The organism is Actinoplanes campanulatus (assembly GCF_014647795.1).
Taxonomy (GTDB): domain Bacteria; phylum Actinomycetota; class Actinomycetes; order Mycobacteriales; family Micromonosporaceae; genus Actinoplanes; species Actinoplanes campanulatus.
The window spans coordinates 287,659-345,329 of the sequence record NZ_BMPW01000004.1; the positions used below are offsets into that span (position 1 = coordinate 287,659).

The 57,671-nt window shown below is 70.9% G+C and carries 50 protein-coding genes (1 of these 50 running past the window's edge); 22 read left to right on the forward strand and 28 right to left on the reverse strand.

Annotated features, from left to right (window positions below):
* The first annotated feature begins 205 nt into the window (after nt 1–205).
* Nucleotides 206–490, forward strand: a complete 285-nt coding sequence (locus IEZ13_RS10065) for an MDR/zinc-dependent alcohol dehydrogenase-like family protein (RefSeq protein ID WP_229794588.1) — start codon at nt 206–208, stop codon at nt 488–490.
* Between the two features lies 1 nt (nt 491).
* Here the strand turns inward: IEZ13_RS10065 and IEZ13_RS10070 are convergent, their stop codons facing one another.
* Nucleotides 492–1,046, reverse strand: coding sequence for an SMI1/KNR4 family protein (locus IEZ13_RS10070; RefSeq protein ID WP_183220544.1), 555 nt, complete (start codon nt 1,044–1,046; stop codon nt 492–494).
* 18 nt (nt 1,047–1,064) lie between these two features.
* Nucleotides 1,065–1,256, reverse strand: coding sequence for a hypothetical protein (locus tag IEZ13_RS10075; RefSeq protein WP_183220546.1), 192 nt, complete (start codon nt 1,254–1,256; stop codon nt 1,065–1,067).
* Nucleotides 1,257–1,422: 166 nt separating this feature from the next.
* Here IEZ13_RS10075 and IEZ13_RS10080 point away from each other — a divergent pair, with 166 nt between their 5' ends.
* The 7 genes from IEZ13_RS10080 (at nt 1,423) to IEZ13_RS10110 (ending at nt 9,756) form a co-directional block, all read left to right on the forward strand.
* On the forward strand, nt 1,423–2,613 hold the full coding sequence (locus tag IEZ13_RS10080; RefSeq protein WP_183220548.1) for a glycosyltransferase family protein: 1,191 nt from the start codon (nt 1,423–1,425) through the stop codon (nt 2,611–2,613).
* Nucleotides 2,614–2,819: 206 nt separating this feature from the next.
* Nucleotides 2,820–4,250 carry an FAD-dependent monooxygenase gene (locus IEZ13_RS10085; protein WP_183220550.1) on the forward strand — a complete coding sequence of 477 codons (1,431 nt, stop codon included), beginning with the start codon at nt 2,820–2,822 and terminating at the stop codon, nt 4,248–4,250.
* Between the two features lie 210 nt (nt 4,251–4,460).
* Nucleotides 4,461–5,948 (forward strand): FG-GAP repeat domain-containing protein, encoded by a 1,488-nt coding sequence (locus tag IEZ13_RS10090; protein ID WP_183220552.1) that lies wholly within the window; start codon nt 4,461–4,463, stop codon nt 5,946–5,948.
* 117 nt (nt 5,949–6,065) lie between these two features.
* Complete coding sequence (locus IEZ13_RS10095; RefSeq protein ID WP_183220553.1) at nt 6,066–7,208, forward strand: DegT/DnrJ/EryC1/StrS family aminotransferase; 1,143 nt, start codon at nt 6,066–6,068, stop codon at nt 7,206–7,208.
* 17 nt (nt 7,209–7,225) lie between these two features.
* Nucleotides 7,226–7,846, forward strand: coding sequence for a sugar transferase (locus tag IEZ13_RS10100; RefSeq protein WP_183220555.1), 621 nt, complete (start codon nt 7,226–7,228; stop codon nt 7,844–7,846).
* A complete protein-coding gene (locus IEZ13_RS10105; RefSeq protein ID WP_183220557.1) occupies nt 7,839–8,471 on the forward strand; it encodes an acetyltransferase in 633 nt (210 codons plus the stop codon). Before IEZ13_RS10100 ends, IEZ13_RS10105 begins: the two co-directional genes overlap by 8 nt.
* A gap of 13 nt (nt 8,472–8,484) precedes the next feature.
* Nucleotides 8,485–9,756, forward strand: a complete 1,272-nt coding sequence (locus IEZ13_RS10110) for a glycosyltransferase family 4 protein (protein WP_183220559.1) — start codon at nt 8,485–8,487, stop codon at nt 9,754–9,756.
* On the opposite strand, the gene IEZ13_RS10115 is transcribed toward IEZ13_RS10110, so the two are convergent.
* The 3 genes from IEZ13_RS10115 to IEZ13_RS10125 form a co-directional block, all read right to left on the reverse strand.
* Nucleotides 9,675–10,868, reverse strand: coding sequence for an O-antigen ligase family protein (locus IEZ13_RS10115; protein ID WP_183220560.1), 1,194 nt, complete (start codon nt 10,866–10,868; stop codon nt 9,675–9,677). The two genes, IEZ13_RS10110 and IEZ13_RS10115, sit on opposite strands and share 82 nt — an antisense overlap.
* Nucleotides 10,869–10,953: 85 nt before the next feature.
* Complete coding sequence (locus IEZ13_RS10120) at nt 10,954–12,234, reverse strand: lipopolysaccharide biosynthesis protein (RefSeq protein ID WP_183220562.1); 1,281 nt, start codon at nt 12,232–12,234, stop codon at nt 10,954–10,956.
* Complete coding sequence (locus tag IEZ13_RS10125) at nt 12,231–13,610, reverse strand: tyrosine-protein kinase domain-containing protein (protein ID WP_183220564.1); 1,380 nt, start codon at nt 13,608–13,610, stop codon at nt 12,231–12,233. The genes IEZ13_RS10120 and IEZ13_RS10125 overlap by 4 nt, the downstream gene beginning before the upstream one ends.
* Nucleotides 13,611–13,699: 89 nt before the next feature.
* On the opposite strand from IEZ13_RS10125, the gene IEZ13_RS10130 reads away from it, so the two are divergent.
* From IEZ13_RS10130 to IEZ13_RS10160, 7 genes are all read left to right on the forward strand, one after another.
* Nucleotides 13,700–15,529: a nucleoside-diphosphate sugar epimerase/dehydratase gene (locus tag IEZ13_RS10130; RefSeq protein ID WP_183220566.1), complete on the forward strand. Its 1,830-nt coding sequence runs from the start codon at nt 13,700–13,702 to the stop codon at nt 15,527–15,529.
* Nucleotides 15,530–15,595: 66 nt separating this feature from the next.
* On the forward strand, nt 15,596–20,401 hold the full coding sequence (locus IEZ13_RS10135) for a DUF4011 domain-containing protein (RefSeq protein ID WP_183220568.1): 4,806 nt from the start codon (nt 15,596–15,598) through the stop codon (nt 20,399–20,401).
* Nucleotides 20,402–20,419: 18 nt separating this feature from the next.
* Nucleotides 20,420–21,781, forward strand: a complete 1,362-nt coding sequence (locus IEZ13_RS10140; protein ID WP_183220570.1) for a hemolysin family protein — start codon at nt 20,420–20,422, stop codon at nt 21,779–21,781.
* Nucleotides 21,778–22,845, forward strand: a complete 1,068-nt coding sequence (locus tag IEZ13_RS10145; protein WP_183220573.1) for a hemolysin family protein — start codon at nt 21,778–21,780, stop codon at nt 22,843–22,845. The genes IEZ13_RS10140 and IEZ13_RS10145 overlap by 4 nt, the downstream gene beginning before the upstream one ends.
* A 654-nt stretch (nt 22,846–23,499) precedes the next feature.
* Nucleotides 23,500–24,570 (forward strand): serine hydrolase domain-containing protein, encoded by a 1,071-nt coding sequence (locus IEZ13_RS10150; protein ID WP_183220575.1) that lies wholly within the window; start codon nt 23,500–23,502, stop codon nt 24,568–24,570.
* Nucleotides 24,570–25,340, forward strand: a complete 771-nt coding sequence (locus tag IEZ13_RS10155) for a MerR family transcriptional regulator (RefSeq protein ID WP_183220577.1) — start codon at nt 24,570–24,572, stop codon at nt 25,338–25,340. Before IEZ13_RS10150 ends, IEZ13_RS10155 begins: the two co-directional genes overlap by 1 nt.
* A gap of 164 nt (nt 25,341–25,504) precedes the next feature.
* Nucleotides 25,505–25,978: an NUDIX domain-containing protein gene (locus tag IEZ13_RS10160; RefSeq protein ID WP_229794589.1), complete on the forward strand. Its 474-nt coding sequence runs from the start codon at nt 25,505–25,507 to the stop codon at nt 25,976–25,978.
* Nucleotides 25,979–26,116: 138 nt separating this feature from the next.
* Here IEZ13_RS10160 and IEZ13_RS10165 read toward each other — a convergent pair whose 3' ends face one another.
* From IEZ13_RS10165 to IEZ13_RS10195, 7 genes are all read right to left on the reverse strand, one after another.
* Nucleotides 26,117–26,362, reverse strand: coding sequence for a hypothetical protein (locus tag IEZ13_RS10165; protein WP_183220826.1), 246 nt, complete (start codon nt 26,360–26,362; stop codon nt 26,117–26,119).
* Nucleotides 26,268–26,663 carry a helix-turn-helix domain-containing protein gene (locus IEZ13_RS47845; RefSeq protein WP_372441856.1) on the reverse strand — a complete coding sequence of 132 codons (396 nt, stop codon included), beginning with the start codon at nt 26,661–26,663 and terminating at the stop codon, nt 26,268–26,270. The genes IEZ13_RS10165 and IEZ13_RS47845 overlap by 95 nt, the downstream gene beginning before the upstream one ends.
* Before the next feature lie 231 nt (nt 26,664–26,894).
* Complete coding sequence (locus tag IEZ13_RS10175) at nt 26,895–29,042, reverse strand: beta-glucosidase (protein WP_183220581.1); 2,148 nt, start codon at nt 29,040–29,042, stop codon at nt 26,895–26,897.
* Between the two features lie 16 nt (nt 29,043–29,058).
* On the reverse strand, nt 29,059–31,296 hold the full coding sequence (locus IEZ13_RS10180) for an alpha-L-rhamnosidase (protein ID WP_183220583.1): 2,238 nt from the start codon (nt 31,294–31,296) through the stop codon (nt 29,059–29,061).
* A 20-nt stretch (nt 31,297–31,316) separates the two neighbouring features.
* On the reverse strand, nt 31,317–32,150 hold the full coding sequence (locus IEZ13_RS10185) for a carbohydrate ABC transporter permease (RefSeq protein ID WP_183220585.1): 834 nt from the start codon (nt 32,148–32,150) through the stop codon (nt 31,317–31,319).
* Complete coding sequence (locus IEZ13_RS10190; RefSeq protein WP_183220586.1) at nt 32,147–33,073, reverse strand: carbohydrate ABC transporter permease; 927 nt, start codon at nt 33,071–33,073, stop codon at nt 32,147–32,149. Before IEZ13_RS10190 ends, IEZ13_RS10185 begins: the two co-directional genes overlap by 4 nt.
* Nucleotides 33,073–34,380: an ABC transporter substrate-binding protein gene (locus IEZ13_RS10195; protein WP_183220588.1), complete on the reverse strand. Its 1,308-nt coding sequence runs from the start codon at nt 34,378–34,380 to the stop codon at nt 33,073–33,075. The genes IEZ13_RS10190 and IEZ13_RS10195 overlap by 1 nt, the downstream gene beginning before the upstream one ends.
* Nucleotides 34,381–34,542: 162 nt before the next feature.
* Here IEZ13_RS10195 and IEZ13_RS10200 point away from each other — a divergent pair, with 162 nt between their 5' ends.
* Nucleotides 34,543–35,535 carry a LacI family DNA-binding transcriptional regulator gene (locus tag IEZ13_RS10200; RefSeq protein WP_183220591.1) on the forward strand — a complete coding sequence of 331 codons (993 nt, stop codon included), beginning with the start codon at nt 34,543–34,545 and terminating at the stop codon, nt 35,533–35,535.
* A 103-nt stretch (nt 35,536–35,638) separates the two neighbouring features.
* Nucleotides 35,639–37,621: a beta-1,3-glucanase family protein gene (locus IEZ13_RS10205; RefSeq protein ID WP_183220593.1), complete on the forward strand. Its 1,983-nt coding sequence runs from the start codon at nt 35,639–35,641 to the stop codon at nt 37,619–37,621.
* 285 nt (nt 37,622–37,906) lie between these two features.
* Here the strand turns inward: IEZ13_RS10205 and IEZ13_RS10210 are convergent, their stop codons facing one another.
* The 4 genes from IEZ13_RS10210 to IEZ13_RS10225 all read right to left on the reverse strand — a co-directional run bounded on the left by IEZ13_RS10210 (nt 37,907) and on the right by IEZ13_RS10225 (nt 40,381).
* Nucleotides 37,907–38,383, reverse strand: a complete 477-nt coding sequence (locus tag IEZ13_RS10210; protein ID WP_183220595.1) for a hypothetical protein — start codon at nt 38,381–38,383, stop codon at nt 37,907–37,909.
* 107 nt (nt 38,384–38,490) lie between these two features.
* Nucleotides 38,491–39,057, reverse strand: a complete 567-nt coding sequence (locus IEZ13_RS10215) for a DinB family protein (protein WP_183220597.1) — start codon at nt 39,055–39,057, stop codon at nt 38,491–38,493.
* Nucleotides 39,058–39,303: 246 nt separating this feature from the next.
* Nucleotides 39,304–39,717, reverse strand: coding sequence for an SHOCT domain-containing protein (locus tag IEZ13_RS10220; RefSeq protein WP_183220599.1), 414 nt, complete (start codon nt 39,715–39,717; stop codon nt 39,304–39,306).
* Nucleotides 39,718–39,877: 160 nt separating this feature from the next.
* Nucleotides 39,878–40,381, reverse strand: a complete 504-nt coding sequence (locus IEZ13_RS10225) for an ArsR/SmtB family transcription factor (RefSeq protein ID WP_183220601.1) — start codon at nt 40,379–40,381, stop codon at nt 39,878–39,880.
* A 304-nt stretch (nt 40,382–40,685) separates the two neighbouring features.
* Here IEZ13_RS10225 and IEZ13_RS10230 point away from each other — a divergent pair, with 304 nt between their 5' ends.
* Nucleotides 40,686–41,228, forward strand: coding sequence for a PAS domain-containing protein (locus tag IEZ13_RS10230; protein ID WP_203833760.1), 543 nt, complete (start codon nt 40,686–40,688; stop codon nt 41,226–41,228).
* On the forward strand, nt 41,225–42,145 hold the full coding sequence (locus IEZ13_RS10235; RefSeq protein WP_183220603.1) for a methyl-accepting chemotaxis protein: 921 nt from the start codon (nt 41,225–41,227) through the stop codon (nt 42,143–42,145). The genes IEZ13_RS10230 and IEZ13_RS10235 overlap by 4 nt, the downstream gene beginning before the upstream one ends.
* A 31-nt stretch (nt 42,146–42,176) precedes the next feature.
* Here the strand turns inward: IEZ13_RS10235 and IEZ13_RS10240 are convergent, their stop codons facing one another.
* Nucleotides 42,177–42,971, reverse strand: coding sequence for an SAM-dependent methyltransferase (locus tag IEZ13_RS10240; protein ID WP_183220605.1), 795 nt, complete (start codon nt 42,969–42,971; stop codon nt 42,177–42,179).
* 112 nt (nt 42,972–43,083) lie between these two features.
* Here IEZ13_RS10240 and IEZ13_RS10245 point away from each other — a divergent pair, with 112 nt between their 5' ends.
* Nucleotides 43,084–43,533 carry a DUF4362 domain-containing protein gene (locus tag IEZ13_RS10245; protein WP_229794590.1) on the forward strand — a complete coding sequence of 150 codons (450 nt, stop codon included), beginning with the start codon at nt 43,084–43,086 and terminating at the stop codon, nt 43,531–43,533.
* A gap of 32 nt (nt 43,534–43,565) precedes the next feature.
* Here IEZ13_RS10245 and IEZ13_RS10250 read toward each other — a convergent pair whose 3' ends face one another.
* Both IEZ13_RS10250 and IEZ13_RS10255 read right to left on the reverse strand, forming a co-directional pair.
* Nucleotides 43,566–44,576 carry an ABC transporter permease subunit gene (locus tag IEZ13_RS10250; RefSeq protein ID WP_183220607.1) on the reverse strand — a complete coding sequence of 337 codons (1,011 nt, stop codon included), beginning with the start codon at nt 44,574–44,576 and terminating at the stop codon, nt 43,566–43,568.
* The gene (locus IEZ13_RS10255; protein ID WP_183220609.1) at nt 44,573–45,562 is read right to left on the reverse strand and encodes an ATP-binding cassette domain-containing protein; all 990 of its coding nucleotides are present in this window, start codon (nt 45,560–45,562) and stop codon (nt 44,573–44,575) included. Before IEZ13_RS10255 ends, IEZ13_RS10250 begins: the two co-directional genes overlap by 4 nt.
* A 158-nt stretch (nt 45,563–45,720) precedes the next feature.
* Here IEZ13_RS10255 and IEZ13_RS10260 point away from each other — a divergent pair, with 158 nt between their 5' ends.
* Nucleotides 45,721–46,179, forward strand: a complete 459-nt coding sequence (locus IEZ13_RS10260) for a hypothetical protein (RefSeq protein ID WP_183220611.1) — start codon at nt 45,721–45,723, stop codon at nt 46,177–46,179.
* Between the two features lie 9 nt (nt 46,180–46,188).
* Here the strand turns inward: IEZ13_RS10260 and IEZ13_RS10265 are convergent, their stop codons facing one another.
* The 8 genes from IEZ13_RS10265 to IEZ13_RS10300 all read right to left on the reverse strand — a co-directional run bounded on the left by IEZ13_RS10265 (nt 46,189) and on the right by IEZ13_RS10300 (nt 55,859).
* Complete coding sequence (locus IEZ13_RS10265) at nt 46,189–46,725, reverse strand: RNA polymerase sigma factor (RefSeq protein WP_183220613.1); 537 nt, start codon at nt 46,723–46,725, stop codon at nt 46,189–46,191.
* Nucleotides 46,722–48,167, reverse strand: coding sequence for a dynamin family protein (locus IEZ13_RS10270; RefSeq protein ID WP_183220615.1), 1,446 nt, complete (start codon nt 48,165–48,167; stop codon nt 46,722–46,724). Before IEZ13_RS10270 ends, IEZ13_RS10265 begins: the two co-directional genes overlap by 4 nt.
* A complete protein-coding gene (locus IEZ13_RS10275) occupies nt 48,167–50,374 on the reverse strand; it encodes an Hsp70 family protein (RefSeq protein ID WP_183220617.1) in 2,208 nt (735 codons plus the stop codon). The genes IEZ13_RS10270 and IEZ13_RS10275 overlap by 1 nt, the downstream gene beginning before the upstream one ends.
* Before the next feature lies 1 nt (nt 50,375).
* Nucleotides 50,376–50,672: a hypothetical protein gene (locus tag IEZ13_RS10280; protein ID WP_183220619.1), complete on the reverse strand. Its 297-nt coding sequence runs from the start codon at nt 50,670–50,672 to the stop codon at nt 50,376–50,378.
* Entirely contained in the window at nt 50,669–51,511 is an 843-nt protein-coding gene (locus IEZ13_RS10285; RefSeq protein ID WP_183220621.1) for a cysteine peptidase family C39 domain-containing protein, read from the reverse strand. The genes IEZ13_RS10280 and IEZ13_RS10285 overlap by 4 nt, the downstream gene beginning before the upstream one ends.
* Nucleotides 51,508–53,382 (reverse strand): dynamin family protein, encoded by a 1,875-nt coding sequence (locus tag IEZ13_RS10290; protein ID WP_183220623.1) that lies wholly within the window; start codon nt 53,380–53,382, stop codon nt 51,508–51,510. The genes IEZ13_RS10285 and IEZ13_RS10290 overlap by 4 nt, the downstream gene beginning before the upstream one ends.
* A gap of 94 nt (nt 53,383–53,476) precedes the next feature.
* Nucleotides 53,477–54,607, reverse strand: a complete 1,131-nt coding sequence (locus IEZ13_RS10295) for a tetratricopeptide repeat protein (protein ID WP_183220624.1) — start codon at nt 54,605–54,607, stop codon at nt 53,477–53,479.
* Between the two features lie 880 nt (nt 54,608–55,487).
* Entirely contained in the window at nt 55,488–55,859 is a 372-nt protein-coding gene (locus IEZ13_RS10300) for an iron chaperone (RefSeq protein WP_183220626.1), read from the reverse strand.
* A gap of 280 nt (nt 55,860–56,139) precedes the next feature.
* Here IEZ13_RS10300 and IEZ13_RS10305 point away from each other — a divergent pair, with 280 nt between their 5' ends.
* Nucleotides 56,140–56,505 (forward strand): hypothetical protein, encoded by a 366-nt coding sequence (locus IEZ13_RS10305; protein WP_183220628.1) that lies wholly within the window; start codon nt 56,140–56,142, stop codon nt 56,503–56,505.
* Here IEZ13_RS10305 and IEZ13_RS10310 read toward each other — a convergent pair.
* Nucleotides 56,492–57,671: the 3' portion of an IS701 family transposase gene (locus IEZ13_RS10310; protein WP_183220805.1), read on the reverse strand. The gene runs 59 nt beyond the window's last position; the window shows 1,180 of its 1,239 coding nt (coding positions 60–1,239); its start codon lies off the right edge, out of view — the gene reads right to left on this strand; its stop codon occupies nt 56,492–56,494. The two genes, IEZ13_RS10305 and IEZ13_RS10310, sit on opposite strands and share 14 nt — an antisense overlap.

Consider the following 57,671-nt stretch of genomic DNA (forward strand, 5'->3'; position numbering starts at 1 on the left):
TGCCGGTACCTGTCTCACCAGTGACTCCCTGCCGCCCGGCTGCTGGCGCTTTGATGGTGGTGAGAACCTTCCTGAGGAGGACAACCATGCGCCAGGCAGTCATGTACGCCCCCGGTGACGTCCGCGTGGAGCAGCGCGACCGCCCGGCCGTCGCCCGCCCGACCGACGCGGTCATCCGGGTCGAGGCGGCGTGTGCCAGGAGTCGATGCTGCAGGCGATCCGCTCCACGCGGCCCGGCGGGCACGTGGGCTACGTCGGCGTCGCCCACGAGGTCACGCTGCCCGGCATGGAGCTGTTCCTGTCCGGCGTTCACCTGCACGGCGGCCCGGCCCCGGTGCGCCGCTTCCTGCCCGAGCTGATCGACCTCGCCCTCAAACGAGAGATCGACCCGGGCCGGGTGTTCGACCTGTCGCTCCCACTCGACGAGGCGGCCGAGGGCTACCGGGCGATGGACGAGCGCCGCTCCATCAAGGCACTGCTCAGGCCCTGACTCACGTTGCCGGCAGGCCGGTGATCTCCTCGTAGAGGGCGTCGTACCCGGCGTCGTCGACCAGATCGAGCAGGCCGTCGTCGTCCACGGCGTAGACGCCCCTGTCGAAGCAGGCGTTGGTGACGGCCACCAGTTCGGCGACCGAGTTGAACTCGACGACCGGGTGGCCCGGCACCAGCAGCGACACGACCACCGGCTCCTCGCCCGGCGTGTTCCAGGCGGCCACGTACAGGTCGATTCCGCCGTCACGCAGCAGCGGCACCCAGTGGGCGTAGGGCAGCTCGACGGACAGATCGGCTTTGGTCTCGTCGAGGGCGACCGGCCAGTAGCCCGGGATCACCCAGCAGTCGCCGATCGTCTGGCCGTCCGCGTCGTCGACGCCGTCACACCACGAGAACCAGGATCGGACCGCCGCCGGCACATCGGCGCCGAGCACGGCGGTGATCTCCTCATCCGGCCGTCCGGGCCGCAGCCAGTCGGCGGCCGGCGCGCCGAGCCGGCTCAGCCGGCCACTCCACTCGCGCAGGGCGTTTCCGAGATCGTCGTCCGCATCCACGAGCAGGAAGGTAGCAGGTCAGAAGTATTCTTCCGGACAGTCCCAGGGGTTGCCGCTCTCCGGCGAGCCCGGCTCCGTCACCACGACGAACCCACCGCCCTTCCCGGCATCGGCCGGGTGGTCGGCCGGCAGGGGAGTGTTGATGAGCACGAAGGCCGCGGTCAGGGAGAGCGCACCGGCCGCCAGGGAGATCAGATCCCGTCTGCGCATGCCCAGTCCTCTCACCGCACGGATCGTACGCTCCTCAGTCAATCCCCGCCCTCCCGCGCAGGGACGCCCTGATGGGGAATGGACGGTGTGCGGCGGGGAACGGTGCGCCGGGGATCAGTTCGGGCGTTTCGCGTTACGGCGGCGGGCCGCTCGGTAGTTTCCGTGGGTGGCGACCTTCATCATCTACAGCCCCGGTGCGCTGCAGCCCTACGGTCACGCCTTCGACTACGTCGGCGGACTCGGGTCCGGTCTGTGCGGCCAAGGCCACCAGGTGCACGTCGTGACGCACGACGGGCCGCTGGTGCTGTCCGACGTCACTGTGCATACCGCCACCTCCGCGGCCTGGGACCGGCTGCTCGACGTCCTGCCGTCGAGACTGCGCAGGCACGCGTTCCGGCTGCTGGCGGAGCCTCGCCTGCTGTCCACGCTGAGCCGGCTCAGGACGGAGCACCCGGACGCCCCGGTGCTGTTCGAGACGTTCGAGTACCTGAGCCTCGCCCGCTATCTGCGGCGGCACAACGGGGGGTGCACCGGTGGCATCTTCCACTCCACCACCTTCCGCTCCGAACGGGAAGGCGTGCTGCGGACGGCATACAAGCGGGTCTCGGCCCGGGCGGCACGGCGAATCGCACGCAGCCTGGCCGTGGTGTACGTGCACGGCCCGCACCTGCGTCGCAGGCTCCTCGACGAGCTGTCCCTACCCGAGACCTCGCCTGTGCGGGTGCTTGCTTACGGTGCCCCCGACCCCGCCGAAGTCGTGGTCCCCACCCGGGAGACGGCGCGGGAGGCGCTCGGGCTCCCGGCCGGGAAGAACATCCTGCTGTCGTTGGGCACGCTGCGCCGCGACAAGGATCTGTCCACGCCGGTGCGCGCCGTCGCAGCCAGCCCGGACTGGGTGCTCGTGCACGCCGGCCCGGAGGGCGACGCGTCCTATCGAGAGCTGGAGCAGCTGGGTGAGGCGAACGGGCTCGGCGACCGGCTCGTGATCCACAAACGGTTCATCCCGGCGGTCGAGCACTCCCTCTACTTCGGCGCGGCCGATCTGGTGTCCGCGTTCTACGACCCGGCGATGACCCACGAGAGCGGGACGGCGAAGCGGGTGCGCGCGTTCTCCCGGCCGCTGCTCGCGGCGGGCCCCCCGGACCTGCTCGACTACGTCACCGAGTGGGGCGTCGGCTACACCGTCCCGCCCCATGACGTGGATGCGGCAGCTGAAGCCCTCCGCCGTCATGCCGGTCTGTCACCCGAGGACGCCGCGGCGCTCGAGCAGCGCATCCACCGCGCGGGGCAGGAGTTGTCGTGGCGAGCGGTCGCCGCGACCGTCGCCGCCGACCTCTGCCCGGACGATACGACGTAGTACAGCTTCACGAACAAGGCCGGGCGGGAAAGGACTGGACGCGACGATGCCCGGGCTTGTACTTTGCAGCTGCCCGTGACACCGCCTGAGGAGGTGAGACCCATGAACGTTGTATCGCAGTGGGTGCTCCCTCTTACCGTCACGGTTGGGCGATTGACGTAGGTGTCGCCGGGAGCGCCGCGAAGGCACTCCTGGAAGGCAACACCATGGAATTCGATGTGATCATCGCCGGTTGCGGGCCGGCCGGCGCGATGCTCGCCGCCGAGCTGCGGCTGCACGACGTGCGGGTTCTCGTCGTGGAGAAAGAGACCGAGCCGGCCTCGTTCGTCCGGATCGTCGGTCTGCACATTCGCAGCCTCGAACTGTTGGCGATGCGCGGGCTGCTCGACCGCATTCGAGAACACGGGCGACGGCGCCCGGCCGCCGGCTTCTTCGCCGCGATCGACAAACCTCAACCCCACAACCTCGATTCGGGGTACGCCTACCTGCTCGGCATTCCGCATCCGGTGATCGTCCGGCTGCTGGAGGAACACGCGGTCGCAGTGGGCGCGGAGGTCCGGCACGGTGCGGCGGTGACCGGTCTCGAGCAGGACGACGAGGGTGTGACCGTCGAACTGGGCAGCGGGGAGACGGTGCGTGCCCGCTATCTGGTCGGCTGCGACGGCGGCCGCAGCACGGTGCGCAAACTCCTGGGCGTCGGCTTCCCGGGGGAGCCCGCGCGTAACGAGACGCTGATGGGCGAGCTGGGCGTGACCGCCCCGGCGGAGGAGATCGCCGCCCGGATGGCCGAGATCAGCGTGACCGACAGGCGGTTCAGTCTGCGGCCCGCCGGTGATGGCGTCTACGGCGTGGTGATCCCGGTGGAGGGTGTCAGCGATCGTGGGGAGCCGCCCACCCTCGACGATTTCAAGAAGCAGTTGCAGATCGTCGCGGGAACCGATTTCGGGGTGCATTCCCCGCGCTGGATGTCCCGTTTCGGCGATGCCACGCGGATGGCCGAGAGCTATCGGGTGGGGCGGGTTCTTCTGGCCGGCGACGCGGCCCACATTCATCCGCCGATCGGCGGGCAGGGCCTCAATCTGGGTGTGCAGGACGCGTTCAACCTGGGCTGGAAACTGGCCGCGCAGATCCGCGGATGGGCGCCGGAGACACTGCTGGACACGTATGAGGATGAACGCCGTCCGGTCGCCGCGGACGTACTGGACAACACCCGCGCCCAGATGGCGTTGGTGTCCTCCGAACCGGGTGCTCAGGCCGTACGAAAATTGTTGTCGGAATTGATGGATTTCGACGAGGTGAATCGGTTTCTGATCGGGAAGATCGTCGGGATCGACATCCGGTACGACTTCGGTGCGGGTCCCGATCTGCTGGGCCGGCGCATGCCCGACGTCGAGGTGAAGCAGGGACGGCTCTACGGGCTGCTGCACCGCGGCCGTGGCCTGCTGCTGGACCGCACCGAACGGCTGACCGCCGGCGGCTGGGCGGACCGTGTCGACCATCTCGCCGATCCCACCGCGGCTCTGGACGCGCCGGCCGTGCTACTGCGCCCGGACGGGCATGTCGTCTGGATCGGTGACGACCAGCGGGATCTGGACGAGCGACTCGCCCGCTGGTTCGGCCGCCCGATCGCCGGCTGAGAAGAGGCGCCGGATCGGCGGCTGACAACTCCGCCTCGGTGATGGGCCGCACCTACCCGGGTCCCGGCTCCACGATCGGCCCCGCGGTGGTCTTCGGACTGCGTGCCGCCCGGCACATGGCCCGCGGGTGAAAGGTACGCCTTTCGGGTGAGTGACGTCATGTGGCACATTGGCCAGGCACAGAGGCGAGTAACGGGGGTCTGGTACGACATGGCGGTTTCACGACAGCGGCGCCGGATGCTCAGGGCGTTGTCCGCGGCGACGATCGCGGCGGCGGTGCTGTCCCCGGCGGCGCCGGCGTGGGCCGCTCCCGGCTATCCCTCGCTGGCCCCGTGCGTGCCGGGCGTGGCGACGGCGGCCGACGACGCGATCGCCGCCCAGCTCAAGCCGATGATGAACGGCCGCCGCCTCGGCTCCGCGGTGACCGGCCCCCGGATCGCCTGTGCCCGCGCGATCGTCGCCACCGTCCAGTCCCGGGGGCTGGGCCAGCGCGCCGCCGTGATCGCCGTCACCACCGCGATCGCCGAGAGCACGCTGAACAACCACACCGTCGCCTACGACCACGACAGTCTCGGCCTGTTCCAGCAGCGGCCCTCGCAGGGGTGGGGCAAGCCCGCGCAGGTGGTGGACCCGGTCTACGCCACCAACGCGTTCCTCAACGCGATGCTGCGCAAACACCCGGGCGGCGCCTGGATGACCGGCGACATCGGAGCGATCTGCCAGCGGGTGCAGGGCTCGGCACTGCCGCTGGCGTACGCCCCGGAGGCCCACGACGCGCAGCTCATCGTCGGGCGGTTGTGGACACAGGCGGGTGCGGCGCCGGCACCGCAGCCGACGGCGCCGTCCGGGCCGTACCAGAAGGCGCTCGCCGCGGCGGGCACCCAGCTGGGCGCTCTCGCCGGGCGGCACGAGCTCGCGCTGGCCGACTGGAACGGCGACGGCCGGCCCGACCTGTTCGTCGTCGAGGGCACCGGGACGGCCAGCGGCAAGACCGAGATCCGCATCATGGACGGCGCCGCCAACTTCGCGGCCCTGCTGCTGAACAGGGTGACCGCGCTCGACGAGACCGGCGACCTGTACACCTACGCGATCGCCGACATCAACGGCGACAAACGGCCGGACCTCGTGGTGGTGCAGCGCTCCGGCACCACGAGCGGCACCGCCGAGGTGACCGTCCTCGACGGGGCGTCGGCCTTCCGGCAGCAACTGCTCCACACCGGTACGCCGCTGGCCGCCAACGACGAACGCCGGGAGTTCGCCGTGACCGACTGGAACGGCGACGCCCACCCGGATCTCGTCGTCACCAAGACCTCCGGCACCCCCGGCAACCGGATGCAGGTCCAGCTTCTCGACGGAGCCGCGAACTTCCAGCGGCACCTGACTCCGGCGATCGTCACCGCGGAGCCCGCGAACCCTGACCACCGGGTGCTCGTGACCGATTTCAACAACGACCGGCGGCCCGACCTGGTGATCGCCGAGACGTCCGCCAAGGCCGACGGCCGGACCCGGCTGCGCGTGCTCGACGGGGCGACCGGGTTCCAGCGCACGCTGTTCAAGGCCGACACCGCCCCGGGCGTCACCCACCACCTCGAGCTGCTGATCACCGAGTGGAACGGCGACCGCCGCCCGGACCTGTTGCTGGTGCAGGAGAACGGCACCGCCAGCGGCCGTACCGAAATGGTGGTTCTCGGCGGTTAGCCGCCCTCCTCCGGTAGGCCGATTGACCGGATGTCAGCCGTTTGTGCAGCTAGCATGGCTGGCGAGAAGGTCAAGCCGAACACTCCCCCTGGTGCCGGTCACGATGGGTGGTGGGGGATGCAAGCCGATGATCGCGCCGTTCTGCTGTCCGGACCGGATGTCGGTGACCTGGAGCAGGAGTACGTTCTGGCCGCCCTCCGCTCGGGCTGGATCGCACCGGTCGGCCCGGATCTGGACCGGTTCGAGCGGGAGATCGCCGAGCGGGCCGGGGTGCCGCACGCGGTCGCGGTGAACTCCGGGACGGCCGCCCTGCACCTGGCCCTGATGGGCGTCGGCGCCGGTCCCGGTGACGTCGTCGTCGTGCCCACGCTGACCTTCGTGGCCACGGCGAACGCCGTCATGCACGCCGGCGCCACCCCGGTCTTCGCCGACTGCGACCCGGCCACCGGCAACCTCGATCCCGGTCTGCTGGCCGGCGTGCTCGCCGACCTGGACGCCGAGGGGGCACGCGTGCGGGCGGTGATGACCGTCGACCTGTACGGCCAGTGCGCCGACTACGGGCGGATCCTGCCACCCTGCGACCGGTACGGCGTACCCGTCGTCGAGGACGCCACCGAGGCGCTCGGGGCCGCGCACGCCGGGCGCCCGGCCGGCTCGTTCGGGCGGGCCGCGGCGTTCTCGTTCAACGGCAACAAGATCATCACCACGTCGGGCGGCGGCATGCTGGTCACCGCCGACGAACGGCTGGCCGACCGGGCCCGCTACCTGGCCGGTCAGGCACGGCTGCCGGCCGAGCACTACGAGCACGGCGACGTCGGCTACAACTACCGGCTCAGCAATCTGCTGGCCGCGCTGGGCCGGGCCCAGCTGTGCCGCCTGGACGCGATGATCGAACGACGGCGGGCCTTGCACGACGGGTACGCCAAGATCTTCGCGCACGTCGACGGGGTGAGCATGCTCGGCGGCGACGACCCGGCCGCCAACCGCTGGCTCACCGCCGTCGTCGTCGATCCGGACCGGACCGGCTGGCGGGCCCGTGACCTGGCCGTACATCTGGCGGCACGCAACGTGGAGACGCGGCCGGTCTTCAAACCCATGCACCGCCAGCCCGCGTACGCGCACGCCCGCGCCTTCCTGACCGGCGCCGCCGAGCGCCTGTTCGCCGACGGCCTGGTCCTGCCCGGCGGGTCCGCGCTCGGCGACGACCAGGTACGCCGGGTCCTCGACGAGATCACCGAGTTCTTGGAAGGCCACCAATGAAAGCTCGATTCACCGATATGGCGCAGCGAGTCATCGACATCGGCGTGTCCGCGACCGCCCTGGTCGTCACCGCGCCGGTGATGGCCGGGGTCGCCGCGGCGGTCGCGGCCAACCTGGGGCGCCCGGTGCTGTTCCGTCAGCGGCGGCCGGGTCTGCACGGCCACCCGTTCACCCTGGTCAAGTTCCGCACCATGCGGGACGTCGACGAGCGGCGCGGTCTGGTCACCGACGCGGACCGGCTCACCGGCCTGGGCCGGGCACTGCGCTCCACCAGCCTGGACGAACTGCCGACGTTGTGGAACGTGCTGCGCGGCGACATGAGCCTGGTGGGACCGCGGCCGCTGCTCATGCAGTACCTCGACCTGTACAGCCCGGACCAGGCGCGGCGTCATCTGGTCCGGCCGGGGGTCACCGGGCTCGCCCAGGTGAGCGGCCGGAACCTGCTGGACTGGGAGGAGCGGCTGGCCCTCGACGTCTGGTACGTCGACCACCGCTCGCTGGCGCTGAACGCCAAGATCTGCCTGCGGACCGTGCTGACCCTGTTCCGCCGGGAGGGCATCTCGGCGCCGGGGGAGGCCACGATGTCGCTGTTCACAGGTTCTCCGCGGGTCGTGGCGGAAGCCGACGGCGATGCCTGAACCGATCGTCATCGTCGGGTGCGGGGGCTACGGCCGGGAGATCTTCGGCGTCATCGCGGCCGTCAACGGCGCCGGCGGCTCGTGGAAGGTGACGGGCTTCCTCGACGACACCCCGTCCGAGGCGAACCTGCGCCGTCTGGACCGGCTCGGCACCGCCTGGCTGGGCCCGAACGCGCTGCTGGCGGAGCTGGACGCGCACTACGTCATGGGCATCGGCGATCCGCGGACCCGGGCCGTGGTCACCGCCCTGCTGGAACCGTTCGGCAGGCCCGCGGCCACCCTCGTGCACCCGGCGGCCGTCCAGGGGCCGCACAATCTCCTGGCCGACGGGGTGGTGCTGTGCGCCGGGGCCCAGATCACCACGAACGTGACCCTGGGCCGGCACACGCACCTCAACCTGAACGCGACGGTGGGCCACGACTCGGTGCTCGCCGACCACGTACAGGTGAATCCGCTCGCGGCGGTGTCCGGCGACTGCGAGATCGGGCGGGAGGTGCTGATCGGCACCGGCGCCGTGGTGCTCCAGGGCCGGGAGGTGGGTGACGGCGCGACGGTGGGCGCGAGCGCCTGCGTGGCCCGGGACGTCGGCGCCGGGCAGATCGTCAAGGGCGTGCCGGCCAGATAGCGGAGATGACATCGTGCGGATCACCTACATCCACCAGTACTTCAAGACGCCCGGGATGTCCGGCGGAACCCGGTCGTACGAGTTCGCCCGGCGCCTGGTCGACCGCGGCCACGAGGTGCACATGATCACCGGTGATCCGGACGGCGACCGAGCCCGGGTCACCCGGGAGGCGGGCATCGTCGTGCACTGGCTGCCGGTGCCGTACAGCAACGCGATGTCGTACCGTCGCCGGATCGGGGCGTTCTTCGACTTCGTCCGCCGGTCGACGGTCGAGGCGGCCCGGATCCCGGCCGATCTCGTCCTCGCGACCAGCACCCCGCTCACCGTGGCGATCCCCGGCGCGTACGCGGCCATGCGCCGCCGCGTGCCGATGGTGCTGGAGGTCCGCGACGTGTGGCCGGAGCTGCCGATCGCGATGGGCGCGCTCCGGTCACCGGTCAGCCGCTGGGCGGCCGAGCGGCTGGAGGCGTGGGCCTACCGCCGGGCGGCGCACGTCATCGCGCTGTCCCCGGGCATGGCCGCCAGCATCCAGCGCCGTTTCCCACGGGTGGGGGTCACCGTCGTGCCCAACAGCTCCGACATCGGCCTGTTCGCCGGGGCCGACCGGGCCGGGGCGGTCCTGCGCGAGGAGACGCCGTGGCTGGGGGACCGGCCGCTGGTCCTCTACGCCGGCACGCTCGGCCCGGCCAACGGCGTCGACTACCTGGTCCGGATGGCGGCGTGCCTGGCCGAGACGGCCCCCGACGCCCGCGTCGCGATCATCGGCGATGGCCGGATGCGCGACAGCCTCCGGGAATTGGCCGCCGGGCTGGGTGTCCTGGACCGCAACCTGTTCCTGCTGGGGCCGGTCAGCAAGGAGCGGGTGGTGGCGTTCTTCGGCGCGTGCGACCTGGCGACGTCGGTGTTCGTCGACATCCCCGAGCTGGGGAACAACTCGCCGAACAAGGTCTTCGACGCGTTCGCCGCGGGCCGTCCGGTGGCCGTCAACCACGGTGGGTGGATCGCCGACCTGCTGACCGAGAGCGGCGCCGGCCTGGTGCTGCCGGCCGGCGATCCCGGGGCGGCGGCCATCGCGGTCGCCGACTTCCTGGGCGACGAGTCCGACCGCACGTCCGCGCGGGCGGCGGCGTCCGCCCTGGCCCGCGACCGTTTCGACCGTGACCTGCTGTTCGAGGACTTCGAGCGGGTCCTGGACCGGGCCGTCTACCGCGGCAGTGGGGCCGGCGCCCGCGCGGGCCGGACCACGGCCAGCAAGAGGAAGATCCACATCAGCCGCGCGTCGTAGTAGTCGCCGGAGAACAGGCTGGTGGCGCCCATGAAGATGCCGCAGTAGGCGGCGAACCGGGCTTCCAGGCTGCGTTCGCTCTTCGGCACGGCGGTGTACGCCTGCCACAGGATCAGCCACGCCAGGGCCAGCAGCGCCAGCCCGACGAACCCGCCCTCGGCCGCGACCGACAGCGGCAGGTTGTGCACGTAACTCTCGCCGGAGCCGAGATCGGCGATCGTATGGAAGCCGTTCAGCCCGGTGCCGAGCAGCGGCCGCTGCCAGAAGATCTGCAGCGCCATCTGGAACAGCACGTCGCGGTCGGAGGTGTATCCCTGCTCGACGGTCCCCTCGAGGAACCGGGTCCGCACGAAGTCGGCGATCGACGGCCCGGCCGTGACCACCAGGATCGCGGTCACCGCGACCATCAGGGCGAGCGGCTTGGCGATCCGGTCGATGTTGAGCCGGGGCCGGATCGCCAGCAACGCGACGGCGACGGTGATGCCGAACGAGATGAGGCCGCCCCGGGAGCCGGAGGCGATCGCGCCGAACAGGAACACCGGGATCGGCACCAGCCACGTCAGCTTGTCGCCGCTGCGCAGGTACAGGTAGAACGATGTGAAGACGCCCATGATCATGAGGCGGATGAACACGTTCGGGCCGCCGCCGAAAGCCGCCCACCGTCCGGTCACGTCGCGGCCCAGCCCGGTCGCGCCGGCCAGGAAGTAGATCCAGGCCGCGACGTAGAACATCTTGAAGGTCATCTCGGTGACCCGGTCACGGTCCCAGGCGGCGAGATTGAAGTAGATTACCAGCACTCCGGTGATCGCGCACAGGTCGCCGAGCCCCGGCCCGGTCACCGAGCCCGGCGGCACCCACAGCACCGACAGCCCCTGATAGCCGAACAGCAACAGGATGCCGAGCAGCGCCTGCCCGCCCTCGGCCGGGCGTGGGCCGACCCGGCTTGCCTCCAGAACAAGACCCAACAGCAGGATCAAGAACAGGGGTACGCGTACGTCGTTGAGGATCGGGATGTCCAGACCGGCCCGGGTCAGCGTGAAACGGCCGGCCAGGGTCACCACGAACGCGAGCAGCACGACCAGGCCGGGCCGGGGCGTGTCCGGGGCGGTCATGACTGTGCCTTCTTGGTCATGCCCGCCCGGCCCTCGCCTGCGAGACCGTCGTCAGCTACGGCCGGCTGCCGCTCGGTGCAGTTGGTCATGACGGAGACCGGCGCAGGGCGGTCGCGGCGAGCCCCACCCCGGTGAGCCCCAGCACCGTGGCCGCCGACAGAAGCCCGAGCATCGACGCGTACGACGGAGTGAGGAACCGGGTGCCGACGGCGGTCATCACGACTTCCACCGTCAGGCAGGCGACCAGCAGCCGGCTCATCGGCTTGGCCTCGAACAGTACGTCCAGCACCGGCCGGGCGGTGTAGAACATCGCCAGCGGGACCGCGGCGAGCACACCGAGCCGCAGCACCGGCACCGCGGCGTCGAATTCGGGGCCGAGGAAGCCGTGCACCATCGGCGGGGCGAACAGGATGATCACGCCGGTCGGCAGCGTGGCGACCACGGCTGCCAGCAACGGCAGCACGGCGAGCCGCCGCCGTACCGCCCGGTGCACGCCGCCGTGGTGGAAGAGCCGGCTGAGCCGGGGCATCAGCACCGGGGTGAGCATGGCGAACACCGAGCAGATCAGGGTGACCGCCGAGGTGGTGAATCCGACGTAGCCCGCGTCCTCGCCGCCGGTCGTCGTCACGGCCACGGCCAGGGTGGGCACCGTGAAGAGGGCGGGCAGGGCCAGTTCCCCGGGCATTCGGCGTACCCCGTACGCGATCAGGGTCTTGACGTCCGGTTCCGGAGCCGGAGACGTGGACGGGGCCGGAGGCCGGCGCCGCCGGACCGCGAAGGTCGCCCCGATGCCCACCACCGCCGTGGCGAGGCCCTGGAGCAGAAGGAAGTCCTCGATCCGGTCGGTGGCGGCGAACGCGGCCAGCGGGACCACGCCGCCGCCGATCCCGAGGGCCAGATTCGAGGCCGCCACCTGGCCGGCGCCGCGGAGGGCGGCCAGCGCGACGGCGCACAGGCTGCTGCCGGCCAGCGTGATCAGGACGGCGGTCGTCGCGGACCTTCCGCCGGGTAGCCCGAGCAGCGCGGCGATCTCGTCACCGGCGACCGCGCCGGCCAGCGCCACGGCGGTGACCAGGCCTGCCTCGATGGACATCGCCTGCAGGGCGAGCCGCCGGGTGGTGTGCACGGTACGTGGCAGGAAGCGGTAGAGGCTCACGCCGAGTCCGAGCAGCACGGCCGGCTGCACGGTGCTCACCACGCTGCGGGCGATCTGGTAGAACGCGAACCCGTCGACACTGCCGCGCTCGGCGACCAGGTGGAACAGGTAGAGCCCGATGCCCAGGACGAGAAACTGCACGAACAGCGTGGCGACGAAGTCGCGGCGTACGGTGGCGGGCACGGCCCGCAGCAGTGACCGGAGGCTCACGAGGCCGGTCTCTTCCGGCCGCCCTGATCGCCCCGGGCCGGCCCGGAGCCGGACAGATAGGTGTCGTAGTTCGGCACCGCGTCCGGGCCCTTGCGGGCGACCATGTTCAGCACGCAGCCCAGCAGCGTGGCGCCGACCGCGTGCAGCGTTTGGACGGCGGCGGTGACCTGCGCCGACGTCGTCCTGTGGGCGCGTACGACCAGCAGCGTGCGGTCGGCGCGGGCGGCGACGACACCGCCGTCGGTGACCGGCAGCAACGGCGGGCAGTCGAAGACCACCACGTCGAACCGCCGGCGTGCCTCCTCGACCAGCTCGGTCATCCGCGATGAGCTGAGCAGCTCGCTCGGGTTGGGCGGGGCCGGCCCGCCGGCGAGCAGCCACAGCCCGGCGCCCCAGGGCTGGAGGACCTGCTCCAGCTCCGCGCCGCCGTTGAGCACCGTGCTCAGCCCGGCCGCGTCCTCCCGGCCCAGGAACGCGGCCAGCCGCGGATGCCGCATCTCGGTCTCGACGATGAGGACCCGCTGCCCGGCCTCGGCGAACAGCAGGGCCAGCCCGCACGCGGTGGACGAGCGGCCCTCGCCGGGGACCGCGCTGGTCACGGCGAGGGTCCGCACCGAACCGGCGGCCGCGGCGCACTGAACCTGCGTACGGATCTCGCGCAGCGCCTCGGTGCGGGCCGAGGCGCCGCGCGAGACGACGGGGTCGCCCGGGTCCATCGGCACCCGGGCCAGCACCGGCGCCGAGGTGAGGGCCTGGAGCGCCGCCGCGGTGCGTACGGTGCGGTCGGTCACCTCCCGGCCGACCACGCCGATCGCGCCCAGGATCAGGCCGGCGACCAGCGCGAGGGCAAGGTTGTTCAGCACGTCCGGCGACACCGGAGCCGTGTCGAGAGCGGGACCGGAGACGACGGTGACCTGAACCGTCGACGGCTCGGCCGGAGCTGGCCGCTCCAGTTCCTCGACGACCCGCGCGAAACGCCCGGTGAGACGGGCGAGCAGCAGCAGGGCCCGGTCGCGGCTCTGGTCCTGAACGCTGACCTTCATCATCACCGTGTCCGGGACGGGCTCTGCGGCGATCGCCGCACGGATCTGTTCGGCGTCCATGTCGACGCCGGGCGTCGCGGCCACCGGGATGACGACCTCGTCGCTGGTCAGCAGTTCGGTGTAGGAGGACATCCGGTTGAAGTTGAACAGGCTGGCCGGGTAGGCGTCGGCGCCGCTGACGGCCGGGGTGGCGAAGAAGAACGTGACGCGTGCGGCGTACACGGGTGTGGTGTTGATGTTGATGATCGTGGCGACCCCGAGCGCGACAGCGACCGAGGCGATCAGCGGCCACCGGTGCCGCCTGACGACCCGGAGGTATTCGCGCAGGCCCACCGAACCTCCCCGCACCCCTTTTCGAGACCGACGATACGGTGATTTAAAGGGATCATCCCGGAATAGCCGAGTTTGATACGCTGACGAACATGAGGCGCGCTCGCCTGCTGCGGCAACTCGTGGACAGCGCCGCGTGGGTGATCGGCCTTGTCGCGGCCGTGTTCATCCGCTACGACTTCGTCCCCGATCTCCGTCCGCTGATCGGCGTCCTGGTCGTGATCGTCCTGGCCGTTCTCGTGCACGCGGCGATCGACCACGCCCGGCAACTGCATCGGGGCATCCACCGTTTCGCCAGCGTCGACGACGCGAACTCGGTGGCCACCACCACCGTGCTGGTCGGGCTCATGCTGACCGCGGCCATCGTGCTGCTGTCCCGACCGCCGGTGCCGGTCGGCGTCCCCGCCCTCGGCGGCATGATCGCGCTGATGATCATGCTCGGCGTCCGCTATCTGTGGCGGGCCCGGCTGTTCCGGCGGCTGCGCCCGGACCGCCGGGTCGCCGCCCCGGCCCTGCTGTTCGGCGCCGGGTCGGCGGGGTCCCTGCTCGTCCAGTCGATGCTGCGCGACCCGACGGGCCGCTGGCTGCCCGTCGGCCTGCTCGACGACGACCCCGCCAAGCGCCGGCTGCGCGTGCACGGCGTACCGGTCCTGGGCACCCGCGACGACATCGCCCAGGCGCTGGCCGACACCGAAGCCGAGCTGGTGGTCTTCGCGGTGGCCAACGCGGACGCCGGCCTGGTCCGCGACATCCGCGACCGGACCCTGGCGGCCGGCGCCACGTTCAAGGTGGTGCCGTCGGTCAGCGAGCTGATGAACCAGCCCATCGAGGTCGGCGACATCCGCGAGGTCCAGGTGACCGACCTGCTGGGGCGCCACCAGATCGACACCGACCTGAGCAGCATCGGCGGCTACCTGACCGGCAAACGCATCCTGGTGACCGGAGCGGGCGGCTCGATCGGGTCGGAACTGTGCCGGCAGATCCACCACTTCCGGCCGGCCGAGCTGATGATGCTGGACCGCGACGAGACGTCCCTGCTCGCCGTCCAGCTGTCGATCGACCCGGCCGCCCGCCTCGACGATCCGGCGGTGATCCTCGCCGACGTCCGCGACGCCGGGCGGATGCGGGAGATCTTCCGCGAGCGGCGACCCGAGGTGGTCTTCCACGCGGCCGCCCTCAAACACCTGGCGCTGCTCCAGCGCTACCCGGGTGAGGCGGTCAAGACCAACATCATCGGCACGCTCAACGTCCTGCGCGCGTCCGGTTCGGTCGAGCGGTTCGTCAACATCTCCACCGACAAGGCCGCCGACCCGACGAGTGTGCTCGGCTACGCGAAACGGATCACCGAACGTCTCACCGCCTGGACCGCCCGGCGCAACCGGGGCACCTTCCTGAGCGTCCGCTTCGGCAACGTCCTCGGCAGCCGCGGATCGGTGTTCACCACGTTCAGCGCCCAGATCGCCGAGGGCGGCCCGCTCACCCTCACCCATCCCGACGTGAGCCGCTACTTCATGACCACGCAGGAGGCGGTCCACCTGGTCATCCAGGCCGCGGCCATCGGCATGGACGGCGAGGCCCTGGTCCTCGAGATGGGCGAACCGGTCCGGATCGCCGAGGTGGCGGCGCAGATGGTCGCCCTGTCGCAGAAGCAGATCCCGATCACCTACACCGGGCTGCGCCCGGGGGAGAAGCTGGCCGAGACGCTGTTCGGCGCCGACGAGGTCGACCGGCGGCCGTTCCACCCGCTGATCTCACACGTCGAGGTGCCGCCCCTGGACCCGGCCGACCTGCACCTGATCCCGCCCGGCGCGGACACCGAGGTGGTGATCACCCAGCTGGCCGACATGTGCGCCCGGCCCGCCGCCGCCGACCGGAGCCCGGCGGACACCGTGGTCCACGAGACGTTCCGGGCTTCGGGGTGAAACCGGCAAAGCGGAAGAAGGCCAATCACCAGCGCCAAAGGGCCGTCTCCTGCTGCAATCGGGTACATGGGCATCCGGTGCGACGAGGACGACCGTTCCGGGAACGGTGCGCACGCGGCTCTGCGTGCCTGGCGCGACAGCCTGATCGACCTCGGCGGCAACAACCGGCTGATCAACTTCACCACCGGCAACGGCGACGCGGTCGAGATCACCTCGCCGGAACCCGGGCAGGTGGTCACCGCGCTGGCCCGCGGCGACCGGTGCGCCCTGACCGGCCCCGGCGACAGCGGCGGGCCGGCGGGAGCCTTCCGCACCGAACTCACCGAACGCGCCCTCGGGCCGCTGCTGCGCCGGATGATGCGGCGAGCCCAGCAGGAACACCTCGACCGCGGCGTGGCCGTCCTGCATCTCGCGCTCGGGCTGCTGCACTGGCGGCTGGCCGCCGACGACGAGGACGCCGAGAGCCGGACCACCAGCTACACCAGCCCCCTGCTGCTGCTCCCGGCCGAACTCGTCGCAGGCGAACAGGGGCGGCCGCCGGACCTGCGGCTGCGCGACGCCGAACCGGTGCTCAACCCGGCCCTGGCGCTGCGGCTCAAACGGGCCGGCATCAGCGTGCCGCCCCTGGAACCGGGCGCCGAACTCGACGTCACCCGCTTCTGGGCCGGCTTCACCGACACCGTGGCCCGCCGCAACGGATGGCACATCGAACCAGCCGCCGTCCTGACCTGTCTCACCTTCCACAAGGAGGCGATCTTCCGGGACCTCCAGGACAACGAGGAACGCATCCTGGCCCACCCGGTCGTCCGCGCCCTGGCCGTCACCGACAGCCGGCGGCAGACCACCCGGTTCCGGTTCACCCCGATCCGGCCGGAGGACACCGACCGGCTCGCCCCGCCCGAGGACGTGCCCCTGGTCCTGGACGCCGACTCGTCGCAGCGGGCCTGCATCGCCGCGGCGCTCGCCGGGCACAGCTTCGTGATGGACGGGCCACCCGGCACCGGCAAGTCACAGACCGTCGCCAACATGATCGGGGCGCTCCTGCACGCCGGGAAGAGCGTGCTCTTCGTCTCCGAGAAGGTCGCCGCCCTCGACGTGGTCCACCACCGGCTCACCGAGGCCGGGCTCGGCCGCTACCTGCTGGAACTGCACGGCCAGAAGGCGGGCCGCCGCGAGGTCGCGACCCTGCTCGCCGCGGCCGCCGACGAGATCCCCGAGATTCCGGCTCCGGCGCCCACCGTCGACCTGGCCACGCTGCGGGAACTCCGCGAGCAGCTGACCGCGTTCGCGTACGCCATGAACGAGACCCGCCACCCCCTCGGCGCCAGCCTGCACCAGGTGATCGGCCACTGTGCCGCCCTCTCCCGCACCCCCGCCGCACCGGTCCCCACGATCGACCCCGGCGACCTCACCCCGGACGCGATGCACCGCATCCGGGAGGCCACCGACCAGCTGTCCCGCTCGTGGCGGTCGATGGCCGACCCCGGCCTGGCGTGGCGCGACGTCACCACCCGGGAGCCGCTCGACCCCGCGCTCAGCCGCGCCGAGAAGGCCCTCGCCGCACTGGCGCGGGCGGCCCGCGCCGCCGAGCCGGCGGCCACCGCGTTCCGGCTGCAACGGCCGGACGACGCGGAGGCCCTCGCCCGGCTCGCCGACCACGCCGGCGCCCGCCCCGGCCCGGTCGCCGCCTCATGGCTCACCGCCGGCGACCTGAACCCGATCCGCAGGGCCGCCGACCGGCACGCCACCGGGCTCGCCGCCGCCGCCCAGGCCGCCGCGCTGGCCGAACAGCACGCCGGAGTGCCCTGGACCGCGCTGCCCCCGGTCGCCGGCCTGCCGGTCGTCCCACCCCTGGACGCGCTGCCCGCGCCGGTCGACGTCACCACGCTGACCGCCGGCACCGCCGACGAACTCGCCCGCTCGTTCACCCGGGCCGCCGAACAACTCGACGTACGCCGCCGCGCGGTCGACCGGGTCACCGCCCGCCTCGGGCTGCCACCGGTCCACACCGTCCAGGACATCTCCCGCGTCGCCACGATCGTCGAACTGGGCGACCGGCCGCACAAACCGGAGCGGTTCTGGTTCCGGCCCGGCACGCTGCCCGCGGTACGGACCGGGGCCGGCGTCCTGCGGCGGGCACTGGAGGCGCTGGTCGCCGCGGAGATCCAGGCCCGGCCGTACTTCTCCGAGGCCGTCCTGGGCCAGCCGGTCGAGGAGCTCGCCGAACGGTTCACCACCGTGCACCGCGGGATGGGGAGGCTGCGGGCGGCGTACCGGCGCGACCGGCGGCAGGTGGCCGAATTCGTGCTGCCCACCGCGAACCTCGGGGACGCGATCTCCCGCATCGGCACCGCGGTCGCCTGGAAACGGGCACTCCAGGACCTGACGGCCGCCGACCAGTCGTACGCCCCCGTGCTCGGCCGGTACTGGCAGGGCCGCGGCACCGACTTCGCCGCCCTCGACGACGCGATCGCGGTGGCCGCCACCGCGCTCGCCACGGTCCCGCCCGCCGTCATCGAGGGTGTCCTCGGCCACCTCTGCGCGCCGGCCACCGACCCGGAGCCGAGCCGGGTCGTCACCGAGGCCCGCGACGCGCTGCTGCGCTGGCAGGCCACACTGCGTCCGCCGCCCAGCCCGGCGGCCCGGCCGGAACTCGTCAACGAGCCGATCGACGACGCGCTGACCTGGCTGACCGAGCACACCGTGACACTGCACGCGGTGGCGGAGACGGTCCGGGCGTACGACGCGGCGACCGGGCGGACCCTGGACTACGCGGAGGCACTCTGGCTGGCCCGGCTGCGAACCGCGGCGGAACAGGCGCGGACGGCGGCGCTGGACCGTACCGGAGAAATGCCGGAAACCGATCCGGCCGCGCTCGCCGCGGCCGTCGCCTGGGCCGCGCGGACCCGGGAGATGGCCGGCGGGCCGCTGACCGAGGCGCAGGCCGCCGCCCTCGACGACCTCAAACCGGTGCCCGAACTGAGGGAGCGGGCCCGGGAGTGGGCCGAGGCCGGCCGGGCGGTGCTCGCCGGATTCGCGCCGCACCGGCAGGACGAGCTGCGCCGCCAGTTCGACGACTACCGGCGGGCCGGAACCCTGCTGCGGCGGCTGCGCGACGACAGCAGCGGGCAGGAGGAGTGGTTCGCCTGCCTCGACGCCCGCGAGGCGCTCGCCGCCCACGGCCTGGACGCGGCCGTCGAGTACTGCGCCGACCAGCACCTGGACCGGGCGCTGGTGCCCGCGGTCCTGCGACGGGCGCTGCTGCACGGCTGGGTGGACGCGGTGGTCCGCGCCGACAGCCGGCTGCGGACCTGGCGGGGCGAGGACCGCGACCGCCTGGTGGCCGAATTCCGGCAGACCGACGAGAAACTCGCGGCGCTCGCGGCCCGGCAGATCATCGCCGCGATCGAGGCACGACGGCCTCCGGCCGACAGCGCCGCAACCAACCTGCTGCGGCGCGAGGCGATGAAGGCCGGCCGGCAACTCCCGGTACGAGACCTGATCGCCCAGGCCCGGGACGCCGTGCTCGCCCTGCGCCCGTGCGTGCTCGCCTCCCCGCTGACGGTGAGCCAGTCACTGCCTCCGGACATCACCTTCGACGTCGTCATCTTCGACGAGGCCTCCCAGGTCACGCCGGCCGAAGCGGTCAACTGCATCTACCGCGGCCAGTCGCTGATCACCGCCGGCGACGACCGGCAGCTGCCGCCCACGTCGTTCTTCGACCGGTCCTTCACGGCCGCCGACCAGGACAGCGAGGTGCTCGACTTCCCGTCCGTGCTGGAGCTGACCAAGGCGTGCGGCGCCTTCCCCGGCATGAGCCTGACCTGGCACTACCGCAGCCGGCACCAGGCCCTGATCGCGTTCGCCAACGACGCCTTCTACCAGGGACGGCTGAGCACCTTCCCGGCCCCGGTCGCCGGCGGCCCGGACACCGGTGTGGAACTGTTCCCGGTCGCCGGCGTCTACCGCCGCGCCTCCAGCCGGGACAATCCGGTCGAGGCGGAGCGGGTCGCCGAACGGATCGTGCACCACTTCACCACCCGGCCCCACGCCTCCCTGGGCGTCGTCACCTTCTCGGTGGCCCAGGCCGAGGCGATCGAACGGGCCCTGGAGCGGATCGCCGCCGGGCACCCGGCCCTGCAACGCGCGGTGGTCCACGACCGGCTGCACGGCTTCTTCATCAAGAGCCTGGAGTCGGTGCAGGGCGACGAACGCGACGTGATGATCTTCTCGATCGGGTACGGGTACGACATGGCCGGCCGGATCACCGCGAACTTCGGCGCCCTCAACCGCCCCAACGGCTGGCGGCGGCTCAACGTGGCGATCACCCGCGCCCGGCACCGGGTGGAGATCGTGACGTCGATCCTGGCCCGCGACATACCGGAGTCGGAGAACGAGGGGGTCCGCCAACTCGTCGCCTACCTGGACCACGTGGAACGCGACGGCGGCGCCGCCCGGGACGACGGAACCGGCCCGGCCGGCGACTTCGTCACCTCGGTGCTGGAGACCGTACGGTCCTGGGGCTATCCGGCGCGGACCGGCCTGGGCACCGCCGGCGGCCGGGTGGACATCGCCGTCCGCCACCCCCTGGATCCGGCCGGCGACTACCTGCTCGGTGTGCGCTGCGACGGCCCCGGCTACCGGGACTGCCCGGCCGCGCGGGACCGCGACCACCTCAACGACCAGGTGCTCACCGGTCTCGGCTGGCGGCTGCACCGGGCGTGGGCGCTGGCGTGGTACCGCGACCGGGCCGGCGAGGAGTCCCGCCTCCTGACGGCGCTGGAGGAAGCGGCGGCAGCATGGCGGGGCCGGACCGGACCGGTCGAGGAACCGGCGCGCCTGCCGTACGCCGAACCGGCCCGCCGTGGTTAGCCGTTACGATGGCACCCCATGCTGATCACCATCGGGGTTCTGGCGATCGTGCTGCTGACCGCGGCGACCGGCTACTTCGTGGCGCAGGAGTTCGCCTACGTGGCCGTCGACCGGGAACGCCTGAGGGCACGGGCCGACGACGGTGACACCGTCGCCGCGCGTGCGCTGCGGGTCACCCAGCGGCTGTCGTTCGTGCTGTCCGGCGCCCAGGTCGGCATCACCGTCACCGCCCTGCTCGCCGGCTACGTCGCCGAGCCCTACCTGGGCCGCGGCACCGCCGAGCTGCTCGGACTGACCGGACTGTCCGAGACCGCCAGCGCGTCGATCGCGATGGTGTTCGCGCTGCTGTTCGCCACCGTGGTGCAGATGGTCCTCGGCGAACTCGCGCCGAAGAACCTCGCCATCGCCAAGCCCGAGGCCCTCGCCCGGGCGCTCGCCCGCTCCACACTGGTCTACCTGACCGTCGTGGGCCCGCTCATCCGGGTGTTCGACGCCACCGCCAACCGGCTGCTGCGCGCCGTCGGCATCGAACCGATCGAGGAGCTCCCGCAGGGCGCCACCACCGAGGACCTCGACCGGATCATCGCCGCCGCCGGCAGCCAGGGCAGCCTCGACGCGCACGCCGCCCGGCTGCTCGACCACGGCCTGGACTTCCGGGCACGGACCGCCGCCGAGGCGATGCGCCCCCGCGTCGACGTCACCACGATCGGCGAGAACGAGCCGGCGTCACGGGTCGTCGACCTGCTCGACACCGGCCACTCCCGGTTCCCGGTGATCGGCGACGGCCTCGACGACGTCATCGGCATCGTCTCCATCGCCGACGTGGTCACCCTCGACCCCGCCGTCCGGGGCACCACCCCGGTCGGCTCGCTGGCGACCGCGCCGGTGGCGCTGCCCGAGCCGCTCGGGCTGCCCGCGGTCCTGGACCGGCTGAAAGCCGCGCACCGGCAGATGGCGATCGTCGTCGACGAGTACGGCGGCTTCGCCGGCATCATCACCCTCGAGGACGTCGCCGAGGAACTCGTGGGGGACATCCGCGACGAGGACGACCTGCCGGAACCGGTCATCGAACCCGCCGGCGACGGCGACTGGCTGATCCCCGGCCGGGCCCGTATCGACGAGATCACCGACGCCACCGGCGTCCACCTGCCCGGCGACGACCGGTACGACACCGTCTCCGGCCTGATCCTGGCCCGCCTCGGCCACCTCCCGGTCGCCGGCGAACAGGTCGACCTGCCGCTTCCCCCGACGGTCGACGCCGAAGGGGAACCGGTGCCGCAGGGTGTGGCCCGGCTCACCGTCCTGGCCGTCCGCCGCCTCGTCCCGGACCGGATCGCCCTCACCGTCATCCCCGACGCCGACGGGCAGGTCACCCCATGAGCGCCGCCTCGTCCCTGCTCATCTCCCTGGTGCTGCTGGCCCTCAACGGGTTCTTCGTCGCCGCCGAGTTCGCGCTGGTCGCCGCGAAACGGCACCGCCTGGAGACCGCCGCCACCGCCGGATCCCGCGGCGCCCGCGCGGCCCTCGCCGGAACCCGCCGGCTGTCGATGATGCTGGCCGGCGCCCAGCTCGGCATCACCCTGTGCACCCTCGGGCTCGGCGCGCTCGCCAAACCGGCGGTCAAACACCTGCTCGAACCGGTGTTCGTCGCGGTCGGGCTGCCCGCCGACGCCGCCTACGCCGTCGCCTTCGTCCTGGCCGTCGCCCTGGTCGGCTTCCTGCACGTGGTCGTCGGGGAGATGGCGCCCAAGTCGTGGGCGATCAGCCACCCGGAGGCCTCGGCACAGATCCTGGCGATCCCGTTCGTCGGCTTCACCACCGTCCTGCGCCCGGTTCTGGCCGCCCTCAACGGCCTCGCCAACGCCTGCCTGCGGCTGATCAAGGTGACCCCGCAGGACGAACTCGCCCAGGTCCACAGCGCCGAGCAGCTACGGATGCTGCTGGAGACCTCCAAGCAGCACGGCACCATCGAGGACGCCGAGCATCAACTGCTCACCGCCATGTTGCAGGTGCAGTCGATGCCCGTACGCGACGTGATGGTCCCGAACGGGCAGATCCGGGACGTGCCCGCCGACGCCGACGCCCGCGCCGTCGAGATGCGCAGCACCGAGACCGGCCGATCCCGGCTGCCGGTGACCGACCGGGCCGGGGCGATCGTCGGCGTCGTGCACGTCCGTGACGCCGCCAAGGCCGTCAGCGCACTGCGGCTCGTGACGGCGCGGGACCTGATGACCGCGGTGCTGTCGCTGCCGGCCGACACCACCGTCCTGGACGCGGTCGCCGTGATGCGGCAGCGGCGCAGCCACCTCGCCCTGGTCGCCGACAACGGCACGGTGATCGGCCTGGTAACCCTCGAAGACCTGCTGGAACAGGTGATCGGCCAGTTCGACGACGAGACCGACCCGGTGGTCGACGCGGCCCGCCGCGCCGGCCGCACCGCCTAGAAACGTTGGTGGTCGAGGTCCGCGTTCCGCTGCCAGTTCTTCCTTCTTGTACGCGTGTCCCCGTCCCACCCAACCTGGGCCGTCCCGTCCGCTCGCGCGATCTCGCTGCCCGCTCCCGCCTGTGCCGCACCCGCCGGGCTCAGATCGGTGGCCGGGCAGGCCCAGCCAGTCGCGCCACCCCCACCTGCCGCCGCTCCCGGCCTGCTGCCACCCCGCCTGCTGCCGCTCCCGGCCTGCTGCCACCCCGCCTGCTGCCGCTCCGGCTTGTTGCCGCTCACGGCCGGGCGATCGGCTCGCCGCTCCCAGCCGTTGCGCCGGTCGCTGTGACGGGCGGTCACAGTTCCGCGCGGGGTGGGCGCACACGGTGATGGTGTCGTGGTCGCCTACGTGACTGATAGCCGTGGTGGTCGCGCACGCGGCGACTTTCGTGTGCGGCGATCACGGCATCGGTTATCCGAATGTGTGCGGCGACCACGGCATCGGTCATCCGAACGTGTGCGCCGCCCACGGTCAAGCCCGGACATGTGCGCCCACCTGGGAGACCGGTTGAGTGCGGGCGCGGCCAGTGACGTGGATCATTCTTGAGGTTGACCCAAGGTCAGGGTGGACGCTCCTCATGTACGCGATACATCCAGTACATATGGAGCGACCATCATGTCCATCAACATCTCCCCACAGTCGACCATCGACGCGATCGTCGGCTCCGGTTTCCATGGGGTGACCCTGCGCCTCAACGACGACGGTGGCGAATGGACCGGCAGCGCCGGGGTCGCCGAGCTCGGCGGGACCGCGAAGCCGTCGATCGACGGTCACGTCCGGATCGGCAGCACCACCAAGACGTTCCTCGCCACCCTGATGTTGTGCCTGGTCGCCGAGGGCCGGGCCGAATTGGACGCCCCGGCGGCCGCTCACCTGCCCGACCTGGGCCTGGACGAGCGGATCACCGTGCGGATGCTGTTGCGGCACACCAGCGGGCTCTTCAATTTCACCGGCGAGATCAACCACGACGGTACGATCGTGCCCGGCATCCCGATGCCCTACGGCCCCGGTGCCCCTCAGTGGCTGGAGAACCGTTTCCACACCTACCAGCCACGGGAATTGGTACGGATCGCGCTCTCCCAGCCGCCCCGGTTCGACCCGGGAACGGGCTGGAGCTACTCCAACACCAACTACGTGCTGGCTCGGCTGCTCATCGAGAGGATCACCGGCCGGCCGCTCGCCGCCGAGATGCGCCGCCTGATCCTGGAACCACTCGGCCTGACCGGCACCCTGTTGCCGGAAACATCGCCGGAGATCCCCGATCCGTTCGCCCACGCCTACTACCGCGACGGCGACATCATCGACGTCACCCGCCAGAACCCCTCCTGGATCTCCGCCGGCGGCGACATGATCTCCACCACCCGGGACCTGCACACCTTCATCTCGGCGCTGACGGGCGGCCGCCTCCTGCTGCCCTCGCTGCTCGCCGAGATGTGCACCCCGCACCCCACCGGCATCCCGGACATGGACTACGGTCTGGGCGTGTTCCTGCTGACCACCCCCGGCGGAACGATCATCTCCCACAACGGCGCCGCCGTCGGCCACGCCGCACTGATGTACAGCACCCCCGACGGCAGCCGGACCCTTACCGCCGCACTGAGCTGTGTGGACGACGCCAGCCTCAGCATCGCGCCGGCCTTCCAAAACGCCCAGCAGCGGCTCCTCGACGAGATGTTCACCAGCTGATGAAACGCGGTGTCACGATCGGGCAGGCGGCCGAGTTCGTCGGCGTCACGGTGAAGGCCGTCCGCCACTACCACAAACTCGGCCTGCTCCCGGAGCCGCAACGGGACAGCTCCGGCTACCGGCGGTACGGCTCCGGCGACCTGCTGCGTCTGGTCCAGATCCGTACGCTGGCCGCCGCCGGTGTCTCCCTAGCCGAGATCGGCCCTCTGCTCGACGCCGACACCACCCGGTTCGCCGCCACCCTCGCCGATGTCGAACGGCAGCTCACCGAACGCATCGCGGACCTGACGGCCCGCCGCGACACGTTGCACCGGCTCGCCGACGGGGACCGGACCCTGCTGCCGGACCGGGCGGTGGCGCTGCTGAAACGCATGCGCGGCCTCGGTTTCCCGGCCGAGGAGGTGGCGGCCACCCGGGAGGCCTGGGTGCTGGCCCGGGCCCTGGTCCCCGACGGCTTCGACGACTATCTGACCCATTTCGAGTACGCCGTGAGCGATCCCCACCTGCTGGAACTGACCCGCCGCGCGGCCGAGGCGGCCACCTGGGAGCCCGGCGATCCCCGCATCGACGAGCTGGCGACCGCAGTGGCCGACCACTACCTGGCCGATCCCGCCCTGCTCAGCACGGTGACCGGCCTACGTGCCCGCAACCAGGCCGCCACCCGCTACCGGCTGATCGCCCACCACGGCGAGCAGCCGACCCCGGCCGCGGCCCGCCTGACCGCTCTCTTCGAGACCAGACTTCGGTCCGCGGGCGTCGTCATCCCGTAGTGGAGGCCGCACGTGCCCTCGTTCGCCATCCGTGGCAGCAGCGACACCCGGTCGTTCACGCTCGCGGATGGCCTGGCCGGCGTCGGCGCGGTCTGCCGTTCGGCGTTCACCCTGGCGTACCGGTTGGCCATGACCGGCGGCGAGGTGTCGCTACGCTCGGCGGCATGGCGACCGACTTCACCGCCACCCTGCCGCGCAAACGGATGGGAGCCGGCATCTTGTTCTCCGATGAGCAGGACCGGGCGCTCATCGTCGAGCCGACGTACAAGGACTATTGGGAGATCCCGGGCGGGGCGGTGGAACTCGACGAGTCGCCGTATGCGGCCGTGGTCCGCGAACTCAAGGAGGAGCTGGATCTGCCGGTCAAGCCGGGCCGGCTGTTGGTGGTCGACTGGGTGCCGCCGCGTTCGGGGCGCACCGAGGGGTTGATGCTCGTCTTCGACGGCGGCGTCTTGACCGCGGAGCAGTGCGGCCGGATCCGGTTGCCCGCCGAGGAGTTGCGCTCCTGGGTGTGGTGCACCGGGCAGCAGGCCGCCGAACGGCTGTCCGAGCTGCTGGCTCGGCGACTGGCCGCCGCGATGCGGGCCCGAGCCGAAGGAACCGTGGCCTATCTGGAGGACGGCTTCCTCATCGCCTGACCCGGCGTCCAGTTCACGATTTGCGACACCCGGTCGTTGGTGGCCAGGAGGCAGGCACGGACTGGCCTTCACTGCCTGCTGTCCCGCATCCTCGGCGGTCATAGGTGCGAGGGTCCCGCTGTTGAGCCCGGCAGAAGGTCACCGCAGCCGTGCCACTCGCTCGTCCCAGCCGGCCGTCAGTTGCTCCGGCGGGTACGGGCCGAACAGCATCGGGCTGCCGTCCAGGTGGCGCATCGTGCACGCGGTCACGCGGTAGTGGGTGACGCCATGCGGATCGGGTGGCGGAAATTCACCGGCGATGACCATGTGCGGCGCGCACTCGACGTGCGGGCTGTCGTAGGGCGGCCGTACCGTCACCCGGTCGCCGATCCGGAAGGTGCTCATCGGATGGTCCGAGTCTGCTCCGCGGCTCCACGGCCCGCTCGCCGCGTTCGATGTTGCTGAGATGGGCTTGGCTGATGCCGGCAAGACCGGCGAGAACGGCTTGGGTCGTCTTGCGGCGGCGGCGCCAGAGACGGACGCGCGCGCCGATGTGCTCGGCCATGAGGTGCTCCCTGATAGTGGGCAGGGCGCGGCGACCGGCCGCTGCTCCGGCCGCCGACATCGACGGTACGCCATGGTCAACGGTCCAGCCGGCCGGACGAGGGATCCACCAATCAGGTTGACGCCGTCGACGATCAGCCATCGAGGCTGGCCCGCCACCCCTCGGCAAAGGCTGACATCTCGACGTGATTCAGCACGTATTGTGGTGCGTACATCTTGATGCGCAATGTCTTGACGTGATCCATGCTGTGTCGTGGTCCGTACACATGTCCGCGATGATCACGGCCGTTGTCCAGACGTCAGCGTCAGTCTCCGGAGAACGACGACACGGCGGCCTCCCCGGGAAACGGGAGACCGCCGTGGCCGCGAATGATCAACGTATACGGAGAGTGTCGTGCAGGGTGGCGGCGGAGGAGCCGCCGACGGTGAAGCCGTAGGTGCCCCGCGCCGTCACCCAGCCGGAACGGGCCGGGTCGTGGTACTGGAGCAGGTGCAGGTCGGCCAGATCCGAGCGGCGAAGGTCGATCTGGACGGTGCGGGAGCGGCCCGGGCCGAGAGTGACGCGCGACCATCCGACCAGGCGCTTGGCCAGCTCCCCGGTGGCCGACGGCAACGAGACATAGGCCTGGGCCACCTCGGTCCCGGAGCGTTTCCCGGTGTTGGTCAGCCGGAACCGGATCCGGACCCCGTCGCGCCCGTCCCCGGTAACTTCCAGGTCGCGGTAGGCGAAGGACGTGTACGACAGCCCGTACCCGAAGGCGAAGAGCGGATCGATGCCCCGGGCCTCATACCAGCGGTACCCGACCTGGAGACCCTCGTTGTAGGACACCTGCCGGATCCCGTCGACCACGACGCCCGGGTAGCGGGCGACATCACCGGCGGTCGGCGTGTCGGCGAGCGACCGCGGGAACGTCATCGGCAGCTTCCCGGACGGGTTGACATCGCCGAACAGCAGCGCCGCCAGGGCCGGGCCCATCTGCTCCCCGCCGTACCAGTTCTGGAGCACGGCCGGAACCTGGTCGAGCCACGGCATCTCGACAGCGCTGCCGGTCTGCAACACCACGACGGTACGGGGATTGGCCGCGGCGACCGCCGAGATCAGCGCGTCCCCGCCACCCTGCAGCCGCAGATCGGCCAGGTCGGTGAACTCCCCGGTGCGCTGGTGTCCGAAGACGACCGCGATGTCGGCACCGTTAGCCGTGACCGCGGCCGCCGCCGGGTCGCTGCCGTTGTCGTAGACGACGGTGGCCCCGCCGACGGCGGCCCGCGCCGTGATCGCGGCCAGCGGCGTCACGAGATCCTCGCACCGCATCGTGGTCGGATTCCCGAACCGCCAGGGCAGACTGCATACGGAGTGCGCGCTCTCCGATGCGGTCGAACCGATGACGGCGATCCGCGTACCCCGGATCGGCAGTGTGTTCCTGATGTTCTTCAGCAGCACCGAGCCCTGTTCGGCGACCGTCCGCGCGATCGTCTTGTACGCAAGAGTGGACACGTCGGCGACCGGGGTGGCCGGCAGCGGATGGTCGAAGAGCCCGCCACGGATGTAGGCGGTGACCACCCGCAGCGCCGCCGCGTCGACCTGACCCTGGGTGATCTCCCCGGCGGCCATGGCCGCGTCGAGCTTCGCGGGGGTGAACCAGATCGGCCGGTTCAGCTCCTGGTCGAGCCCGTTGACCAGGCTCGCGGCGGTGGAGTGCACCGAGCCGAAGTCGCTCATCACGTACCCGTCGAAGCCCACGTCGTCCTTGAGGACGCTGTTCTGTCGCGGGTGCTCACAGGCGTACACCCCGTTGATCTGGTTGTAGGAGCACATGATGCTCCCCGGAGAAGAACGCTTCGCGGCGATCTCGAACGGCAGGTCGTAGACCTGCCGCAGCGTCCGCTCATCGGCGTTGGACGAGCTGGTCTGCCGGTCGAGTTCCTGCTCGTTGGCGACGTAGTGCTTGAGTGTGGCCAGAACCCGGTGGTCGCTCTGGATCCCGCGCGCGCCGGCCGCCGCCATCAACCCGCTGAGCAGCGCGTCCTCGCCGAGATACTCCGGGATGCGACCGGACAGGGGAGTGCGGCCACTGGCGATCCCCGGCGCCAGGATCACGTTCTTGCCCTTCTGGAAACCCTCCTCGGCCTGGGCGGCGCCTTTGACGTACGCGAGCGGTTCGTTCCAGGTGGACGCGGTGGCGATGGTAGCCGGGAAGGCGGTTACCCCGTCGGTGAACCGGATCCCGTCCGGCCCGTCGGTGTAGACGACGGTCGGCGTGCACGGCACCTGCACCGGATAGACGACGTCACCGGCCCACTCTGTCTGCTGCGGGCTGTTGGCCGGCTGTTCCACCAGCCAGCGGTAGATCTGGTGCGGGCTGCTGGCGGCCAGGAGAGCGCGGGCCCGCTGTTCGGGCGACCGGTGCCTGTCCATCCAGGGGTAGGTGGAGCAGTCCGCGGCGAGTGCCGGGCCGGCCGTGACGACCGGGGCCACCGGGGCGAGCAGCAGCAGCGCCGCCCCGAACCTTCGAAAGCGCATGGTTCTCCTTAACGGGTCAGAAGGAGTGCGTGCCCGCCGAGATCTCCACCTCGGGCCGTCCGTCCAGCGAGAGGACGCCGGTGACGCCGTCCGGGAGCGTCACGTCGACGGCGAGGTCGCCGTCCGGCCCGGTCCGCCAGGAGACCTCGATGCGGCCGTGCCGGGTTCGCAGACCGGCGCGGGCCCAGGTCAGGCCGCCGCCGGGCCGTGGCGCGATCGACACCCGTGAGTAGCCGGGCTCCAGTGGGGCGATGCCGCCGATGGTCCGGTGCATCCAGTCGGCGACCGCGCCGAGGGCGTAGTGGTTGAAGCTGGTCATCTCGCCCGGGTTGATCGTTCCGTCCGGGAGCATGGAGTCCCAGCGCTCCCAGATGGTGGTGGCGCCCATCGTCACCGGGTAGAGCCAGGACGGGCACTCCCGTTCCAGCAGCAGCCGGTAGGCCGCATCGAGATGTCCGGTGACGGTGAGCGCGTCGGTGATGTACGGCGTCCCCGCGAACCCGGTCGACACCCGGTAACCGCTGTCCGCGACGAGTTCGGCCAGCCGCCGTCCCGCGAAGGACGTGTCGTCGAGCAGCCCGAAGACGATGGCGAGGGTGTAGACCGTCGTGCAGTCGGACCGCACGGTGCCGTCCGCGTCCACGTATTCGCTGGAGAACGCGATCCGGACCCGGGCGGCCAGTTCGGTGAACTCGGCGGCGTCGGCGTCGTGCCCGAGCAACGCGGCCGTCTCGGCGACCAGCGTCAGCGACCGGTAGTAGGCCGCGGTCGCCACCACGCCGGGGTCGGCCTTCGCCTTGGCCGGGGCGTCGGCCGGCGCGTCCGGGTCGAGCCAGTCACCGAACTGGAACGAGCCGTCCCACACTCCGGACGGCGACAGCAGGGTGCGGACGCGCCGGACGTGTGCGGTCATCGACGCGTACTGTTTGGCCAGAATCGACCGGTCACCGTACGCCTGCCACAGCGTCCACGGCACCCACACCGCCGCGTCCGACCAGAAGGCGGTGCTGTCCGGGTCCGGGAAGTCGGGCGGCGCCGGCTGATACTTGAGCACGTCGGGGATGACGAACGGGACCAGGCCGTCGGCGGCCCGCTGCTCGGCGGCCAGGTCGGTGAGCCAGTCGCCGAGGAAGCCGCGCACGTCGTACAGGTAGGCGGCCGAAGGCGCGAACACCGCGATGTCGCCGGTCCAGCCGAGCCGTTCGTTGCGTTGCGGGCAGTCGGTCGGCAGATCGAGGAAGTTGCCCCTGGTGCTCCAGACGACGTTGCGGTGCAGCCGGTTGAGCAGTTCGTCGGAGCAGGCGAAGTCGCCGGTGCGCTCCAGCCGCGAGTGCACGACCACGGCCTCGACGTCCAGCGGCACATCGGCGGGCCAGCCGCTGACCTCCGCGTACCGGAATCCGTGGAACGTCATGGTCGGCTCGAAGAGGTCGTCGCCGCCGCTGAGGATGAACCGGTCGGTGGCCTGCGCGTCGCGCAGCGGCCGCACGCCCAACTCGCCGTCCTCGAGGACCTCGGCGTGCCGGATCCGGATTTCCGAGCCGGCCGGCCCGCGCACCGTGAAACGCAGCCAGCCGACCAGGTTCTGGCCGAAATCGATCAACATCCGCCCGGTGGGCGACTCCCAGACCTTCCGCGGCGGCACGCTCTCCTGCCTGCTCACCCATTCTCCGATGTACGGGGTGAGCACACCGTTGTCGAAATCGAGCACCCGCACCGGCAGGAACCACTCGGGCTCACCGTCCGGGACGAACCACTTGCCGGAGCGCCGCCGCGCGTCGATGGTCTGCCCGTCGTACAGGTCGTCGGCCAGGACGTCGGAGTTGCCGGCGGTCCAGGTCCCGTCGGTGACCACGACCTGCCGGTGCCCGTCCGTGAAGGTGATCTCGCACGCGGCGATCACCCCGAGCCGGTCGCCGTACAAGGCGCTGCCGCCCATGAACCCGAGCCGTCCCCGGTACCAGCCGTTGCCGACCAGGACGGTCAGGACGGAGAGCGGTTTCCCGGCGATCAGTTCGGTGACGTCGTGGCTGAGGTAGCGCAGGCGGTGCTCGTACGAGGTCCAGCCGGGGCTGAGCACGTCCTCGCCGACCGGCCGCCCGCCGATCCGGGCCTCGTGGACGCCGAGGCTGCTGATCGTGAGGGTGGCCCGGGTGACGGCGCCGTGGCCGGTGTCCAGGGTGATCTCGGTGCGGAACAGGGGAGCGCTGCCCAGCTCGACGGCCGGGCTGATCATCCGCGCGGTGTGCAGCATGGTGGAACCTTTCATCGACGTCAGCCCTTGACCGAGCCGGCGACCATCCCGGAGACGATCTGGCGCTGGAAGATCATGAACATGATCAGCGGCGGCACTGTGACCAGCAGGATGTCCATGAAGAGCAGGTTGTAGGCGTTGGTGTACTGGCCCTGGAAGTTGAAGAGGGTGAGCTGCACGGTGGCGTTCTCGTCGCCGGGCAGGAAGTAGAGCGGACTCGCGAAGTCGTTCCAGACGAACACCGACTGCACCACCACGATCGTCACGATGATCGGGCGCAGCAGCGGGAACACGACGCGGAAGAACAGGCCGACCGGTCCGGCCCCGTCGATCGTGGCGGCCTCGTCCAGCTCCCGGGGGACGCTCGCGATGAACGCCTGGAACAGCAGCACGCAGAACGCCATGGCGTACGCGATCTCGACGAGGATCAGCCCCGGCATGGTCTTGAACAGGCCGGTCTGCTGCAACACCCAGATGGTCGGCACCACCGCCGGCGGGATGACCAGCCCGGAGAGGACCACCAGGTTCAGCCCGCTGGTCCAGCGTCCCTTGCGTCGTTGCAGGACGAACGCCGCCATCGCCGCCAGGACCACCACCACCGCGACGCTGGCCACGGTCAGGATCGTGCTGTTGATGAACGCGATGATCAGCAGGTAGTCGCGGGCCTCGACGACCGCCCGGAGGTTCTGGACGAACGCCCACTCGGTCGGCCAGGAGAACTGCAGGAGAGCGGATTCCGTCTGGCTCTTCGCGGCGGTCAGCACGATGAAGGCGAACGGGATCAGGAAGACGACGGCGAACAGCACGATCGCCAGCGCGCTGAGCCAGTAGTTGGGCCGGGTCCGGGTGTTCATCGCGTGTCCTCGGAGCGGTTGAAGGACCAGAACAGTGGCAGCACGATCACGATGACCAGCAGGAACAGCACGACGTTCCCGGCCGTGGACAGCCCGTAGAAGCCGGCCTGGTACTGCTTGTAGACGACCGACGCCATCACGTCGGAGGTGAAACCCGGCCCGCCCTTGGTCATCGCCCAGATCAGGTCGAACTTCCGCATCCCGCCGATCAGCGACAGGATGATCACCGAGACTCCTGCCGGCTTGGCCAGCGGCAGCGTGACGTGCCGGAACCGGTGCCACGGCCCGGCCCCGTCCACCTTGGCCGCCTCGAAGTACTCACCGGGGATGGACAGGATGCCGGCCATGTAGATGACGGTGGCCAGCCCGACACCCTGCCAGACGTCGACCAGCGCGACCGACAGCAGCGCCCAGTCCGGGTCCACCAGCCAGGCCGGCCCGGTGATCCCGATCAGGTCGAGCGCCTGGTTGATGACGCCCTTGGTGGGGTGCATGAGCACCTGGAAGGTCAGGCCCACGCCGATCGTGCTGACCAGCACCGGGAAGAACGCCACCGACCGCATGAAGCCGCGCCCGAGGATCGGGCCGGTCAGCAGCACGGCCAGCGCCATGCCGAGCACCACCTTGAGCCCGGAGGTGACCGCGGCGTACACGATGGTGTGCCACAGCCCGGACGCCAGCGCCGGCTCCCGGAAGAACTGCACGTAGTTGTCGAGGCCGATGAACTCCTGGTCGAACAGGGTCCAGCGGGTGAGGCTGAAGTAGAACGCCATCACCGACGGCACCAGGAAGAAGATCGTGAAGATCAGGCCGCCGGGGATCAGGAACCAGTACGGGTAGGGGCTCTTCCGTGCTTTCGGGCGCCCGCCTCCCGGCTGATGGTCCAGCCGGGAAGCGGTTGCCGCCGGGGCGAAGGTGGTCATCACCAGCCCTTGATGCCGAGCTGCTGTGCCTGCTTCTTGACGTCCTCGTCGTAGAGCTTCGCGCCGTCGGTGGCGCCCCGGATGCCGGATCCGACCTCGACGGTGATCTGCTCCAGGGCCGGGCCCTTGATCGGCGAGAGGAACTCCAGCGCCGGGCTGGCGGCGCCGGCGTCCACGTACGCGCTCAGGTCCTTGACCGCGGGGGCCACCGCGTCGGGCAGCTTGCAGGTCTTGACCGCGAACGGGCCACCGACCGGCGCGGCGCTCGCGTTGGCCGCGCAGCCCTCGGGTGAGGCGATGAACGCCTGGAACCGCTTCGCGGCGGTCAGCCGGTCGCCCTCGGTGCTCTTCGGGATGTAGATGCCGGACGGCTCCCACAGGGTGACGCCGTTCCTGCTCGCGTCGTCGCCGGGCAGCGCGAAGAAGCCGACGTCGTTCACATTGTCCGGGGCGGCCGTGTCGAGCGCCGGCACCCCGAAGGTGATCATCGGGTAGTGCCCGGCCTTGCCGACGGCGACCGCGTTCAGCCCCTCGTTGTACTTGGCGGAGGCGTAGTCGTCGTTCCAGTAACCGGCCTTCTTCAGCTCCTCCAGGTGCTGGAAACCGGCCAGCGCCTGCGGCGTGGTGGCGAACTTGGCCTGGTTGTTCGTGTACTTCTCGGCGAAGTCCGGCTGCGCCGCCGCCACGTTGTGGAAGTCGGCCAGCACCAGGATCTGCGAGGTCCAGGTCTCGCTGTAGGTCTGCTCGACCGGCGCCACCCCGGCGGCCTTGATCTTCGCGTTGTTGGCCATGAACTCGGCCCAGGTCTTGGGCGTCTGGAGGCCGAGCCTGGTGTAGAGCGGCTTGTTGTAGAAGATGCCGCCGCCGACGATGGCGCCCCACGGCGAGCCGTAGACGTCGGTGCCGGCGCTGACCACCTGCTTGAAGGTGGGGTCGAGGTTGCCGACCCAGGCCTCGCCGGTGACCGGCGTCAGGTTCGTCTGCGGTGCGATGGCCTGCAACAGCGAGCCCGAGTTGTATTCGAAGACGTCCGCCATGTCGCCGGTGGCGAGCCGGGTCTTGACGAGGTTGTCGCCCTCGCTGCCCTGCGGACGGGTGTCCAGCTTGACGTCGACGTCGGTGTTCCCGGCCTCGAACGCGGCGATGACCGCCTCGGCCACCTTGACGTTGGACGGGTCGTTGTTGGTGAGGAAGGTGATCTCGGTCTTGCCGCCGCCCTCGTCGTCGCTGGATCCCAGCGAGCCCGCGCTGCACGCGGACAGGGCGAGCGACAGCGTTCCGGCCGCCAGCGCCGTAACGAGTCGCATATGAACCTCCGGTTTCCGGAATGTTTGTAGATCGGTCTTCACGTGGTGACAGCCGTCACGGTAGACCGATCTACGTCGGCCACACAAGGGTCGGTCCGAAACGTTTCAAAATCTGGGGACGCGGCCGTCCCCAGGTTTGGAGACCGGTTTACAGTGAGGGACATGTCGATCAGGAAGGGCCGGTCGGTCACGATCAGCGACGTGGCCGAGGCCGCGGGCGTCTCGCGGGCCGCCGTGTCGAAGGTGCTGCGTAACGCGTACGGGGTGAGCCCCGGCATGCGCCAGCGTGTCGAGAGCACCATCGAGCAGCTCGGCTACCGGCCCAGCGTCGCGGCCCGGGCCCTGCGCGGTTCCAGTTACCGGCTCGGCCTGGAGATCCCGTACACCGGAGCCCGGTTCATGACCCAGATCGTCGAGGGCGCCAAGCGGGCGGTGGCCGGCACGCCGTACCAGATCATCCTGGCCCCGGCCGACGGCCCGGAGTACGACACCCTCGAATCGCTGGCCGACGGCCTCGTCGACGGCATCATCGCCATCTCGCCCCTGGTCGACCAGGCCTGGCTGGAGGATCTCGCCCGCCGCGTGCCGGTGGTCATGCTCGGCCGCCACGACACGCCGGCCGGCTACGACACCGTCACCGGCGACGACCACGCCGGCGCACGGGCCGTCATGGAGCACCTGCTGAGCCTCGGCCACCGCCGCATCGCCCACCTGACCGAGCCGGAGAACGTGACCACCCCCGGGTCCGGAACCCCGCACTCGGTCCGCCTGGAGGTCTACCGCGCCTGCATGGCCGAGGCCGGTCTGGCCGACCACATCCGGGTGGCCCGGCGGGACGTCAGCGGAGGCGACGCCGTCGCGGCCGCGGCCGCGCTGCTCGCCCTACCCGAGCCGCCGACCGCGATCTTCGCGGGCCACGACGACATGGCCGTCGACGCCCTGGCCGCCGTGGGCCGCACCGTGGCGGTGGCCGGCTACGACAACACCGACCTGGCCGCCCATCCGCTGATCGACCTCACCTCGGTCGACCAGGAGGGCGTGGAGATGGGCGCCCAGGCCGCGACGATGCTGCTGGAGCGACTCCAGGGCCGGACCGAACCGCGCCATCACGTAGCCACCACGGAGCTGCGGATCCGTAGCTCAACAGCCTTGTAACATTCGCTATTGACACTTGTAACTTTGTTAAGCATTCTCTGAGAGCGCTCTCTGCGTTGCGGACGCTACGGCGTACGTCCCCCCGCACCTCCCAGGAGTCCTCATGTCCCCACGTACCAAGATCCTGAGCGCTCTAGCGGCGCTGCTCACGGCGATACCCATCGGCGTGACGGCGGCGGCCCCGGCGGCGCAGGCGGTCGGCCCCGCCCTGCTGCCGTTCACCGTCACCAACAGCAGCGGCCGCGGCGACGCCACCTACCTCTACATGATCGGCGTCAACCTCAACACCGGACGGCTCGGCTACGTCAACGCGGGCGGCACGTTCAACAACTGGCCGGCCGGCTCGCTCCCGCCGTCGGCCGCCCCCGACGTCGCCATCGGCGGCCCGGGCAACGGCGGCAGCACCACCATCCAGCTGCCGCGCAACTTCTCCGGCCGGCTCTACATGTCGCTCGGCCAGAAGCTGAAGTTCTTCCTCACCCCGGACGGCCTGGTCCAGCCCGCGCCGTGGGCGTCCGGCGACCCCAACCACGACATCCTCTTCGACTGGAGCGAGTTCACCTACAACGACTCCGGGCTGTGGCTCAACAGCTCGCAGGTGGACATGTTCGCCGTGCCGCACTCGGTCACCGTCTCCGGCTCCGACGGCACGAGGACCACCGGCGCCGTGGTCGCCAACGGACGGCAGAACATCATCGACCAGATCAAGGCGCAGCCCGGCTGGGCCAACACCGTGGTCACCCGCTCCGACGGCACCGTGCTGCGCGTGCTCGCACCCGGCAAGGCCGCCGACGCCGGACTGTTCAGCAGCACCTACCTCGACTCGTACATCAACTCCGCCTGGAACGCCTACACCGGGAAAACGCTTACCGTCGTACCGTTCGGCGACCAGCCCAACACCCGGTACTTCGGCCGCACCTCCGGCAACACCATGGTCTTCACCAACAGCTCCGGCGCACAGGTAGCGTCGTTCAACAAGCCGACCAGCGCCCACGTCTGGGGCTGCGACGGCAACCTCCACGCCCCCAACGACCTGGTCGTCGGCCCGATCGCCCGCACCCTCTGCGCGGCGCTCAACCGCGGCACGCTCGGCACGATCGACACCCAGCCCGGGGGTACGGCGTCCGACTTCTACAAGAGCAACCCCGCCAACCAGTACGCGCGGATCATCCACGCGAACATGGCCGACGGTAAGGCGTACGCCTTCGCCTTCGACGACGTGCAGGCCCAGGAGTCGCTGGTCTACTCCAGCAACCCCAGCTCCGCCGGGATCACGCTCTCCCCGTTCACCGGTGGTGGCGGTGGCGGCGGTTCGGCCACCGGCTACCGGGTGACCGGCCCCGGCGGCAAGTGCGTGGACGTCGCCGGCGACGACACCGGCGGCAACGGCACCGCCGTCCAGCTGTGGGACTGCCAGTCGGCCGCCAAGGACCAGTACTGGACCCTCAAGAACGGCACCCTGCAGACTCTGGGCCGCTGCCTCGACGTCGTCGGCAACGCCACCGCCGGCGGCAGCAAACTCCAGCTCTGGGACTGCAACGGCGTCGGCGGCCAGCAGTGGGTGACCCAGGCCGACGGCACCATCCGCAACCCGCAGTCCGGCCGGTGCGTCGACTCGCCCAACGCCAGCACCGCCAACGGCGCCCGCCTCCAGCTCTGGGACTGCAACACCTCCGCGGCGCAGAGGTTCGCCTACAACAACGGCGCCACCAACCTCGCCGCCCCCGGCGGCAAATGCGTCGACGTGGCCGGCAACGACACCGGTGGCGACGGCGCCGCCGTCCAGCTCTGGGACTGTCAGCTCACCGCCCGCGACCAGCACTGGTCCTGGACCGGCCAGTCGCTGACCACCCTCGGCATGTGCCTGGACATCGCCGGCGGCGGCACCGCCAACGGCGCCCAGCTCCAGCTGCACGACTGCACCGGCAACCCGGCCCAGACCTGGGTCCTGAACAGCAACGGCAGCATGAGCAACCCGCAGTCCGGCCGCTGCATCGACTCGCCCAGCGGCAGCACCGCCAACGGCGCCCGCCTGCAGATCTGGGACTGCAACGGCTCCGCCGCCCAGAAGTTCACCAAGGCCTGACCCATCCGGGCGCCTCGCCGTGGATCGCGCTCTCCGGATCCACGGCGAGGCAATTCCTTTCGGGTACGCGTGAACCCGTCCCGTTCTTTCAGGACAGTTCCGCCCTGCCGCGCGAGCCGGCTGCCCACTCCAGCCCGTGCCGCGCCCGCCGGGCTGAGATCGCCGGTCCAGCTCACCCCGCCCCACCGCCCCAAGACAGCCGTGAAGATCCAGCTGGCTCTCGGGGCCGTTTCGACCGCTCAGGGTCGGCCGGGGAGATCGTCGGCTCGTTCGTTCAGGGGATGGTCACTGCTGGGCGGCCGGCCAGTGGATCTCGAACCACAGACGCTCGCTCTTCGCGTTGCTGTTGGCCAGGCCCTGGACGTAGCCGACGTCGTAGCCGTGGTAGTCCGTGGTGTTGAGGACGGACCGCACCCGCAGGGTGGTGGTGTGCGACTCGCCGGCCTCCAGGCGAGTGCCCTCGCACAGCCACTGGGAGAGGTTCCAGTCGTACAGCACGCACTGCTGTCCCGGCACGAGCCGCGCGGTCTGCGGCATGTGCACCAGGAAGCGGCCCTCGTCCTGGAACTCGGTGCCGTTGTGGACGGTGACCTTCAGCTTGCCGGTCTGCTTCACCTCGCCGGCCAGCTGGACGTTCTCGGCCACCGCGGTGATCGGGCCGTCGTCAGCGGTGGCCGCCGACGCGGCCAGCGAGCCGGACATGGTGGCCGCGAGAGCCGCGACCACGACGGGCACCGCTGCGAAGGCCAGACGCTTGTACATCTACTTCCCCGTTTCCTCAGCGGCCGTGTGCCGCTTCGTCATCAGGTGCGATGCACCTCCGAACGGGTTGGTTCGCGCCCAAAGGTAACGGTGCGGTAACGAAGAATTCAGCCAGTGGTCACGGCCCGCAGGTGGAGATCCCGGAGGAGAGCGATCTCCGCGCCGTGGTGGATGGCCTCCCGGTTGATGTGCAGCACCAGCGCGGCCATCGGATACTCCGCGAACGGGCCCTCGGCCGGGCCGCACGGCCGGGCGAGGCCGTCGCCGCCCAGCCCTCGAACGCCGTCGGCCCAGCGTGCGTAGGCCTCGTCGAGCTGGCGGAGCGCCTCCGCCGCGGTCCCGGCGTAGTCGAAAGAGCCGTAGTCCATGGGCGGCCCGCCGAAGTGCGACGCGTTCCGCATCCCGAACACGCCCACGATGAGGTGGCCCAGCCGCCAGGCGATCGTCGTCACCGGCGCCGGAACCGGCTCCGGCATCGCGAAGTCGATCAGGTGATCGCCCGTGCCCGCCGCCATCGGCGTCGCACTCAGGCCACGCGGGCGGACGCTCCAGCAGTCCGGGACCGGCTCCCAGAAGTACTCGGCGTCGCTGATCCCGTCGAGGCGGGGCCGCAGATGAGTACGCCAGTGCCAGTCGAGCTGATCGAGCAGTTCCCGGTTCCAGTCGAGGCTCATTCCCCCACGCTACGGTCCGGAGCCGCTCCTCACCCGCCAGGTTCGCTCGGAGAGCGCGACCCGACGGCACGTCGTTCGGTCCAGGCCGTGCCGACAGCCCATCAGGCAGCCCGTCACCGTAGGGCCGGGCCGTCGCCGATGAGCTTCGCGATGGGCTCGGCCTGTCGCCGCCCGTGTGCCGTATCGCGGCTGGTAACCGCGATCCGGCACACGGGCGGCGGCGGGGCCCGCCCGGACATCCGCCGGCTAGGCGGCCGCGGCGGCCGTGGTCTTGGCCAGCGCGCTCGCCTTCAACTGCTCGTACTCGGCAGCGCTGATGGCGCCGGCGTCGAGCAGCTTCTTGGCGGACGCGATCTCGTCGGTGGGGGTGGTGCCGGCCGGCGCCGCGACCTCCCGGATGTAGGCGTTCTGCCGGCGTACCGCCTCGGCCTGGGCGGCGAGCGCCCGTTCGGTCATGCCACCGCCCCGGGCGATGAGGTAGACCAGCATGCCGAGGATCGGCAGGAAGACCAGGAACAGGGTCCAGAAGGTCTTGGCGACGCCGCTGAGGTCCTTGTCCCGGAACAGGTCGCCGAAGACCCAGAAGAGGCACATGAACCAGGCGACGAAGATGAAGAACTCGAACATCGCGAGCAGGAACGATCCGTTGTCGTCGAACACGTCGATCTCCTCCCAGGGTGATCGTCGATCCCGCTCTGCTCGGGGATCGACCTCCCGGCCTACAGTGGACCGCTCCCGGGCTCGTCCGAACTCATCCCGGACGGAGGAGTTCGGACGGAACATCATCTATGTCAGGTCTGGAGGCGGGCGATCGCACGTCTTATCGCCGGGCTCCCAGGATCGTGGTGAGCAGGGGCACGACGCGGGCGACCGGGACCTCGTAGCGGCCGCCGCCGACCGTCTGCAGCCACCCGGCGGCGACCAGTTGCCGCAGGTGGTGGTAGACCTGACCGCTGGTGCCCATGCCGTCGAGGTGGGTGAGGTCCTGGGCGGTGGCGGCTCCGTGCAGCACGTGCTGCAGCAACCGGATCCGGGCCGGGTGGGCGAGCGCGGCCAGCGTCGTGACGTGCTGCGACCAGTCGCCGTCGAGCAGCTCGCCGGTGCAGACGGCCTCCTGCCAGCGGGCGGCGCGGCCGTCGGGCAGCGTCACATGCCCGGTGATCATGACGGCGCCGGGATCGTCCACCCTGGCCAGAAGTCCCTCGAGCGCCCAGAAGGCGCTCGGGTCGGGGGTGACGGCTGCCTGGGGCTCCGACGTCGTCAGGCGCTTCTCCAGTTCGGCGACGCGCCGTTCCAGTGCGTCGAGACGGTCGGTGTCACTCATTCATCGACTGTAACGTAATTACGTAGATCCGTACAACGGGTGATCGATCTGGCGGAGTGGCGACCGGCCGGCGGACGGTTCCGTGGCATTCCTGGCGTTGCGGTCGGTGGTCCGCCGCGCCGGCCCGCGAGCACTGCACCGGTACTGGCCCGGCACCCCGGCCGGACTGCCGCCGACATCCGTTCCTGACGAGCGGTTGGCCAGTAGGCCGAAAGTCCCGTGACCTGGTGCTGAGTGGCTTCTTTCCTGATGCCAGGCGCTTTCCGAACAAACAGAAGGATGTGAGGTTCGCGAAGGAGTGAGTGTGAGGGAAACAGTGCCCCGGCCGACCGGCGAGATGCGTACCTTCGGCGCGCACGAGCTGATCGTGACGAAGACGGATCTCAAGGGCCGGATGACGTACGCCAATGATGTCTTTCTGCGGGTCTCGGTCTTTTCCGAAGACGAGGCCATCGGCCAGCCGCACAACATCATCCGGCATCCGGACATGCCGAAGGCGATCTTCAAGTTGCTCTGGGAGACGCTCGCCGCGGGTCAGGAGATCTTCGCGTACGTGGTGAACCTCGCCAGCGACGGCGCCGCCTACTGGGTGCTGGCCCACGTCACCCCCTCCTTCGACGCACGCGGCCGGATCGTGGGCTACCACTCCTCCCGGCGACTGCCGGACCCTGCCGCGATCAAGGCCGCCGCGGCGCTCTACGAGCGGCTGCGCGCCGAGGAACAGCGACTCGGCGGGCAGGCCGGCCTGGCCGCGTCCTGGCAGCTGATGCAGGACCTGCTGGCCGAGCGCGGTCAGACCTACGACCAGTACGTATGGGAACTCACCAACGAAGGAGCCGGCGCATGAGGCGCCTCAAGTCCGACACGGCGCAGGATCAGGCAGAGACGCAGGCGCTGGCCGTACTCGCCGAGATCGTGGCCCGTGCCGCCGACGGTGACCTGGAGGCGCGGGTCCCGCGGCTCGGTGACAGCCCGCAGGCGGCCGCGGCCCGCCGGGAGATCAACCGCCTGCTCGACGTGACCGACGCGTTCGTCCGGGAGTCCGGTGCCGCCCTGGCCGCCTCCGCCGAAGGACGTTTCCATCGCCGGTTCCTGCCCCGCGGCATGCCCGGCGCCTATGCGAACAGCGCCACGATCATCAACACCGCCGTGGAGGGGATGAGCGCCGGCGCACAGCGCCTGGCCGACGCCGACCGCGCCCGTCACGCGTTGGCCGACCAACTCGAATCGGCCGTGCTGACGGTCAGCGAACAGGTCGCCACGGCCGCCACCGAGATGGGCGCCTCGGCCCATGGACTGGCGGAATTCGCCACCGGAGCGGTCAACGACGCCGAACGCGGACGCGCCACCGTGGGATCGCTTCAGCATGCCTCCAACGAGATCCGCCGCGCCGTTCATCTGATCACCCAGGTCGCGGCCCAGACGAAGCTGCTGGCACTCAACGCCACCATCGAGGCCGCCCGCGCCGGGGAAGCCGGCCGCGGCTTCAGCATCGTGGCCAGCGAGGTGAAAACGCTGGCCGGCGAGACCGACACCGCCTCGGACGACATCGTCGAGCAGGTCACCGCCGTGCAGTCCGCGGCCGGTGACGCGGTCCAGGTCCTCGAGGCGGTCACCGCCAACCTCCGCGAGATGCACCACCTGGTCAGCGGGATCACCTCCGCGGTCGACGGCGGACAGGGCGGCACCTCCGGCCTGTCCCAACTGGCCGAAGTGCTGCGCACCGAGGTGTACCGCTTCGTCACCACCGTCAGGCAGTCGTGAACCGGCCATCGTCAGGCGCGCGCCTACCGCATCAGGGCTTGCGGGCGACCGCCCCGTACGCGTCCAGCCACTCGACGGCCACTTCCGGACGCCAGTCGGTGATCTGGACCAGGCCGGGCTCCACGAGCTCCAGCCCTTCGAAGAGGCTGCCGATCTCCTCGGGAGAACGCAGGATGTACGGCACGCCACCGTTCTGGGCCAGCCGCTCGGCGCCCTCGACAACCGCCGGCGTGGTGTTCGTCCCGTCCCACAGCACCAGATAGCTGCCGGACGGCGTCGCCTCCATCACCTGGTTCACGATCGACGACACGACGTTGAGGTCGGCCTCGTAGCCCATGACGCCCATGAACATCACGGCGACCGGCTCGGAGAAGTCCAGCACCTTCCGCGCCTCGCCGAGGATCCGCTCGGGATCGTGGTAGTCGGAGTCCACATGGACGGTACGGCCACCCGCGCCCGTCTCCGCCATCAGCGCACGCGCGTGCACCAGCACCAGCGGGTCGTTGTCCACGTAGACCACGCGGGACTCCGGCGCGACGGACTGGGCGACCTCGTGCGTGTTCTGCATGGTCGGCAGCCCCGTGCCGATGTCGAGGAACTGCCGGATCCCGGCCTCGGCCGCCAGGTGACGGACGACCCGGATCAGGAACCGGCGTGACTGCTTCGCCATCAGCACGATCTCGGGATACACCTGTTCAACCGCGTCACCGGCCGCACGGTCGGCAGCGAAGTTGTCCTTGCCTCCCATCCAGTAGTTCCAGATCCGTGCCGCATGCGGCACCTCCGGCTGGAGCCTGGAAGAGTCGGGATCATCCGGGAATGCCATGCGCCTGTTCTACGGCAGGCGTATCCGATAAGCAAGCATCGATGGTTCACCGGCCGGCGCCGACGAACCTCGGCCCAGTCGGAACTCGGGGACCTGTCGCTCCGTCGAAGCCGTGGCGAGGATCAACCGAGAAGGAACGGGCGGCATGAAGCGGATTCTTGGAACGGTATTGGCGTGTGCGGCGCTGGCGGCATGCAGCGAACCGGCCCCTTCTCCATCTCAGGCGACCACGCCCAGGGCCGATCCCAGCACCGCTGCCGTCGTGACGGATTGCGGGACGTTCGACCTGCCACAGGGTGAGGACCTGCCGGATTCCGCGGCCCGATGCCTGGTCGAGGCGGTGCGGGCCGGACACCCGGCCCAGTTGAAGGTGACCAGGCCGACGGTTGAAGGCGACCCGATCCCGGTCAGTTACGCCGCCGGCGCCGACGGCCGCGTGGAGGTCATCACAGATTCGCGGCAGGACGGATTCGGCGCGCAGGTGGTCACCCGCCAAACCTGCACCGGCCCGACCGCCGCGCCCGAGCTGCGGTTCGCCGAATGTTCCGACCCCACGTCCTGACCGGGCCGGGCAAGGTGCCCGGCCCGTCTGCCTCAGTTGACGTCTCGGACCCGCATCGCCCACATCGCCGCGCCGACCACGACGGCCAGCACGACCGCCGAGCCCACGCCGGCCATCTGCCACGTCATCGTGAAGGTCTCGGCCGCGCAGTCGCCGCCGGCCGTCATGCCGTCGCAGGACCAGTCCTCCAGGACCTCCCGCTTATAAAGCCAGACATAACCCCACAATGGTACGAGGTACGCCTCCGGGAACTTGAGCCCGCTGAAGCCGGCGAGCACGTAGACGCCGATCTGCACCGCCGTGAGGCCGATCAGCGCGCCCAGCGCCATACCGGTGTGCCGGCCCAGCGACGCCAGCGCGAACCCGATCGCGCCGACCGCCAGAACCAGGCCCAAACTCCGCAGCCCCATCAGGCCGAACGACTGCCAGACACCGGAGGTCATCCGTCCCGTGTCCCCGCGGAACTCGGCGATCAGCCGGAACGCTCCCGCCCACGCCGCGCCCAGCAGCACGGTGACACCGGCCAGCCAGCCGAGGAAGACGCCCAGCTTGGTGCCGAGCACCACCAGCCGCTGAGGCCGCCAGAGCAGCAGGTTCATCATCGCCCCGGAGTGCCATTCCGCGCCCACGAACGTCGCCCCGATCAGGTACGCCGCCGCGGCCATCAGCAATGCGAACAGGCTGATCATTTCGGGGAACTCGTCCCGCAGCTCGAAGGTCTCCGGCAGATACCAGACGTACTCGAACTCACTCGGCCGCGGGGTGTAGAGGTCGGCGCAGTTCGCCGGGAAATTCGCGGCCTCCGCTGAGCCCGGGGCCGCGGCCAGGCACCGCAGCTTCTCCACCTCGGCGGCGGCCGCCGCCTCCTGGTACTGCCGCGCGGCCTGCTGCTTCGCCGCGGCGACCTGGGCCGGGATGGCCTTCTCATTGCTGACGAACGTGCCGGCGGCGATCGCGGCCAGCACCAGCACCACGCCGATCAACAGCACCGAGGTGAGCCGGCGCCGGAACAGCCGCCGGGTCTCCGCACGAACCAGGCTCATCGACCCCACCCATTCTGACCCACGGCGAGCGCGTTCTCGTCCACCTGCCGGTGGTGACCCTCGACCGGTGTGGTCCCGGTCAGTTCGAGGAACACGTCCTCCAGATCGGCGGCGATCGGTGTCAGCTCGCACAGATAGATCTCACGCTGCGCCAGCAGCCGGGTGATCTGTGCCGGGCCGGTGACGTCGCGGACGGTCAGCTGGCCGGCGGTCTCCACGGTGACCTGGGCGCCGGCCTCCCGCAGGATCCGTGCCGCCTCCTCCTGGTCGGTGTCGGGTTCCAGGCGTACCCGGACGGCGCCGGAGGTGTGCTGGGCGAGCACCTCGGCGACCGATCCGGCGGTGATCCGCCGGCCGGCCGAGATGATCGTCACCGAGTCGCAGATCAGCTGGATCTCGGCGAGGATGTGGCTGGACAGCAGCACCGTCATCCCGGACGCGGACAGGTCCCGCATCAGGGTGCGCATCTCCCGGATGCCGCCCGGGTCCAGGCCGTTGGCCGGCTCGTCCAGGATCAGCAGTGTCGGCTCCTTGAGCAGGGCGGACGCCACCGCCAGGCGCTGCTTCATGCCGAGGGAGTAGGTCTTGACCTTCTCCTTGGCCCGGTCACGCAGGCCCACCAGGTCGAGCACCGCCGGCACTCGAGCACGGTCCACACCGCCGGCGTCGGCGAGCAGCGACAGGGTGGTCTCGGCGGTGAAACGGCCGAAGAACTGCGGGCTCTCCACGATGGCGCCGACCCGGCCGGCCACCTCCGGCAGATGCCAGGGCACCTCCCGGCCGAGCAGCGCCATCCGGCCGCCGTCGGGCCGGATGAGGCCGAGCAGCGTACGCAAGGTGGTGGTCTTGCCCGAGCCGTTGGGGCCGAGGAAGCCGTGCACCTGCCCGGCCTCGACGACCATGTCGAAACCGTCGAGCGCGTTACGCGCGCCCTTGCGGCTGCGATAGGTCTTCCGCAGCCCCGATATTTCCAGTACGGGAGTCACGGGCGGAACCTTAGAGCAGCCTCGCCACCCCGAAATCGGCGGCTCAGTCCCACTTCGTCGGCTCGCGGGCAGCCGGGCCCGAGAAAATTTGGCGGACGCGGGAACATCCGTGCCCGCGCGCCTCTCTGATCATCAACGACGGAGCAGGGAGGCAACAAATGACCGAGTACATGGACAACGACGCCGACGGCTACTACGAGACGCTGGTCGCTGACACCGACGCTGACGGCTACTACGAGACCGTGGTCGCCGACATGAACGCGGACGGCACCTACGACGTGGCCGCTGTGGACACCAACGGGGACCAGATGGTCGACCGCGTGGCCGCTGATCTCGACGGCGACGACGTCGCGGAGAGCTTCTTCGCCGACCGGGACGTCGACGGCCTGTTCGACGCGGCCGGTGTCGACACCGACGGCAACGGGGTAGTCGACTACACCGTCCTGGATGACGACGCCGATGGCATCGCCGACATGGAGATCATCGACGCTGACGAGAACGGTGTCGACGACGCGGCCGAGGGCACGCCGAGCTACGACGATGTCCCGGGCGTGATCCTCGAGATCGCCGACGAGACCGGCCAGGGCATCGCCGGCACGCCGGTACAGGTGGCGTGAGCGTGCGGCTCAGCCGGACTCGCCGCGCAACAACGCGGCCATGGCGGCACGCGCCCGGTACAGGCGGCTCTTGACCGTCTGCACACCGACGTCCTGGTGGGCGGCGATCTCCTCGTAGCTCAGTTCGCCGTACTCGCGCAGCACCAGCGCGGTCCGGAACGGTTCGGGCACCTGCGACAGGGCCGCCTGGACCCGGTCCCGTTCGGCGTGCTGGTCGGCGTGGTCGTCGACCACGATCAGATGGTCGTGCTCGTCGAGGTCGAACGGGGTGTCCCGGCGGCGGCGGACGACGCCGAGCGCCGCGTTGGCGGCGATCCGGTACAGCCAGGTGCTGAACCGGGCGTCCTGCCGGAAGCTGCCGAGATGCTGCCAGGCGGCCATGAGCGCGTCCTGGAGGGCGTCCTCCGCGTCCGCGTGGTTGCCGGTCAGCCGCAGGCAGATGGCCCACACGCGGGTACGGCACGCGCCGGCCAGCGCCGCGAAGGCGGCGCTGTCACCGGCGCGTGCCCGCGCGACGAGCACGGCGTCGCTGTCCGGCTGGGTCATGACTCGGCCCGCCGGGCGATCAGCTGGTACGACCGGGCCAGGACCCGGCCGGCCTCCGCCTCGGCGGGCAGCAGGGCGAACGCGGCCTGCGACTGCGCGGCGGCGGCCCGGCGGCGCGCCTCGCCCGCGATGTCGCCGGCGGCTGCTGTCTCGGCCAGCCCGAGCCTGTCGGGATCGGACGAGTCGGCGGCGACCTGCTCCAGCTCCACCCGCAACGGCGAGGTGGGCGCCTCGGCGACCAGGTTGCGCAGGGCACGCAGCTCCCGGACCGGATGCAGGACGGGATCCAGCCGAGCCTGTTCGATCAGAGCGAGCACCGCGCCGGTATCCGCTTCCGAGGCGTCCGCGGCCCGGGTCAGCACGGCCATCGCCCGCATCGCTTTCAGCGCGTGCGCGCGGCACAGCAGGCTGCGCCGAAGCAGGTCCTCGACCCGGCCGAGCCCGGACACGGTCTCCAGCCAGTTCACGAGCTGGTGCGCGCCGGTGGCGCAGTGGCGCCGTCCCTCGTGCACACCGTGGACGCCCAGCGCGGTGTAGAGCCGCTCCAGCGCGGCGACGTCGATCCCGTCGGGCAGCGGCAGCCGGTGGCGCAGCCGCAGCCGCTGGTCCGGCACGCCGGTGGTGGCCGCGAGGACCCGGGCGTCCCCTTCGCGGATCAGGCCGGTGCGGGCGGTCTCGGCGAGCAGGCCGGCAGCCGCGACGACCGCCGAAACGTCCGCGGCACGTGCGCCGGCGAGCCGGGCGGCCGCCGCGTCAGCCGCCGCGAACGGGTCCGCGCCACCGTCGCCGAACAGGTCGGCCTGCGACAGCACCCCGATGGCGTTGACGGCGCTGGCGCCCAGCTCACCGGTGGCGCTGCGGAACTGGCGGAGGAACTCGACCTCGTCCTGCCGTTCTGCCTCACGGAACACGAAGAGCACGGCGTCCGCCTGGCCCGCGGCGTACCGGGACGCCGCTTCGGACCCGTCCGGGGAGACGCCGAGCACCGCCTTGCGGGTGGCGTCCTCGTTCTCGCCGGTCAGGGTGGCCAGGCCGGGTGTGTCGATGAGGGTCTTGTCGCGCAGCGCGGCGGCCTGGAGGTGGACGACGATCCGGGCGACGTCCTCGGCCGGCGTCCCTAGTGTCTCCGGCAGCCGCCCGTCGTGCAGCGGCAGGTCACGCCGGGTGCCGTCGTGCAGGTGGAGTTCGGCGCGTTCGGGGGCGCCATAGCGGTACCAGGTGACCGTCCGGGTGCACTCGCCCGCCGCGGTCGGTGCGATGCGGCGCCCGACGAGCGCGTTGACCAGTGTCGACTTGCCGGCCTTGACCCGTCCGACGACGGCGAGCCGCAGCGGCTCACCCACGGTGTCGCGGATGGTGGCGGCCGTCTGCCGGCCCGCCTCGTCGAGCAACGGGGCGACCTCGTCGCACAGCCGGGCGATCCGCGCCGGGACGGGATGCATCAGGGCCTGCCCAGGTGGGTGCGGATCCGGTTCGCCACCTCGGTGATCTGGTCCGTGCGCAGCTGCACGTCCGCGCCGGGCGGCGGGCAGTCGGCCCCGGGCCGGTACGTGGTGCCGACGACGATCCGCCGCTGCGCGTTGCCCCAGTCCACTTTGATCCGTACGCCGGTGACCACGTCCGGGGTGAGGATCACCGGAACGCCGTTCCAGCCGATCCTGCCGTTGGTCAGATCGAGCAGCGGCCCGGCGATGGGGATCACCACGGCCGGAGGCCTGGCCCCGGCCGCGGGGTAGAAGAGCAGGCGGCTGGGCCAGCCGGTCACGCCCACGCCCATCACCGAGACCTGGTCGGTGTGCTTCGGTGCACCGAGACAGGTGAGGACGAACTGGTCCGGGTCCGGCGGCCGGGCGGTGGCCGCGGCCAGGCCGGCGCCGGCGGGCGGCATGTAAAGGGCGGCGAGGTCGTGGAGGTACGCCTGCTGCTGCGGCGTGGGATGCGTGGGGCGGGGAATCGGAGGCCGCGACGACGGGACGGCCTCGGCCGGTTCGGTGGCGGCCGACAGCCAGATCCGGTCGGGTTCGGGCAGGTCACCATGGGTGAACGCGTCCAGATAATGGTCACCGGGCGCCCACGTGGACCAGTCCGGCCGCCGCAGGATCTCCTGCCGCTCCGACTCGGTGGCGGTGCACCAGGTTCGCATGACGCGCACGGCCCAGACGTCGCCGGATCCGTGCTCGTCGTTCCAGCGCTTGCGGGCTGCCGGTTTCCAGTGGGCGGCGAGCCACGGCGGCGAGTCCCCGAAGAAGATCTTGACCGGCAGCGGCACACCGGACGCCGCCGGCTGCGGGATCTCCAGACCCGCGTTGTCACGGCGCATCCGGGCGATCAGGCCCGGCTCGGCGATCACCCGATCGATCAGACCGGGTACGCACATCAGCGCGGCCAGGATCACCAGGTCGTCGATGAGCGCCGGGCCCTGCGGGGTGCCCGCCAGCGCGGCCGCCAGCTTCGGGTTGACCTGGAGAACCCGCTGCGCCGCCGCGCTGAGACCGGCCACGGGCACGGCCGGCGACGGGTCCGTGACGACGGTGGGCACGGCCGCCGCCGGCGCGGGCACGGTGGCTGCGGCCGCCGCGACGGCATGGTGTGCCCCCAGCGCCACGACGAGTTTCGGATCCTCGAGCGTGGCCGGTGGACGCCCCAGAAGCGCGGTCAGGTCCCGCTGGACAGCGCGCAGGTGTGCCGAGCCGCCGGTGAGGTAGAGCGCGTGCAGGTCCCCGGCAACAAGACCGGCCTGTGCCAGGGTCGTTGCGGTCAGCTCGGTGGCGCGCCGAACCTGCGGTGCGACCATCTCGTCGAACTCGGCCGCGGTGATCGTCACGACCTCTTCGGCGTCGGCGGCCACGACCGGGATGCTGGCGTGCTCGTGCTCGCTCAGCTCGTGTTTGGCCTCGCGGACGTCGTTGCGCAACGCCAGCAGTGCCCTGGCGTTGGCCGGGTCGCGTACCGCGTCCACCAGGTCGCCGCGGTCCCGGTCCTGCAGCCGGGCCAGTACGGCCGTCAGCAACAGATGGTCGAAGACGTCGCCGCCCAGCGGGTCGGCGCCGGCCGACGCGAGCACCCGCATCCCGGAGGCGCCGCCGTCGGCGCGCAGCAGGGCCACGTCGCAGGTGCCGCCGCCGAAGTCGAAGACCGCGACCGTGCTGCCGGCCGGCGGTGGCGTCGTGCTGGCGTAGTGCGCGACGGCCGCGACCGGCTCCGGCACCAGGCGCAGGATCTGATCGGGGAAGCCCGCCTCGACCGCCGCGGCCCGCAGCACCTGCCGGCGCGGTTCGGCCCAGTCCTGTGGGTGGGTGAGCAGTACCGCGTCCGGCCGGTCGTCGCCGGCGACCCGGGCGGCCCGGGTCGCGACGACGCGCAGTACGGCGGCGACCAGCGTCACCACCGGGATGTCGCGGCCGCCCAGCAGGACGGTGTCCTGCCCGATCAGGCGTTTCGGGGAGCGCTCGAACCCGTCCGGGTGCAGCCGTGCGGAGCGGACGGCGGCGGTGCCGACCTGGATGTCCTGCGGGGTGGCCAGCACCGCGGACGGCATCTGTTCCGCCGAGTCCGACAGCCGGACAGCCGTCGGCGTCGCGTCGCCGCGCCGGTAGGCGGCCGCGGTGTTGGAGGTGCCGAAGTCGATCGACAGGGACCAGCCGGGCAAGTCAGTATGTCTCCGGTTCAGACCCTGGTAGCCAGGGGTCGGGTGGGGGCTGCGCGACATCGTGATCTTCGATCACGTCCTCGGTCAACTGCCCGGACGGGTCGAGCCACCAGTCCGTGTCGTCAGCCGCCGAGTCCACCGGGCTGACGAAATCCGCCTGGTCGGGCACCAGATCCGCGGATTCGATCCGCTCCGCGTCCGGGTCGAGCGCCCGCGCCAGCGCCGCGGACCACACCGCCCGCGGGGGTGCCGGCGGCTCACCGAGCACCCCCAGTTCCGGCTCCAGCGGATCGCTCACAGCCGGCGCCCCACCAGTGCCCGGCCGACGAGCAGGACCGGCAGGACGACGTACGGCCGCTCGACGAGCCACGACACGACGTCCGGGAGCCGGCCCGAAGCCGGAAGCGGCGCCGGCTCCGCGCCGGGCACCTGAACGGGTGGATCGTCGCAGACCAGGGCCGCGTTACCGGAGTCCGCCCAGGCGTCGGCGAGGACGTCCAGCGGAACCTCCATCCGGTTGCCGTCGCCGGTTCCGGGGTCGGAGAGGATCGCCACGCCGCGGTCGACGTCGATGCCGGTCAGGACGACGGCGTGATCGGCGCCGATCTCGTCCTCCCGGCCGTACCAGATCTCGTCGCCGTCGACCGCCAACATCACCCGCCGGCCCTCCGCGAGGTAGCCCGCCAGGGCCTCGACCCCGATGCCGATCTGGATCTCGGCTGGTACGCCCGCATCCTCCAGCAGCGCGTGCGCGCCCTCGATGCCCATACCGGGCACCCCGTCCGGCCCGACCTCGAACAGGTGAAGCTCATTGGCGCGAGCCACGAACGCGGATTCGTCCGCATGGTGTACGCCGGTGTACTCCGACACGATCTGCGCGATGCTGGCCGGCACGCAGTAGCCGTTGGCGGACTGCTCGAACCAGTGCTCGGCGTCCCCGGCCGGGTCGCCGACGAGGCTGCCCTGCACGACCCAGCCGACACCGTCGGCGGGTGACGCACCGGCGAACGGCGCCGGGCTGGGCGCCACGTCGTCGTACGGCTCCCCGGGCGGGTCGGTAAGCCGCCCTACCTCGTCGATGTCATCGTCGAGCAGGGACGGCAGCAGCGTTTCCGTCCAGCTGTGGTCGTCGGTCATCGGTCCGCTCCCTGCGTGTTCTCCGGTCGTCGCGGGTCTGATGCGCCGGATCCCGCCGATGTTCCCGGCGCCGCCAGTGAATCGAGTTCGCGTTCGACGAGGTCCCGTTGGTCGGCCGCAGCCTCGAGGTCACGCTCCAGCGACGCCAGACGGTTACTGCGGTCGACGGCGGAAGCCCCGGCCGCGCTTTCGGCATCGGCCACGATCGCCTCGATCCGCGCGATCTCCGCCTCCAGGTGGTCCTCGACGGCGAACATCAGCTCCGGGCGGCACTCGCGGATCGCGGAGTCCACCGCGGCGACGAGGTCGGTACGCAGCGCCGTGACGGACTCGGTGAGGGCGAGGTCGAGCTTCTGCCGGCCGACGCGCAGCCTGCGGACGCCCAGATTCAGAAGGAACCAGGCGCCCCCGAGGACCAGGCCCACCGGCCCGCCCATCGCGGACGTCCCCGCCAGGCCGAACTTGCCGGCAAGGCCCGCTCCCATGAGTGCCGAGTTGGCCAGAGCCGGATCGAATCCGCTCCCACGCGGGTCCAGGTTCCGGCGGCCGGGGGACAGGACGACCTCGATCCCGGCGGTCACCGGTTGCAGCGCCGCGACCGCGGCGTCGACGCTGCCGAACAGCTCCGTGGCGGTCGCCACCAGGTCGTTGCGCAACCGGTCGGCGACGTGTGCCGCGATCAGGAGGAACTCGCTGTTCAGCTCCGCGAGCACGGTGGCGGCGCCGGCCTCGGTGACACCGCTCCACTCCCGGCTGATCCGCAGCCGCCAGCGGTCGCGCAGCTCGTCGACGAGCCGGGTGATGTCGCGGACGGCGGATTGCCGCACCCTGCCGAGGTCGCGTTCCAGGTCGAGGCGCCAGCGACGTTTGCGGACGCGCAGCCGCTCCATCGCCGCGCGTTCGGCCTTGACCGGATCGTCGTCCTCGGGCATCGCGGTGAGCGCGCGGCGGTGACCGTCCAGCTGCCCGGTGAGCCGGTGCAGCCCGGACAGGGCGGTGCGCAGCACGTTGGCCAGCCCGATCGCGCGGGCATCCGATTCCCGCCCGCGGAGCACCTCGGCCAGCGCCGCGATGTTCGACTCCTGCTCCAGCAGCGGCTGGATCTCCGGGTCGTCGACCTCGCGTGACTCGGCCGCCAGTGTCGCCGAAACAGCGAGCATCGGCGCGTCGGCGAACCGGGGGGCGTGCCGGCGCAGCAGCTCCTGGTTCGCCGCCACGATCTGCCGCCCCGAGTCGGCGTAGCGGTCAGCCTTGGTGACCGCGAACACCACCGTCTCCACCTGCTCGGCCGCCTCCGCCAGGAACCGAAGCTCCGGAGCGGTGAGAACCTGCCCGGCGTCGGTGACCATGAGAAGCACACCCGCGCGTGCGGCCGCCCACCGGGCGAGGCGGCTGTGTGCCGACTCGATGCCGCCGACGCCCGGGGTGTCCACCAGCGTGATGCCGGGCAGCCAGCGGCTGACCGCCGCCACCTCGGCATGGCCGGGCGCATCGGGGGAGTCGCCGGGGCCGGCACCCAGAAAAGCCACGGCGTCCTCGTACGGCACCTGCCGCCGCCCGGCCGGACCGATCAGTGCCCAGCCCTCAACCGGCAGCTCCGGCGACGGCGGCACCACGTGCAGAAACGCCCCGGCCGGAACGTCTGTGCCGGTCGGGGACACGTCGCGGCCGGTCAGCGCGTTGACCAGCGAGCTCTTGCCACGCTTCACCTCACCGACGACGACGATCACGAGCCGGTCGTTCGTCGCCTCGGCCAGTGCGGCGTCCAGGCGCGCCACATGATCGTCCAGCTTGTGCTGTTTGAACAGTCTGCGGGCGCCGGTGATCGCACTGTGCTGATTCCGGGTGACGGTGAGGCGGGACGACTGCACACACGCTCCCTGGCTGGTGGCGGAGTTGCTGGTCAGGCCCCGCGGTGGAAAGGATGGTGCCACGAGCACCGCTCCCGATCGACGGCGGATCCGGTCAGCGTCCCGCCCACCGCACCCGAAGCCGGAACCAGCACCGCCGCAGCAGAAAGTAGAACTCGGAGGCGAACCGGTTCCGTAGCCGCAGCATCAGCAGCAGCAGCGGGACCGTCGTCAGCGGCGTCGCCACCGCCCGCAGCCCCGAGCCCGATCCCGGTGCGGGATCGGCGACGGTCAACAGCCCGCTCAGCGCGATGGCGGCCAGCCGCAGCACCGCGAACGCGAATGTCACCCGCCACAGATTACGGCGGATCAGCGTACGGGCCGCCGGCGCCAGCCGGCGCCATCGCCACCGCAGGAACGCCGCGGCCGCGGCCACCCCGAGCAGCAGCGGCACCGCGGCGAGCAGCGCACCCGCGGTCCCGGCCACCTGCGCGCGGCACACGACGGCCGTGACGACCGCCGCGACCAGCGGCACCGTCGCCGCGTCGGTCAGCAGCCACAGGGCCCGGCGGGCACCCGACGTGGCGGTGTGCAGCACGTCCGGGTCGTGCGGGGTCACACGCAGGGTGTCGCTGAGCAGCGCCGACGAGCGCAATGCCCGGCCCCGGTCGGCGTCGACCGCGCCCAGCCGCTGCAGCGCGAGGGCGCTCTCCGGATCCAGCGCCAGGGCCGTACGGTAAGCCTGCCGGGCACCCCGGAAGTCGGCCATCCGCCGTAACGCGTCGCCCGTCGCCAGATGCACGCTCGATTCCTGCGGCGCCAGCCGCCGGGCACGGTCCGCGGCCGCCCCCGCTGCCACGATGCGGGCTGTCCCACCGGCCGCGAGCAGCGCGTGCGCCAGCGTGACGTCGTTGATGAAGTCGTGCGGGCCGAGCCGCCGCGCTTCGGTGGCGGCGTCGAGCGCCGCACGGGTGCGGCGCAGCTGCAGCAGTGCGATGGCCCGCTGGCGATGGGCGGCGGGATCGGCTGGGACGAGCGCGGCCGCCTGCTCGGCGACGCTGAGCATCTCGTCGTAACGGCCGGCCTGTTGCAGGCAGTGGGCGAGCGCCCGCAAGGCCGCGACATTGCCGGGGTCCTCGGCGAGCAGCCGCCGCAACACCGGCACGGCGGCGCTTGCCCGTCCGACCTGGGCAAGGTGCAGAGCCTGGCGGATCTGGACGGCCGGATCCGCGTGAGCACCCGTCACCACTGTTCGGCCTTCTCGCGGTACGCGACCGGCCCGGCCTCGATCCCCGCGGCCGAGCTGGAAATCAAAGCGTCCTCAATCATGATCGGCGCAGGGTACCCGGAGGCCGGTGCTGCGCCGGCCATTGCCAACGAAGTCTGTCCGAGTACCACTCGACCTTTTCCACAGCGAAGCGAACCGGTGACGACACGGTCACATCCCAGGGCCTCTGCCAGGTAGAGGTATGACCGGGTGGTCGGGCTTGCTGTAGTCACGCCGGTATCGGGCGGTACGTTGAAGAGCGCGGCCTTCGGTTGATCATTCAGGTGTCTAGGCCAAATGATCAAGTCCGAAGGACCGCGCTCGTGGAGTCATCATCGTTGATCAGCAGCCTGTCCGCACGTCTGCCAGGCGTGTCGGATGATCCGTATCGAGATCCCGCCGGGCTGCTGCAGGCACTGGCGGGCAGCGGTCGCTGTCGGCGATCGGTGAGTGGGCCGCTGACCTGCCGTTCGGTGTCCTGGCCGACCTCGAGGTGACTCGGGTCCGGTTCACCGGCGGCTATCTGGTTCCTGATGCGTCCACGATCGGCCGGATCCTGGCCCGCGTCGACGCGGACGCCGTGGAGACGGCTCTCGCGGGATGGCTGCTGACCAGGGTCAACATGCATGACGTGCCGGCCAGGCGAGTTGTCGCCGTCGACGGCAAACGCTGCGCGGCAGTGGCCGCCCCGGCAGCCGGACACATCTTCTGGCAGCGTTGGACCAGCACACCGGCGTCGTGCTCGCCCAGACCGATGTCGCGGGCAAGACGCATGAGATCACCAGGTTCCAGCCGCTGCTGTCCGGTCTGGACCTGACCGCGTGAAACGGTCAAGCCTCTACCTTGCAGAGGCCCTGGGTCACATCCACAGCACGCCATCGTCCTCGTGCTCGCGTACGCGAAACGCGATCATCCGGCGCAACAAATCGCCCGGCACAGGTTGGCCGTATGGGAGTTTGACCGTGCCCTTACCGGTGGCAAAGCCGGCGAGCTGGGCATCGAACCCCTCGCGAGTGCTGGGCGTGAACGCGACGCTTGCGTGTCTAGCGTGACCACTGACCATAAAGAGGATTGTTCCGGAGGGGTGTACCCACGCCGGATAACCCCACTTGATCGCCTCGCTCGCCTCCGGAACCGCCTCGTGGGCCATTGCCCGCAGCTGCTCAAGCAGCTCGCGGCCCGGTCCGGTGAAGCCGTCGATGTACTCGTCGACCGTCTGAGGTCTGGCCATGGCGCCAGTGTGGCACGCCCTGCTCGGCTCAGCGTCCGCAGTGAGCGAGGCGTGCCGGGTTCACATGCTGTTTCAGCTCACCGGTTGACGGTCTCGACGGACATCCGGATCTTCGGCATGACAGGACGCCGGCCGGTCGCGGCCGACCCTGGCTCGTGACGGCGGGGCCAGTCGAGCGCAGGCAGCGGCAGAAGAGTACAGGTGATCTTGAGGATATGGACGGCGCTGTCCCGACTTGAAATGGGCTGCTTTCGAACACCCTGATCGGGATGATGGCTCGGTGACAGACTTGTATTGGGAGGATGTGGGCTGGTACTTCGCAGACGAGGGGGCGCTGTTGGATGCGTACGTCTTTGACGCCAGCATGGCCGACTGGCAGCTCATCCTCGATGTCGTTCGCTCGCGGGGGTGGCCGTTCGACTACAGCAGCGGCGATACTCCGGAACCTCTGCCGGACCGCGTAGAGGACATCTTCGAGCGTCGAGGCGACTATTCAGCCACGCTGCACATCCGGCCGGGAGCTGGCGTTGTCGTCGCCACACACTTCTTCAGCCCTGAGGAAATCGAGTTCGACTTCGACCCCAACGACCTGCAAGGCCAGGAAGCACTAGTACTCCAGCAGGAGATCCGTTTTACGGGTCTGTGAGGGCTTGGCGGGCGTAGTGGCTGGTTATCGCGGTGGCTTGGTGTCGGCGTCGGAAGAGTGACCAGGCGATGACGTCGGCGATGCGGCGGGCCGGTTCGATGATCAGGGCGTGGAAGAGTCGGCGGAGTTCGTTGACGGTGATCGGGATTAAGCCTTGCGTGCTGGTGGTGCTGACGGTGGTCGCGGCGGCCAGGAACGCGTGAGCGACGATGACCAAGGTGGTCCAGCGGTGCCAGGCCTGCCAGCGGCGATGTTGATGCTGGTCAAGTCCGAGACCGGTCTTCGCTGCCTGGAAGGATTCCTCGACCCGCCAACGAGATCCCGCGACGGCGACCAGCTGGTGCAGCGGGACGGGCTCGGGTGACCAGCATCGGTAGAACGCCAGCTCACCGGTGCTGCGATTACGGCGGATCAGCAGCCAGTGATGTCCGGCGTGCTGGTCGACAGCCTGGGGCAGGGCGACCAACGCCCAGTCGTAGAAGCGGTGGCCTTTCGCGCCGTCGCCCGCGGAGATCCGCTGCCACGCCTGTTTCGGCAGGCCGGCTGCGATCCGGTCAGCGCGCTGGACACCGAGGCCGGTCGGCACACGATGCGAGCAGGCGACCGCGAGCACGTAACCCAGCCGGTGGCCGCGTAACGCGGCGGCCAGGTGCGGGTCCCCGCCGTAGGCTTCATCGCCGGCGACCCACCGGCACGGCAGCCCACCAGCGACCGCAGCCTCGATCAGACGGCGTGCCAACTGCGGCTTCGTCGCGAAGGTGACTGTCTCGGGCACGCCTGCCTCGGCACGCCGGTCCGGGTCCTCGGCCCAGGATTTCGGCAGGTAGAGGGCGACATCTATCAGGGTGTGCCCGAGCGGTGAGGCATACGACAGGTGCACCGCGAGCTGACAGTTCTCGATCTTCCCGGCGGTGCCGGAGTACTGGCGCTGGACACCGACGGTGTGGGTGCCCTTCTTGAGGTCTCCGGTCTCGTCGACGATCAGGATCCCGTCGCGATGTCCCAGCCGGGCAGCGACGAACTGCCGCACGTCAGCGCGTACGAGCGTGTCGTCCCAGCTGGCCCGGCCGATCAAATCCTGCATGCCGCCCGGCCCGTCGTCGCCGGCATGTTCGGCGATGGTCCAGCAATTCTTCGTCGGCAGCGGGGCCAGCAGTCCGGACACG

Coding starts and splice junctions, on each gene's coding strand:
- IEZ13_RS10300 (WP_183220626.1), bottom strand. CDS start 55,859: ATGGCCAGACCTCAGACGGTCGACGAGTACATCGACGGCTTCACCGGA.
- IEZ13_RS10250 (WP_183220607.1), bottom strand. CDS start 44,576: ATGAGCCTGGTTCGTGCGGAGACCCGGCGGCTGTTCCGGCGCCGGCTC.
- IEZ13_RS10165 (WP_183220826.1), bottom strand. CDS start 26,362: ATGAGCACCTTCCGGATCGGCGACCGGGTGACGGTACGGCCGCCCTAC.
- IEZ13_RS10075 (WP_183220546.1), bottom strand. CDS start 1,256: ATGCGCAGACGGGATCTGATCTCCCTGGCGGCCGGTGCGCTCTCCCTG.
- IEZ13_RS10260 (WP_183220611.1), top strand. CDS start 45,721: ATGACCGAGTACATGGACAACGACGCCGACGGCTACTACGAGACGCTG.
- IEZ13_RS10205 (WP_183220593.1), top strand. CDS start 35,639: ATGTCCCCACGTACCAAGATCCTGAGCGCTCTAGCGGCGCTGCTCACG.
- IEZ13_RS10095 (WP_183220553.1), top strand. CDS start 6,066: ATGCAAGCCGATGATCGCGCCGTTCTGCTGTCCGGACCGGATGTCGGT.
- IEZ13_RS10065 (WP_229794588.1), top strand. CDS start 206: ATGCTGCAGGCGATCCGCTCCACGCGGCCCGGCGGGCACGTGGGCTAC.
- IEZ13_RS10180 (WP_183220583.1), bottom strand. CDS start 31,296: ATGCTGCACACCGCGCGGATGATCAGCCCGGCCGTCGAGCTGGGCAGC.
- IEZ13_RS10105 (WP_183220557.1), top strand. CDS start 7,839: ATGCCTGAACCGATCGTCATCGTCGGGTGCGGGGGCTACGGCCGGGAG.
- IEZ13_RS10085 (WP_183220550.1), top strand. CDS start 2,820: ATGGAATTCGATGTGATCATCGCCGGTTGCGGGCCGGCCGGCGCGATG.
- IEZ13_RS47845 (WP_372441856.1), bottom strand. CDS start 26,663: ATGGCTGATCGTCGACGGCGTCAACCTGATTGGTGGATCCCTCGTCCG.
- IEZ13_RS10090 (WP_183220552.1), top strand. CDS start 4,461: ATGGCGGTTTCACGACAGCGGCGCCGGATGCTCAGGGCGTTGTCCGCG.
- IEZ13_RS10185 (WP_183220585.1), bottom strand. CDS start 32,150: ATGAACACCCGGACCCGGCCCAACTACTGGCTCAGCGCGCTGGCGATC.
- IEZ13_RS10115 (WP_183220560.1), bottom strand. CDS start 10,868: ATGACCGCCCCGGACACGCCCCGGCCCGGCCTGGTCGTGCTGCTCGCG.
- IEZ13_RS10285 (WP_183220621.1), bottom strand. CDS start 51,511: ATGACCGACGACCACAGCTGGACGGAAACGCTGCTGCCGTCCCTGCTC.
- IEZ13_RS10215 (WP_183220597.1), bottom strand. CDS start 39,057: ATGAGCCTCGACTGGAACCGGGAACTGCTCGATCAGCTCGACTGGCAC.
- IEZ13_RS10130 (WP_183220566.1), top strand. CDS start 13,700: ATGAGGCGCGCTCGCCTGCTGCGGCAACTCGTGGACAGCGCCGCGTGG.
- IEZ13_RS10265 (WP_183220613.1), bottom strand. CDS start 46,725: ATGACCCAGCCGGACAGCGACGCCGTGCTCGTCGCGCGGGCACGCGCC.
- IEZ13_RS10190 (WP_183220586.1), bottom strand. CDS start 33,073: ATGACCACCTTCGCCCCGGCGGCAACCGCTTCCCGGCTGGACCATCAG.
- IEZ13_RS10150 (WP_183220575.1), top strand. CDS start 23,500: ATGTCCATCAACATCTCCCCACAGTCGACCATCGACGCGATCGTCGGC.
- IEZ13_RS10195 (WP_183220588.1), bottom strand. CDS start 34,380: ATGCGACTCGTTACGGCGCTGGCGGCCGGAACGCTGTCGCTCGCCCTG.
- IEZ13_RS10145 (WP_183220573.1), top strand. CDS start 21,778: ATGAGCGCCGCCTCGTCCCTGCTCATCTCCCTGGTGCTGCTGGCCCTC.
- IEZ13_RS10155 (WP_183220577.1), top strand. CDS start 24,570: ATGAAACGCGGTGTCACGATCGGGCAGGCGGCCGAGTTCGTCGGCGTC.
- IEZ13_RS10175 (WP_183220581.1), bottom strand. CDS start 29,042: ATGCGCTTTCGAAGGTTCGGGGCGGCGCTGCTGCTGCTCGCCCCGGTG.
- IEZ13_RS10210 (WP_183220595.1), bottom strand. CDS start 38,383: ATGTACAAGCGTCTGGCCTTCGCAGCGGTGCCCGTCGTGGTCGCGGCT.
- IEZ13_RS10235 (WP_183220603.1), top strand. CDS start 41,225: ATGAGGCGCCTCAAGTCCGACACGGCGCAGGATCAGGCAGAGACGCAG.
- IEZ13_RS10135 (WP_183220568.1), top strand. CDS start 15,596: ATGGGCATCCGGTGCGACGAGGACGACCGTTCCGGGAACGGTGCGCAC.
- IEZ13_RS10160 (WP_229794589.1), top strand. CDS start 25,505: ATGGCGACCGACTTCACCGCCACCCTGCCGCGCAAACGGATGGGAGCC.
- IEZ13_RS10140 (WP_183220570.1), top strand. CDS start 20,420: ATGCTGATCACCATCGGGGTTCTGGCGATCGTGCTGCTGACCGCGGCG.
- IEZ13_RS10100 (WP_183220555.1), top strand. CDS start 7,226: ATGGCGCAGCGAGTCATCGACATCGGCGTGTCCGCGACCGCCCTGGTC.
- IEZ13_RS10225 (WP_183220601.1), bottom strand. CDS start 40,381: ATGAGTGACACCGACCGTCTCGACGCACTGGAACGGCGCGTCGCCGAA.
- IEZ13_RS10270 (WP_183220615.1), bottom strand. CDS start 48,167: ATGCATCCCGTCCCGGCGCGGATCGCCCGGCTGTGCGACGAGGTCGCC.
- IEZ13_RS10200 (WP_183220591.1), top strand. CDS start 34,543: ATGTCGATCAGGAAGGGCCGGTCGGTCACGATCAGCGACGTGGCCGAG.
- IEZ13_RS10240 (WP_183220605.1), bottom strand. CDS start 42,971: ATGGCATTCCCGGATGATCCCGACTCTTCCAGGCTCCAGCCGGAGGTG.